Here is a 57671-nt window from a genome sequence, read left to right as displayed (position 1 = left end):
CAACCTCGTTATTCTGGCTGCGGGGCACAATACCAAGTCTATTTCTCTGGCCTACGCGCCGCTGGTGCTGGCGGGGCTACTAGTAACGTTTCGGCGCAATCGCTGGCTCGGGGCGGCTCTGTTTGCCTTGGGACTTACCATGAATATTCGGGCTAACCACCTGCAAATCACCTACTATCTGCTGTTGCTAGTGTTGGTATTCGGCATCGTGGAGCTGGTATACGCTTTCCGCGAAAAGCGTCTGCCCGAGTTCTTCGGACGTACGGCGCTGTTGGGCGCTGCGGCCTTGCTAGCAGTAGGCGTCAGCTTTGGTCGCCTCTACGTCACGGCCGAGTACGGCAAGTACTCCATCCGGGGTCGCTCCGAGCTTACGACGCCCGTGCCCGGCACCCCCAACGCCGCTGCCGATGATGCTCCCAGCGGTTCCGGCCTCGACCGCGACTACGCCTTTAACTGGAGCTACGGAGTAGGCGAAACGATTACGTTGCTTATTCCCAACTACTTCGGTGGCGCCAGCCAAGGTGCTCTAAGCGAAAGCTCAGCCACCGCCAAGGCGCTTACCCAACTCGGCGTGCCGCCCGTGCAGCTCCGCGATTACTTATCCCAGTTGCCCCTATATTGGGGCGATCAGCCCAGTACCAGCGGCCCCGTGTACGTGGGCGCGGTGGTGTGTTTGCTGTTCGTGTTAGGCCTGTTTGTGGCCGACCGCCGCCTGCGTACCTGGCTTTTAATCGGAACAATCTTGTCTATGATGCTGGCCTGGGGCAAGAACTTCGAGACCTTCAATGATCTGATGTTCGACTACTTCCCCGGCTACAACAAGTTCCGGTCGGTGAGTATGGCGCTGGTTATTGCGCAGTTGGCAATGCCGTTGCTGGCTGTGCTGGCCCTGGCCCGGGTGCTGCGCGCCCAGCGCGCTAGCTCCGCTCCTGTAGCCGGTCATCCGGTGCTCGCGCTACCCGCCGCCGATGCGCCCGAAACCGCCGACCTTAAGCGCAAGCTGCTTTATGCTGTCGGCGGCACGGCTGGGTTGTGCATCCTAGCCTGGGTCTTCAGCTTGGGGGCCGATTTTGCTTCGCCTATCGATGCTCAATTGCAGCAAAGCGGGTTCCCGCTCGATGCTATTCGCCAGGACCGCGCCGGCCTACTCCGCTCGGATGTGCTGCGGTCCTTGTTCTTTATTATAGCTGCGGGGGGCATTTTGTACTTCTTTTTGCAACGCAAACTATCGGCTACGACGGCCGCTCTCGTTATCGGGGCGCTTACTCTCGTCGACCTGTGGGCCGTGGATAAGCGCTACCTCAACGACTCCAATTTTCAGCGCGAAACCGTCACCCAGCAGTTTGTGCCCACGGCCGTCGATCAGCAGATTTTGCTGGATAAAGACCTCAGCTACCGCGTGCTTAACCTCAGCAATCCATTCAACGAGGCGAACACTTCCTACTTCCACAAGAGCATTGGCGGCTACCACGGCGCCAAGCTGCGCCGCTACCAGGATTTGATTGAGCGGCAGATTTCGCAGAACAATACCCAGGTGTTCAATATGTTGAATACGCGCTACCTCATCACGCCCCCTAACCCCCAAACCAATCAGCCGGCGCAGGTACAGCGCAACCCTGATGCTTTGGGCAACGCCTGGTTTGTCAACGAAGTCAAGCCAGTACAAAGCCCTGACCAGGAAATTGCTGCGCTCAGCAATTTCAACGCGGCTACCACGGCCATTGTCGACGTCTCGAAGTTTCCGCTCACCAAAACCTCCTACAACGCCGTCGGTTCCAGCATCCGCCTAACCGATTACTCGCCTAACGCCCTGAAATATCAGGCTACGGCGGCTCAGGATGGCTTCGTGGTCTTCTCGGAAATCTATTATAAGGACGGCTGGAATGCCTACATCGACAGCAAACTTGTGCCGCATATGCGCGCCAACTATGTGCTACGCGCCATGCCCGTTCCTGCTGGCCAACATACTATCGAGTTTAAGTTTGAACCCCAGTCCTACGCCATCGGCAATACAGTTTCGCTGGTGTCCTCCATTCTGTTGATTTTAGGCTTGATTGGAGTAGCTTTTTACATCTGGAAAAAGCGTCCAGTATTAGCAAATCAGGACTTAGTAGCGGCCTAAATAAAGTCAAGCTTCGCGCTACACCCAATAAGTCGTCAAATCGGCGCCTTGGTCTACATCGTATGAGGACACCGATTCCGCTGGTCTTACAGGAAATTGACGAGCCAGCGGCGCGGCGGCGCGGTATTCGTTTGGTTTTGTTGCGCGACGACCTGACCCACCCGGAACTGCCGGGCAATAAGTGGCGCAAGCTTAAGTACAACCTGATAGAAGCCCGCGCTCGGGGTCAGCACACGCTGCTCACCTTCGGGGGGGCTTTTTCCAACCACTTAGCCGCCGTAGCCGCCGCCGGCCGGCTCTACGGGTTTCGCACCATCGGGGTAGTGCGCGGCGAAGAAAGCCTACCCTTGAACCCGACGCTGGCCCAAGCTGCGGCCGATGGTATGCTGCTACGCTACCTCGACCGCGAGGCTTACCGTCATAAGCAGGAGCCAGTGTGTCAGGCTGACTTGCTCCGGCAAATGGGCCCCGCTTACGTGTTGCCCGAAGGCGGCACCAATGAGTTGGCTCTGCGTGGCTGTGCCGAGTTAGTAACCGAGCTAAGCGCCCAACTTGCCTTCGATGCCCTTTGCGTCGCCTGCGGTACCGGCGGCACGCTGGGGGGCATTTTGACGGCGCTGAAGCCCCAGCAGAAAGCCGTGGGAGTAGCGGCACTGAAGAACGGCGGGTTTTTGCAGCAAGACATTGAAACGCTGTTATTAACTGCTGGCCAATCCGTTGCCGCTCCGTGGTCGGTGCAGACCAATTATCATTTTGGTGGCTACGCTAAGTTCTCGCCCGAGCTGCTTGCGTTTATTCAGCAGTTTCAGCAGCGCCACGGCGTGCTGCTCGACCCGCTTTACACGGGCAAGCTGCTGTACGGCGTCCTGGATTTGCTGAGTCAGGATTATTTTGCTGCGGGCAGTACCGTAGTAGCCGTGCACACGGGCGGTTTACAAGCCTGGGCGGGTTTTCAGGCGCGGTTTGAGAAGCGAAGCGCTTGGTGGCCGAACGTGGCTTCTGACCCGCAAGAGCAGTAGATTTTGACGCGACGAATTAAAAGCAACCGATTATTTGTTGCAACTCAACAGTGCTTAACAGCAGCTAGATACGTATGCAGACCAGCTAGTACACATTTTCCTGCCCACCATTTTTCCTCTGCTGAATGATCCGCTTGCTTCGCCGCTTATTACCGTTGTTGTTTCTGGTGGGGTTAGGCTGGTTTTTGTGGGAGAAAGTGCAGCCAAGTTTAGAGGAGTTGCAGAATCCGCTACGCCCAACGCCTCAAATCACCGTCACGCACAACACGGTACTGACCAAAGTGGAAAGCCTGGGCCGCATGGAGTTGGTGCGCTTCCGGTTCAAGGATGTGGTGGAGTACCGCAAAAGCACCTACCGTTTCCTGCCTGATTCCAAAGTGGCGCTTATCGTGGCCGGCGAGGCAGTAGGCTGCTTGGATATGACCAAAATACGCCCCCAGGATGTCGTATTTGAGGGCGACTCGGTGGTGCGGGTGGCCCTGCCAGCGCCCGAACTCTGCACCTGGCGCGTCGACCACAGTCAGAGCAAAGTGTACAGCACCGAAAACTCGTTTTTTCAGGATGCCGAGCTTATTGATGAAGGCTACCGCTATGCTGAGCGCAACGTGCGCCAAACTGCGCTGCAATCGGGAATTTTGCCCCAAACCACCCAGAACGCAGAGAAAATTCTGCGGCCTATGCTAGAAACCATAACTGGCCGCCGCGTGGTGCTGACCAAGCAAATGGCTCCACCTCAAGTGCCAGCTCGGCGGTAACGGAGGGCTTTTTTACTGCCAACTAATTTTTCGCGTATCCCGGCCCGCGTGTAATCGCTCGGGCACTTGCTCCAGAATCAACTGATATAGTGTATTCAGTAATTGAGTGCGCACGAAGCCATGGTGCACCACCATACTAACCTCGCGTACAGGTTCTGGTGCCTCGAAGCGCTTCACCATCGGGTTATGGTCCGCCTCCGTTAGGACCGACAACTCGGGTACCAGCGTGTAGCCGTGGTTGCGCCGCACCAGTTCTTTCAGCGTTTCGATAGAACCGCTTTCGTAGGTATATGCTTGGGCCCCGTTTGGTGGAGAGCAGATAGTAAGCACTTGGTTGCGAAAACAATGGCCTTGCTGTAATAGCCACAGGCCAGTGCTCGAAAGGTCGGCGGGACGCAGCATGACGTGAGCATATAGCGGATGCGACTCCGAAACGTATCCTAAGAAGGGCTCTTCCAATAACGCTACTTCGCGCAGTTGGGAATCATCAAGTGGCGTGATCAATAGGCCAATATCCACTTGGTGAGCTTTGAGACGACGCACGAGCTCCTCCGACTGCAACTCCTCCACGCGCACATGTAGCTGCGGATGCCGCTCGGCCAGCGGCACCAGAAACAGCGGCACTAGGTAAGGCGCCAATGTTGGAATAATACCCAGTCGCACTTCGCCGACTAACTCATCTTTCTCCACCTGTACTACCTCACGTAGTAGCTGCACCTCGCGGAGCACGTGCCGGGCGTGCTGCACCACTTTTACACCGATAGCGGTCGGTTCCAGCCGTTTTTTCTTGCGGTCAAATAGCAATACTCCAAGCTCTTCTTCCAGTTTTTGAAGCTGCATACTGAGTGCAGGTTGGGTGACGCAGCAGCTGTTAGCGGCACCTACAAATTGCCGGTGCGTGTCGAGCGCGATGAGGTATTCTAGCTGTTGCAGGTTCACAGCGCAAAGCTAAACTATAAGCATTGCTGATACTATTATCAAAACAAATGATTTGATTTATACTTGCACTAACAGCATCTTTGGTGAAAATTATATAAGATTGTCTTCCAACGCTTCTCGTATAAGTTACTAATCACTTAACAAAAGCTTACTATGGACCAAGATCAGAATCCCACGTCCGGCAACGGTACGGGTACTGCCGTAACCGGCGCTGGCACTTCGCAGGATACGCGCACTGTGGCCGGCGAAAACGCTCAGACGCTGACTACGCGTCAGGGCCACCCCGTTACTAATAACCAGAACTCGCGTACCGTGGGCAACCGCGGCCCCGTGACGCTGGAGAACTATCAGCTGCTGGAAAAGATCAGCCATTTTGACCGGGAGCGTATTCCTGAGCGGGTGGTGCATGCCCGCGGCGCTGGTGCTCACGGTGTGTTTGAAGCCTACGGCACCGTGGGCGATGAGCCAATAAGCAAGTACACACGAGCTAAGCTGTTCCAGGAAAAAGGTAAAGAGACGCCCGTATTCGTACGGTTCTCTACGGTAGGTCACGGTGGCCACTCGCCCGAAACCCTGCGCGACCCCCGCGGCTTCGCGGTCAAATTTTACACCGAAGACGGCAACTGGGACCTGGTAGGTAATAACCTGAAGGTGTTCTTTATCCGTGACGCCCTCAAATTCCCGGATCTGATTCACTCGCAAAAGCCTGATCCGGTAACCAACCGGCAGAGCGGTGAGCGCATCTTCGACTTTATTTGCAATACGCCAGAGGCCATGCACATGGTGTCTTTCCTGTTCTCGCCTTGGGGTATTCCGGCCAACTATCGCCAGATGCAAGGCTCGGGCGTAAACACCTATAAGTGGGTGAATGCGCAGGGCGAAGCTGTACTAGTGAAATACCACTGGGAGCCATTGCAAGGCATCAAGAACCTGACCCAGCCCGAGGCTGAGAAGATTCAGGCTAAAAACTTCAACCACGCTACGCAAGACCTATTCGACCACATCAAAGCTGGTGACTTCCCGCAATGGGAGCTGTGCGTGCAGATCATGAGCGACGACGAGCATCCGGAGCTTGACTTCGATCCGCTCGACGATACCAAAATCTGGCCCCAGGATCAGTTCCCATTCCTGCCCGTGGGCAAGATGACGCTGAACCGCAACCCTGAAAACTACTTTGCTGAGGTAGAACAGTCTGCTTTCGGTACCGGTGTTCTGGTAGATGGTCTGGACTTCTCCGACGACAAAATGCTGCAGGGTCGTACGTTCTCGTACTCCGACACGCAACGTTATCGGGTGGGCACCAACTATTTGCAACTGCCCATCAACGCGCCCAAAAAGCACGTGGCTACGAACCAGCGCGATGGTCAGATGACGTATCACGTGGACTCGGCTCCTGGTCAGAACAACCACATTAACTACGAGCCATCCTCGTTGAATGGTCTGAAAGAAGCGCCCCGCACGCACCCCGATCACATGCCCCGTTATGAGGGCCGATTGATACGTCAAAGCATCGATCGCACTAACGACTTCAAGCAAGCCGGTGAGCGGTACCGTCTGCACGAAGATTGGGAGCGCGAAGACCTAATCAACAATATGGTTGGTGCGCTGGCTGACGCGGCTCAAGTCATTCAAGACAAGATGATTGAGCTATGCACGAAGTGTGATGAAGATTGGGGCCGCCGCGTAGCTGAAGGCATTCAGCAAGCCAAAGCTGGCGCACAAGGCGCCACCCAGATCAATGAAGCTAAGAGTGCTCAAGCCGTGGAGCAAGCGGAAGAGCGGGCTCATGAGGCCCAGCCTTACTAAGGTCGATTAAGTAACTTACAAAAAAGCCCCCCAGATCAGATCTGGGGGGCTTTTTTGTAACTGGAATATTAGTGCTATTCGTCCTCGTCGTCCGTCTTCTCCTTGCCTAAATCATCCAGCGCCATCTTAATCAGGTCCGACTCATAGCCTTTGCTGGTCATAAATAACTGAAGCTTCTGCCGGCGCACGCGTAGGTTTTTCTCCTTCTCCTGACGGTCTTTCTTTTCCAAAACATCGACCAGGTTTTGATAATACTCGTCGCCGTCGATTTCCTTCATGCCTTGCTTGATGCAGTACTCCGAGATGCCCTTAAACTTCAAGTCCTGCAGAATGCGGCGGCGGCCCCACTTTTTGAGCCGATACTTGCCACGCACAAAGCTCTTGGCGTAGCGCTCTTCATCGAGTAATTTCTCCTGGCTCAGCCGAATAATAATTTCGCCGGCTTCATCCTCGGTCAGGCCGTAGCTGCGCAGCTTTTCTTCGGTTTCCTTGAAGGTGCGCTCTTGGTAGGTGCAAAAGGCCGCTATTTTCTGAAGGGCTTCAGGGGGTGTGTAGAATTTCTTGGCGGGCTGCTGCATAAGAGGAAAATAGCGTACTGATTAGCTTGTTGTCCTTAACTCATCTCCCGCCAAAAAAGGTCAGGAAGTGGGTTTAATAACGGCGGGCCGAGCCCCAAAACGGGCATTATACAGCACGACCGAAGCCAGAATAACCGCATACGCAACGGCTTGCGTGGTAGTGGCGGCCTCTCCGAAATAAAGGAAGGCCAGCAGGAAGCTCACCACCGGATTCAGATACATCAGAATACCAACCGTGCCTGAAGGCAGCACATTCAGCGCGTACAAGTTCAGAAACAGCGGCAGCACGGTGAAGACTACGCTGAGAATAGCCGTCATCAGGAGCAGGTGAGCATCGTGGAGACCGGCTAGGGGCGAGGCGCCTAGTAAGTTAGCCGTGGGCAAAATTAAGGCGGCAGCTAGTGTAAGCTGCACTGTGAGCAGTACTAGCCGATCGTAGCCCTGGAGGCGGCGCTGGGTGATGAGGTATAAGGCGTACGTGGCTGCCACTACCAGGCTCATCAGCAAGGTGCGCGCTGAGCCCGTGCCTAGAAGCGCGCAGCTCAGCGCGCTAAGTCCAATGGCCAGCCACTGATTGGGGCGCAGCTTCTCACGCAGCACCAAAAAACCGAGCAAGGCTGTCAGAATGGGACAAATAAGATAAGCAAACGAGCCAGCCTGCACACTCACCTTGTTAATGACATAAATGAACAGCAGCCAGTTGGACGACAATAAAATGCCCCCCAGCAAGGTACTCCCCGCCACGCTCCGCCGCTCGGTGAGCGGGGCCGTGCGCCACTTGCGCCACGTAGCCCGCACCGACGAAAAGCGGAACAAAACGTTGATAACTAGTAAGATGATCAGTGAAATAAGAACCCGAAAAAAGAGGATCTGCCCGCTGGGATAACTGGTAAGCGTCCGCAGTGGGATAGGGAAGAAGCCCCAGATGAGAAAAGCCGCCAGCGCGGCCAAGTGGTAACGGGTGAGTTGCACAACGAAGAACTAAACGTATAAGTCCGCAAAGGTACCACACACCTTACCTTTGCAGGGCATGCTACTCTTCACAGATTTGACCGCCCTTACTGGCGGTACCTTGCTGCAAACGCCCGCCGCAGAAGCCCGCGTTCAGCACCTGCTCCTCGACAGCCGGCGCGTGGGCCAACCGGCCGGGTCGCTGTTCTTTGCCATCCGCGGCGCTCAGCACAATGGCCACCGCTACCTGCCCGACCTGTACCAGCGCGGGGTGCGCCTGTTTGTTGTAGATAGGGAAGAGGAAATTCTGGGGGGCAAATCTGCTTTCCCCGAGGCTGGCTTCTTGCTGGTTGACGATAGTTTGGCCGCCTTGCAAACCATAGCAGCCGGGCATCGAAGGCAGTTTGCTATCCCGGTGTTTGGCATTACAGGCTCCAACGGCAAAACTATCGTGAAAGAGTGGCTGGCGCAACTGCTCAGTTCCGACGAGCTGATTTGCAAAAGCCCGCGCAGTTACAACTCCCAAGTAGGGGTACCGCTGTCGGTGTGGGAACTGAACGCAACGCACACGTTGGGCATCTTCGAGGCCGGCATTTCGGAGCGCGGCGAGATGAGCAAGCTGGCCCGCGTGATCCAGCCTACATTAGGCATTTTCACTAACCTTGGCACCGCGCATGATGCGGGCTTTGCCTCTCCAACCGAGAAAGTAGCCGAGAAAATGCAGCTGTTTACAAACGTAGACACGCTCTTCTACTGCCGCGACCACGAAGCTATCCATGCGGCGGCCCAGCGTATCCTTACGCCGGCACGCACCTTCACTTGGAGCCGCCATCATCCGCACGAGGCGCACGTGGCCGTCACCGTGGCGGAGGCCAGCGCCGACCGTACCGTAGTGCGCGTCAATCTGGCCAGGCCCCGACCACAGGAGCACACCTTCACGCTCCCCTTCGCCGATGAGCCCTCGGTAGAAAATGCTCTCCACGCCCTGACCGTACTGCTGTGGTACGCCGTGCCCGCCGCCGAGATTCAGCACCGCTTGGACCGTCTGCTTCCCGTAGCTATGCGCCTGGAAATGAAGCAGGCCTTCAACGACTGCTACGTTCTCGACGACACCTACAACAATGACCTCGCCGGCCTCACCCTAGCCCTCGATGCCTTGGCCCGTCAGCCTCGCCGCGGGCAGCGCACCCTTATTCTCTCCGATGTGCTCGAATCGGGCTTACCAGCGGCGGACTTGTATGCGCGAATAGCCGCGCAGCTGCCGGCCCACGGCGTAGGTCGGCTGGTTGGCATAGGGCCAGCTATTAGCCAGTACCAAAGCTTGTTTGCCAATTTGCAGGGGGCTTTTTTTGAGACAACCGAAGACTTTCTTGCTGCCTTCCAACCTGACCAGTTTCGGCGGGAAACCATTCTGGTAAAAGGTGCCCGCCGCTTTGGCTTTGAGCGAATTGTAGCCGCTTTTCAGCAGAAGATTCATGGAACAGTGCTGGAGGTGAACCTTGATGCCCTGGTCCACAATCTCAACTACTACCGCGCCCGCCTCGCGCCCAGCACCCGCCTGATGGTGATGGTAAAGGCCTTCGCCTACGGCAGCGGCAGCTACGAGGTAGCCAACCTCCTTCAGTTTCACCGGGCCGACTACCTGGCTGTGGCCTACGCCGATGAAGGTGTGGAGCTGCGTCAACACGGTATCAGTCTGCCTATCATGGTGATGAACCCCTCGCCCGACAGCTTCCAAAAGCTGCGACAGTATCACCTGGAGCCCGAAATCTACTCCTTTGAACGGCTGCATGATTACCTGCAAGCCGCCCATGATCAGGCGTTGCCCGCTATTCACTTGAAGCTTGATACGGGCATGCATCGCCTGGGCTTTGCCGAAGAAGATATAGAGGATCTCTGCACGTTGCTGCGCGAAAATGCCCCCCAGCTACGCGTCGCTAGCTTCCTGACCCATTTGGCTGGCGCCGATGAAGAGCAGCACAATGCGTTTTCGCGCCAGCAGTTGGCCGCGTTCCAACGCATGACGCCCCGCCTGGAAGCTGCCCTAGGTTATCCTGCCCTGAAACACGCCTTAAATTCAGCGGGTATCGTGCGCTTCCCTGAAGCTCACCTGGATATGGTTCGCTTGGGTATTGGGTTATACGGAGTAGAAGCGACGGGCCAGGATGCGGCGGCGCTGCGGCCGGTCAGCACCCTGCGCACCACCATCTCCCAAATCAAGAAATTGCCCCCCGGCGAGACCGTAGGCTATGGCCGGCGCGGGGAAGCCGCTGACTTCGAGCGGCGTATTGCAACTCTCGCTATTGGCTATGCCGATGGCTATGACCGGCGCTTTGGCAACGGGGTAGGAGAGGTGCTGATTCGGGGCCAGCGCGCCTGTATCCTTGGTAACGTGTGCATGGACATGTGCATGGTTGATGTAACTCATATACCCGACGCGCAAGCCGGCGACTCGGCCGTGATATTTGGTGAGCAACTGCCACTTACTGAGCTTGCGGCGCGTATTGGTACAATTCCCTACGAGCTACTGACTAATGTAAGTGAGCGAGTGAAGCGGGTATTTGTAGCGGAGTAGAAAACAGGACTTCAATAGTTTTACGTAAACTAATTTGTATAATAATAATGCAAATTATAATTTGATATTTTCTGATTTTAATTATAGTTCACAGCTTAGATAATTCTCCTCTTCAGCAAGTGGAGTAAAACATCGAACGTATGAGTTCAAGTAACGCTAAGATTGATTTCCAAAGCGGTTGCACGAATGATTGACTATAAATAGGCGCAACAAATCTATACGAGTTATGCGCAGGTTGAGGACTAAAAGTATGTTCTCGATCTTAGTTTATAAATAAAAACGCCTTGCCAATGGAAAATTCATCTTTTCCTATTGGTAAGGCGTTTTTTAATAACCTCTGGTGCATGTTTTGTATAGGGCCAATTTTCTATTCTGATCCAGTCGCGCTCCCAGCTATTGGCTTGGCGCGCGGGTGTCACTAACGTCCTCTCTCATTCCTCACTCCTCCCTTGCATGAAGAAAACATTTTACTCACTTTGTTTGAGCCTGTGGCTATTACTTGGAGTCCTTCTTACTGCTCCCGCTCATGCGGCCACTCCAGGTTTGGATGGCCTTTGGAAAGGGCCTTTGCCGGTGCCAGGGGGTGAATTAGAGGTAGTTTTTAGAGTAGTGGCTCTCACTGGAGGTTCTTTCTTCGCCACGCTCGATGTGCCGCAGCAAAAAATCAACCGTATGGCCGTCAGTGTTGAGGTGCGGGGCGATACAATCGTATTTGTGGCACCCGAAGCTGGTAGCCAATTTAGAGGGCTGGTTTCGGGTGATGGCAAGCAGCTGACCGGTACTTGGCATCAACCAGGCTACCAAGTAGCTCTGACGCTTGGCTACACATCGGCGCCAGTGAGCACGGCTAAAAACGCCCGCCTAACGCCGCCCTACCGCGAAGAGGAACTAGTAGTACCCAATAAGCCAGCTGATTTGACTCTAGGAGGCATGCTGACTATCCCGGCCGGTCCAGGTCCTTTTCCGGCTGTGGTACTGGTTTCCGATATGGGTGCCCAAGACCGTGATGCTTCAGTAGGTGATTACCGGCCAATGGGTGTATTAGCTGACTTTCTCACGCGCCGTGGCATTGCCGTATTGCGCTTTGATGATCGAGGCGTGGGCAAATCAGGAGGTAACTATAATGCCGTAACGGCAGCCAGCTTAGTAACTGACTTACAAGCAGCATTAAAGGTATTGCGTGGTCGCCCCGAAATTGACTCTTTGAAAGTAGGAGCCGTAGGACACGGTGAAGGGGGCAACCTGGCGCTACTAGCAGCGGCCCAAGCCCAGCCACCTGCTTTCGTAGTCACGATGGCAGCCAGTGGCATGTCGGGTCGCGAACTAGTATTGCGGCAGCAAGCAACTTTACACCGCTCTATGGGCGCTAGCGACACACAGATGCAGTTGGGCGTTATGCGTCGACAGGCTATTTTGGATGTTATCCGTCAAACGCCTGATAATACGAAAGCGCAGCGCTTAGTAGCTATAATGCTGCGGGAAACCAACCCGTCTATCGACATGGAAACAGCTAAGGTTAGCGCGGGTCTGCTTACGACCGATCAGTATCGCTACTTTCTAGACTTCAATCCAACGGACAGGCTTGCCAGTGTAAAGTGCCCAGTACTACTTCTTACGGGCACTGCCGACTCTTATATTGATGCGGATAGCAACTTGGCGTTGTTACAAAAAGGCCTCAGAGACAACCGGAATGTAAATATCCGCAAGTTAGTGGGGGTGAATCATATGTTCCAGGCAGACCCGTCTCAGTGGGTTGTGGTGAACGGTCAGCAGCAGCCTACTTTTTCGCCCCAGGCGCAGGAGGCTATTCGCCAGTGGATCATCGTGCAAGCCACGGAAAAAGCCAGCGCCAAATAGTAGCAGGTTAGATTTCATGGGGGAGGGGCTGCCAAGCTCAACTAAACGCGTGGGGATAAAGCACGTACAAGGGCCTTGTACTATCCCTCCCCCTTATGAAAAAGCACATTCTTTCCGTGTTCGCAGCCGTTGCCCTGTTGTCTAGCTGCGACAACCTGAAAAACCCTTCAACCAAAAACGAACCCGAAGAAGCAACAGCCGATACGGCTGTTGTATACCGGGAAGGCGAAGCTGGTCCAGCTGTTGCCGTGGCTGAAGGCGAGCTAATCGATACTGATAAGCTAAACCTGCCCGACGTAAAATTCCCGGAGATCAATCTGCCGGATGTATCGGTGCGCGGTAACGATCAGTACAGCGTATATGGCTTGGAAGAGACAGTCCTCTTCGATACTGATAAAGCGACGATTAAGCCCAGTGCCAGCAAGGCACTAGAGCAAATCTCTGCTTCTATCGGTCAGCGCTCAGCTGGTAAGCAAATGCGCATTATCGGCCACGCCGACTCGCGCGATACCAAATCCTACAATAAGGAGTTGAGCGAGCAGCGGGCTGAAGCTGTAAAGAACTGGCTGGTTCAGAATGGTAAGATTGATGCTTCGCGCATCACCATCCAGCCAATGGGCGAATCTCAACCGGTAGCTTCCAATGCCACGGCCGCTGGCCGTAAGCAGAACCGCCGCGTTGAAATTGCAGTGGTAAACCGCTAATAGATACACAGGCAGTTACCAACAAAAAAGCCCCCCAGCCTAGGCTGGGGGGCTTTTTTGTTGGTAACATAAACTAATAATGAATAGCTACTCCTAACGTACTACTTAATCATATCTACCTCTGCCTTGATCATGGCGTTGTAGCGTAGGCCGCCAGCGCCGGACAAGGTTAAAAGAGTCCAACCTTTGCCCAATGTGTAGCTCCACGTCCGGCTTTCCTTGAACTCGAAGGTGGGACGCATGATCTGCCCATAGGGCGTATAGTTGTCGTCGAAGTTGGTTGCGTAGAACTTGTCGCCGCTTACAATCCACTCCATGGCCACATAGAATCCTTCGTCGGGCGCGACAATGTTGTACTGGGTCAGATCAACGGTAAACCACTGCCCGCCGCCTGGGGCCGACACGACTACGTTCTCGTTTAGCAGGTCAGAATTGGGCGCGCTATAGTTACCATCGGGAGCGTAAATACGGACGCGGAAAGGCTCGCGTGGGAAACCATGCTCTCCGATGTAAAAGGAAACAGAGCGTACGTTGCCGAGCTTTTTACCCTTTTCATTTTTTACAAAGAACGCATACTGGCTACCGGGCATACCCTGGATCATACCGTCGCCGGGCGTGTTTGAACGAGCGCCTAACTTCAGGTCCTTCACTTTACTGGCTTGTACCTTTACTTCGGCTAGCTCATACACGCGCTTAGACACTTCAATAACCATATCAGACTGGCCTGCGCCGCGCTTTACCAGCACGGCCGTACGCTCGTAGCCGAGTGCCAGCACAATAAGTGAGTCCTGGGCGTTTTTGGTAGGACCATTCATCTGGAAGATGCCAATCTCATTCGTAAGGGCGCCAGATTGCTCTTCTTTCAAACCAATGGAAGAAAACGGGATGGGCTCCTTGGTTTTTTTGTCGATAATACGGCCAGAGAGCCGGTTGTCCTGTGCCATGCTCAAAGCCGGAAGCATCAAGCACAAAGACATAGTAAAGAGTATGCGTTGGAACATAAAGGAAGGTTTACAGACTAGTAGACAAGTTTGTAAGTGGGAGAAGGCAGAGAGAGAATTATTTGGGGAGGACAACCTTGTTAGGCTGTGTCAAGGCGTACCTGAAGTAGGAAAGAGCGCTTGGTGTAGAGCTGTTAGCGCCAACTATAGACAAGCGGCTGATGCAGTGTTATTTATACATGTCTACTTCCGCCTTAATCATGGCGTTGTAGCGCATACCGTTGTTAGCTAGCGTAATTAAGCTCCAACCGCGGCCGATAGTGTAGTTCCAGGTCCGGCTTTCCTTGAACTCGAAGGTGGGACGCAAAATCTGACCGTAGGGCGTATAAGTGTCCATGAAGTTGGTGGTGTAAAACTTATCACCGGTCACGATCCACTCCATGGCCACATAGAATCCTTCGTCGGGCGCGACAATGTTGTACTGGGTCAGATCAATAGTGTACCAAGCACCACCCTTCATAGCCGACACCACTACGTTCTCGGTGAGCAAGTCCGTATTTGGGGAGCTGTAGTTGCCGTCGGGAGCGTAGATGCGAATGCGGAAAGGCTCGCGCGGAAAGCCGTGCTCGCCAATAAAGAAGGACACGGTCCGTACCAAGCCTAGCTTTTTGCCGCGGTCATTCTTCACATAGAAAGCATACTGAGTGCCGGGCATGCCCTGAATCATGCCGTCGCCGGGCGTGTTGGAGCGAGCGCCCAGACCAATCGGCTTTATTTTGCTGGCTTCAACTTTGACAGCGTTCAGCAGATATTCCCGCTTCGGCACCTCAATAATTATTTCCTCCAGATTCTTATCGCCTCTTTTTATCGCAATAGCCGTGCGCTTATAGCCGAGTGCCATCACGATAAGCGAGTCCTTCATATTCTTTTCCAGCATAGCAATCTGGAAGAAGCCGTATTCATTAGTAAGGACTCCAGCCTGCTCTTCTTTCAGCCCGATAGAAGCGTACTGGATAGGCTCTTGAGTGACTTTATCAACTACCCGACCTGAAATTCGGTCGCCTTGCGCAAAGCTGAATAGGGGCAGCGATAAAGCAGAGACGACTAAAAAAAGTACCTGTTTGAACATAGCAGAATTGGGTTGTTGTACCCCAAAACTACAATGAATGTGCCAATGTGGTGGGTGATTTCCTTGAATAATTATACCTGTGCAATTTTCTGATGGAATAATTCTAAGACCTGCTTTTTAACCCCATTCACCTATTTGCGAAAAACCATCTTTTGGCCGAAACCTAAATGGGGCGTACCTTTGTTTGAATCTTGTCTAAATAACCATTTCTGCCTGTGTCTATCCGTTCTACTCGCACCGCTACCACACCCCGTAGTGTAAAAGACCTCCGTGTGGGCGAGAGCGGTACAATATGCTGCCTGCAGGATCCGGAAATGGCGTTAAAGCTGCTGGAGATGGGTTGCATTCCGGGTACACAAGTGCGGTTAAATAGCCGCGCCCCCCTAGGGTGTCCTATTACGCTGGTGCTCGGCGACGAAGATTACACGCTTTCGTTGCGAGTAAGTGAGGCAGCCACTATTTTATTGAAAAACTAACCGGCGCGGATGGCTCGCCTGGCAACTATTCCTACTCCCGTCGCTCCCGCGACCCTCGCCTCAGGTGCTGAGGGTGGCCAAATGTCCCATGCGCACCGCGACCTCACGCGCATTGCCTTGGTAGGAAATCCTAACTCGGGCAAGTCGTCGCTTTTCAATCAGCTTACTGGCCTTAACCAGAAAGTAGGCAACTTTCCGGGTGTAACCGTCGACCGCAAGACAGGTATTAGCCACCTTACGCCCCAGCACCGCGCCGAGATTATTGATTTGCCGGGTACGTATTCCCTCTACCCAAAGAGTCTGGATGAGAAGGTAATTACTGACTTGCTCTATGACCGCGAGTCAGCTCAGTACCCGGACTTCGTGGTAGTGACGGTGGATGCCTCTAATCTGCGACGCAACCTGCTGCTATTTACCCAGCTTGCTGACCTTGGTCTGCCTGCAGTGCTGGCCCTGAACATGATGGATGTGGCCGAGCAACACGGCGTACACATTGATATTGCCGAGCTGCAGCAAGAGCTGGGCGTTCCGATTATTCCAATGAATGCCCGCAAGGGCATTGGAGTAGCGGCCCTCAAAATTGTAATGGCGCAGCAGCTGGAAGCTCCAACGGTGAGTTTCTACGAGCCCGATGAAGCGCTGCTGCCCATGATTCGGCAGATTCGGTACTACTTTAATCTACACAACGATTACTTGGCGCTACACTATGCGCACCAGTTCCGGCACATCAGCTTCCTGACCCCCGACCAGCGCCAGTATGTGCAGGAGCTAGTGGAGCAGTATGGTTTTGAGCCCACGGCTCGCCAAGCTCAAGAAACTATTGCCCGCTACGCCCGGATCAATGAGATTCTGCTAAACGCAGTATCGGTGACGCGAACGGAGCGCAATGAGCCCTACAGCAACAAGCTGGACAAGGTGCTCACGCACCGCGTGTGGGGTTACCTTATCTTCTTCGGCATTCTGTTCATGATGTTTCAGGCGGTGTTTGCCTGGGCCAGCTACCCCATGGACCTAATTGATCAAGGCATTGCTTTGATCAACTCGCTCATTCAAACCAACTTTAACGGGCCGCTGATCAACTTACTCACCGAGGGCGTTATTGCCGGTCTGGGGGGCGTTTTGATCTTCATTCCGCAGATTGCTCTGCTCTTCGCTTTCATCGCGGTGCTGGAGGAAACAGGCTATATGGCCCGTGTTACCTTCATGATGGACCGCATTATGCGCAAGTTCGGATTGAATGGTAAAAGTGTAGTGCCGTTGATTTCGGGCGTGGCCTGCGCTGTACCGGCTATCATGAGCGCGCGCACCATCGAAAACTGGAAAGACCGCATCATCACCATTTTCGTCACGCCGCTGATGAGCTGCTCGGCCCGAATTCCGGTGTATACGGTGCTCACGGCGCTGGTAGTGCCCGACGAGAAAGTGCTGGGTTTCTTTAACTTACAGGGAGTGGTGCTAATGGGTTTGTACCTGCTAGGCTTCTTGTCCGCCATCTTTTCGGCCTTAGCCTTAAAGTTAATCCTCAAGACCCAGGAGCGGAGCTACTTTATCATGGAGTTTCCAGTATATCGCTGGCCGCGCTGGAAAAACGTGGGTATCACCATTGTAGAGAAGGTGAAAACCTTTGTGTTTCAGGCTGGTAAAGTCATTGTTGCCATCTCTGTTATTCTGTGGGTATTGGCTTCATATGGCCCAGGTGAGGCGCTGGAGCAGGCCGAGCAGCGGGTTCGCACAACGGCTGTTCAGCAGCAGCTGACACCGGAGCAAACGGAGAATTTAGTTGCCTCGGAAAAGCTCGAAAACTCGTACGCCGGTTTGTTCGGCCGCACACTAGAGCCAGCTATTCGCCCGCTGGGGTTCGACTGGAAAATTGGTATTGCCCTCATTACCTCTTTCGCTGCTCGCGAAGTATTCGTGGGGACCATTTCCACGATATATAGTGTAGGCCAGGACGCCGATATGCGTACCGTGCAGCAGAAGCTGGCTGCTGAGAAAGACGAAAACGGTCAGCCCTTTTTCACGCCGGCCCGCGCGTTTTCTCTCCTAGTATTTTATGTATTTGCTATGCAGTGCATGAGCACGCTGGCAGTGGTGTACCGCGAAACGAAAGGCTGGAAATGGCCCCTGATGCAGCTAGTGTACATGACCGGGCTAGCCTACGTATCGTCGCTGATTGTATATCAGTTGTTCAAGTAGTGTCAAGCTGGCGCTACTTGCCAATCAGAAATACCGCTGGCTGCTTGTGAATTTCTGGCAGCTTGCCCTTCCAGCCAGCCACCGTGTGAGTGCGCACAAACTCGTTAGAAGCCGTGAGGCTGGCAGCGATGCACAGGCGGGTAGACGGCTGTAAATGAGCCAGCAAATCATCCAACAGCGGCATGTTGCGGTACGGCGTTTCGATGAAAAGCTGCGTCTGGTGTTGAGTGAGGGCCGTTCGTTCCAGTTGCTTTATGGCAGCCACGCGCTTGGCTTTTTCTATGGGCAGATAACCGTGAAAGGCAAAGCTTTGCCCATTCATACCCGAGCCCATTAGTGCCAGTAGCAGAGAGGACGGACCCACTAGTGGCACCACTCGAATTCCCAACTGATGCGCAACGCGGGCCAGCTCGGCGCCTGGGTCGGCTACACCTGGGCAGCCCGCCTCCGATATAATGCCCGCATCCTGGCCTGCGGCTACGGGTTGCAACGCCGTTCTGATTTCGGCTTCCGTTGAGTCTTTATCAATTACCGTAAAACGTAGCTCCTCAATGACATGAGCAGGAGCTACACTCTTCACAAAGCGCCGAGCCGTACGAGCGTTTTCAACCAGAAAATAGGAGAGGGCTGCTACGTGCGTAGCTACCTGCGCCGGCAGTACTTGCGCCGCCGTATCGTCGGCCAAGATGGTGGGAATAAGATAAAGCGTGCCGGACAAGGAGAGGTAGGTTTGGTTGCTTGGTAAAAACGAGTGGGAAAGCTGGTCATGCTAAGCGTCGCGTCGCATAACTGACCTCCGCTAAGCTCTAATTATTAGGATTCCATAAAGGCGTTCACCAACTCAAATACTTTGTCGGGCGCCTCGGCGTGTAGCCAGTGACCGGCGTCCACAATGGTCTCGACCTGAGAGTTGGGGAATAGCGCGGGAATAGTGTGAAGTTTGTCTTCCGTCGTGACGTAGTCCGATTTGCCTCCGCGAATGAATAAAGCCGGTTTCAGGAAAGGCTGGGGGGCATTTATTTCGGCGCCAATGTCCGACATGTGCGTGGTGAGGGCCGCAAGGTTGAGGCGCCAGTCGAAGGAATGATCTTCACGGCGGTACAGGTTTTTCAACAAAAACTGCCGGACTACAGCCGACCGTATGTGTGGAGTCATCATCTCCTCAGCCTGCTGCCGGCTTTCCAGACCGTCAAACTTTACCGCATGCAGGCCAGCCAAGATGCTGTCCTGATGATCCATGGAGGAGAAGCCCGGCGCAATATCCATTACTATCAAACGCGCTAGCAAGTCGGGGTGGTCGAGCGCAAAACGCATCGCAACTTTGCCCCCCATACTATGGCCCAGCAGGGTAGGAGAGTCGAGCTGTAGCTGCGTAAATAGTTTGTACACATCCTCGCTCATTAGCTCATAGCTGTGCTCCGGGGTGTGGGGCGAGCGGCCGTGATTGCGCAAATCGACGGCAATAACGCGGTGATGCTCAGCCCAGCGCTTAGCCAGAGTTTGCCAGTTATCGAGGGTGCCAAATAGGCCGTGCAGAATAACGAGCGGTGAGCCCTGGCCTTGTTCGCGGTAGTGTAATTGCATGGGAAAAGTAGGTCGGTGTTACCTAAGCAAACGTGCTCAACGCTGTTGCGTTGTGGAGGCAATGGTTTAGGTCCAGCAAAACCAGCGTTGACGATGCTCCAACGGCGTGCTGCGTAAAAACTCCGATAAAGGAGCCAGATTCACCAGTAAAGAAGTAAGTGTCAGGACTTCCCCTGTATGCAGGTGCAGACGTAAGAAGTCGTAATTGCTCCAAAACAGCCGCCGCGACTTGCAAGTCACGCGCTCTACGCGCACTAACTCGCTCTGCCGAAACGGAATGCGAACCCGTCCTTCATAGACTTCCAATCGGTTTTCTTTGGGCGCAAACACGAGGGTAGTGTGCAAGTTGCGAGCGTAGTATTGAGCGTGCAACAGCAAGGCTGGCATGGAGAAACCAAGCAAAACGGCCCCCACACTCAGCAGCAGTATTACTTCATAGCCCGCCAACTGAGTCGAGTAAAAGTAAAAGCCCAAATTAGGCAGCCCCACACCCAAGCACAGCAGCGGCCAGAACAGCAGGTAGAATTGCCGCAGAAAAGTGGGCCGGTACACTTTGCTTTTCTGCGAAAAAAAGCTGGTGATAAAGCGCAGTCCAAAGACAATAGCAAACACGAGTACCCCAATCTCCAGTAAGGGCCGCAGTATCTGAAACGTCTTCACCGCTACCGAACCTGAATCCAGGCTTCACCTGGCGTATGCGCGCGCAACGTGCCAAAGGGCTGCAAGTCCAGGCCATACTGCGCGAAAATGCCCCCCACAGCTTCCCGGCCTTCCGGCGCTACGCACACCAGCAAGCCGCCCGAGGTCTGCGGGTCGCAGAGCCACTGCCGCTGTTCGTCGGTGATGGTGCCAATCTTGTGGCCGTAGCTGTCCCAGTTGCGCACGGTACCACCGGGCACCGATTTTTGCAAACGATACTCTTCGGCTTCGGCTAGCAACGGCACCTTGGCAAAGTCAATTTCGGCCGTCACATTGCTGCCTTCGCACACTTCTGATAGGTGACCAAGAAGCCCGAAGCCCGTCACGTCGGTCATGGCGTGCACGCTGGCTAGCTGCCCCAACTCGTAGCCGATTTTATTAAGCTGCATCATCTGCTGGGGGGCAATTTGCTCGTGCTCCGGGCGCAGAATACCGCGCTTTTGGGCCGTCGTCATCATGCCCACACCCAGCGGCTTGGTTAAGTAAAGCTCGCAGCCAGCGGTGGCCGTGTCGTTGCGCTTGAGGTTAGGAATATCGAGCATACCCGTTACGGCCAAACCAAAAATGGGCTCCGGCGAGTCGATGCTATGGCCGCCGGCCAGTGGAATGCCTGCCTCGGCGCAGATGCTCCGGCTGCCTTCAATCACGCGGCGCGCCACTTCGGGGGGCAATTTGTCGATGGGCCAACCCAGCACGGCAATGGCCATCACCGGCCGCCCACCCATAGCATACACGTCGCTGATGGCGTTGGCCGAGGCAATGCGTCCGAAATCGTAAGCATCATCCACGATGGGCATGAAAAAGTCGGTGGTGCTGATAATAGCCTGCCCGCCGCCAATATCGAACACTGCCGCATCGTCGCGGGAGCTGTTGCCCACCAGCAGCTTGTCATTCTGCGGCTGAGGAATGCTGGTATTCAGAATCTGGTCGAGAACTTTCGGCGCGATTTTGCAGCCGCAGCCCGCCCCGTGGCTGTACTGAGTGAGGCGGATTTGGTCGGTTTCTTCGAAGATCATAGGGTCGGGGTGAGATTGGTAATGAAGCATCATTTCTAAAAGTTGACGCACTTCTGGAGTTAGTGCTGCGAGATGCTGGTAGCACCAACTAGGTTTTGGGCGGCCACCCGCACCAGCTCCGCATTTACTGCCGCGTCGCAGGTATCGGAGGGCACACGCACAATCGTGCTGCTGGTTTTGGTATTCAACCCGTAGCCGTAGGTTTTGTCATAATAATCGAGCGCGATATCCACCATTTTCTCCATATCTCCCACCTCAATAGCCGCTAACGCCTCTTTGGTCGCCAACCCACCTAGGCGTTTACCGATGCGCTGAATGGCGGCGGCCAGCTCGGCAGGGTCTTCGCGGCCGTACTCGGCGGCCAGCTTGCGGGTGCGCACGGCTCTGGGTATTTCCAACACAATGAGCGGCGCCGCCCGCATTTGTTCAAACACTGGCTTTGGAATAGTAAGGCGGCCGATAGCTAAGCTCTCGTCTTCAAACCAAGGAGTGGCGCTGGGGGGCAAATTAGCCAATGTAAAAGCCAAGTCATTCTCAAACTGCTCGACGGTGGGCTGGGGCGGCAGCCCAATACTTCCAAATGAAGAGCCCTTATGGCTGGCTAATCCTTCTAAGTCAACAATAGGTTCGCCTTGTCGGGCTAGTTCGTGCAGCACATCGGTTTTGCCGCTGCCCGTCAGGCCGCCCAGCACGAGAAGGGGGCGCGGCTGCGCAAATTGGGCCAGCGCCCAGCGCCGATAGTCTTTGTAGCCTTTATCTAGCAAATGCACCTTGAAGCCAGCCAGCTCCAGCAGCCATAGCACAGCTCCACTTCGCATACCCCCGCGCCAGCAATGCAGGCGAACTTCTTTCTGGGGGGCAATTTTCTGAGCCAGCTTCACCATCTGGCTCATCTTGGGGCCAAAGAAGTTAAGCCCAATATGAATGGCATTTTCCTGACTGACCTGCTTATAAGCCGTACCAATTCGCGCGCGCTCCTGATCCGTAAAGAGCGGCAAGCTCACTGCGCCCGGAATGTGCCCTGCTGCGTACTCCACTGGCGCCCGCACATCCAGGATAGGGGCGTCGGGTGGACCTTGCAGAAAGTCGGAAAGGGAAAGACGGGGCATAGAGTAAGGTTTGGTGGGCAAGCGCGAGCGGCGCGTTCTAATGCTGAACGGCTCACGGTAGTATCATGCAGGCTGAACTGGTAGCAACAGGTAACGCCATAGGTGGCCTGATGCGTTCCTAGACCAATTGCCGTCGATACATCTGAATCGTGTTTTCTAGTCCCAAGTATAGGGCATCGCAGACCAGCGCGTGCCCGATGCTAACTTCTTCCAGGCCGGGCAGGTTCTGCTTGAGGTAAGCCAGATTATCTAAGTCCAGATCGTGGCCGGCGTTTAGGCCTAAGCCCAGCTCCTGGGCCATAATAGCGGCCGTCCGATAGGATGCAATAGCCGCTGCCGGATCCTTCGGGTACTGTTGGGCATAAGCTTCTGTGTAGAGCTCAATGCGGTCGGTACCAGTGCCTACGGCGGCCTTCACCATTGCCGGATTAGGATCTAGAAAGATGGAAACCCGGCAGCCCAACGACTTCAGCTCCGTCACGATGCCCAACAGATAGATCTGGTGTTCTATCGTATCCCAGCCGGCATTGGAGGTGATGGCATCGGGGGCGTCGGGTACGAGTGTTACCTGCTCGGGGCGCACTTCCCGCACCAGATTCATGAAATCGGGCGTGGGGTTACCTTCCACATTCAACTCGGTGGTCACGATCCTTTTGAGGTCACGCACATCTTGGAAGCGAATGTGTCGCTCATCGGGCCGTGGGTGTACCGTGATGCCCTGGGCCCCAAACCGCTCACAGTCGCGGGCCACTTGCAGCACGTCGGGGCGGTTGTGGCCGCGGGCATTCCGCAGGGTAGCGATTTTGTTTATGTTTACGCTAAGCTTAGTCATAATACTGGGCTGTTGCTGACGCTGTTTTTAGCACGTCGTCAAAGATAAGAATGCCACACCGCAAGCTCACTACTTCGGAATTCCATGACGCTGGCCCCTTCCTTTAATTACCGCCCGGCCATATTATTCGTGGGCGCAGCAGCAGCTCTCCTGCTTATTGAACGTTTGGTGACGCTTTCATCTGCTTTCGAAAGTCATACTGCTCTACCTGCCGCCGTTACATTTGATATGGTAGTGGGCATTCCAGCGCTATTTTATTGGTTGATAATACGGCGTTACCAACTGCCTCTGATAACCCTGGCTGCTGCTTTTGGTTGCGCGTTGGCTTTAGGTTATTCTTTGATTCCCGAAGCTCACCAGCAATACCTGGATTGGGCCAGCCATGGCGCAATTGTAGTCGAGGTTGTGCTTGTCGTTACAGCATTTGTCAATCTGCGCCGCGTTGTACACGCTTACCAAGTAGCAGCCAAAGAAAGTGCTGACTTCTTAGAGAATTTGCACAGGGCCTTCACCGGTACACTGGGTAAGTCCTTCTCTCTGTTGGTATTCGAAATAGCCTTGTTTCGCTATGCAGTGCTAGGCTGGAGAGCAAATGTAGAGTGCCAAGCTGGTCAAACCACTTTCAGCGGCCACCGCAACTCTGGCTTTATCGCCCTTATTGCCACCGTCTGTATGTTATCAGTTATCGAGACGGCTGCCGTGCACTTGCTTGTGCAGCGGTGGAGCCCTAGCGTGGCTTGGGTGCTATTCATCCTCGATCTGTACACGCTCCTGTTTCTAGTAGCTCACCTGCACGCCGTGCGGCTGCGCCCGACTATCCTTACGGCTGAAGCGATACTGATTCGGATTGGTCTGGTGTGGAGACTACAGGTAGACCGACACAAGGTGACTTCTATAAAGAGTATTACCGAGGCTCCTACGGATTCTGGGATACTAAACTTAGCTGGGCCGCTTGTAACAAGTCCTAATTTGTTACTCACTTTCGTAGAGCCGGTAACTATAACTGGTATCTATGGCATGCAGCGCTCCGTGCGTTGTGTAGCGCTGTATGTTGATAGACCCGCTGAGCTTGTTCAAATTTTACACAGCGCAAACAAGCTCAGCTAGAACTGATACAGCTTTCCTTCACAAGAAAGCTGTAATCTTGCACCCTAAAATTCCCCTATTATGGCCCTAAAAGAAACCATCGACGCCGCAATAAAGCAGGCAATGCTTGCCAAAGATAAAGTGCGCCTTACCGCTTTGCGCAGCATCAAATCCCAGATTCTGCTGGCCGAAACGGCCGAAGGCTCCCACGGCGCGGCCCTCACGCCTGATGCTGAGATTAAGCTGCTCACCAAGCAAGCCAAGCAGCGCCGCGAAGCCGCTGAAACCTACCAGAAGCAGTTCCGCTCCGACCTCGAAGAAATTGAGCTGGCCGAGCTAGCCATCATCGAAGAATATCTGCCCCAGCAGCTCTCCGAAGCCGATTTGGTTGAGCGCATCGTCGATATTATTCAGCGCGTAGACGCCAAGGGCCCCTCCGACTTAGGTAAGGTAATGGGCGTTGCCGCCCGCGAGCTTAGCGGTCAAGCCGACGGTCGCATGATTTCACAGGTAGTGAGCAATCTGCTCAACAACACGAATGTTTAAATTTTAATAAGGCTGAAGGTGAGGTAGTGAAAAGCGAGGATGCACTTCATCAAGCTCACTTCATTACTTCACCCGTCACTACTTCACGTTGCACCCCATGTCCGGCTTCGACCTCTTTCTGCTGCTTGTAGTCGGCGTGGGCGCAGTGAAGGGTTTTCGTCGGGGCTTGGTGCTGGAGGTGGCCTCGCTGCTGGCTTTCGTGCTCGGCGTGGTGGGCGGTCTGATGCTTTTAAATGATGCCATTCCATTGGTGAGGCACTACGCGGGTGAGGCGTTTGGCTTATTGCCTATCGTGTCGTTTCTGCTGGTATTCGCCCTCATTGGCTGGGGCGTGCATCTGTTGGGCAGCTTCGTGAAAAGCGCTGTGCATCTCACGCCCCTTGGCTTACTTGATAATATCTTGGGCGGAGTCGCTGGCGCCCTTAAATGGGTGTTGGGGCTGAGTTTGCTCCTGCATGGCTTAGGCTTAGCAGGTATCAAGTTGCTCTCGCCCAGCTTGGTCGCCAACTCACAAGTGCTGCCTATGGTACAGCAAGCCACGCCCGTAGCCCTAGAAGTGGTTGGGTTCGTGATGCCTTTTGCCAGCACACTGCTAATCCGCCTGCGGGAGGTGTTTTAACCTAAAGGCAAGGGTACCACTTTCAACTAGTGAATTAAATAGCTGATCATCTGTTTACTGATCGACTATTTACCTGATTTTATTCGTGCGCCTCCTCCTGCTCGACAATTTCGACTCATTCACCTACAACCTGCTCGATTACTTGCAGCAACTGCAGGTGCATGTACAGGTTGTGCGCAATGATGCTTCCTTAGCCGCTATTGAAGCGCTTGACTTCGATGGCATTGTATTGTCGCCGGGGCCTGGCACGCCGGATGCGGCGGGCATCATGCCAGCCGTAGTGCGTGCGTATCATCAGCGGGTCCCGATGTTAGGTGTTTGTTTGGGGCATCAGGCGCTGGGCGAATTTTTTGGTGCTAAGCTCCAGCGGGCCGCGAGGCCTATGCATGGGAAAGTGTCAGAAATAGAAATTGCTCCCCAGGAGCCATTGTTTCATAATTTGCCCCCCAAGTTGAGTGTCACGCGTTATCACTCCTTAATACTCAAAGACTTGCCTGCTTCCCTGGTGCCGCTAGCTCACTCTACGGATTCAGCCCAGGAAATAATGGCCTTTCGCCACCACTCATTACCGCTCTATGGCGTACAGTTCCATCCCGAAGCGTTGCTCACCACCTATGGGTTGGCCTTGCTAGGCAATTGGGTCAAGTGTTGTATCATTGCAAAGGACGCCCGGCCAGCAACCGTCGCGCCCACCCGCTGAGAAGCTGAGAAGATGGAATTGCAGATCAAGGAAAAAAATGGATTTCAGTACGTGGAGGAAGGCACCGGCGAAGTGCTCCTGCTCCTGCACGGTCTGTTTGGCGCACTGAGCAACTGGGAGGCAGTCATCAGCGATTTTGGACGCGATTACCGCGTCATTATCCCGATGCTACCCATTTATGAGATGCCTCTGACCAAAGCCGGCGTACCGGGCTTGGTGGGGTACGTGGAGGAGTTTGTGGCTGAAATGGGTCTAACGCAGCCATTTACTTTGCTCGGCAACTCGCTCGGCGGACACGTAGCACTGGTCTATACCTTGCATAACGCTAAGCAAGTGGAGCGCTTGGTGCTCACGGGCAGCAGCGGCTTGTTTGAGGACTCCATGGGAAGCTCTTTTCCGAAGCGCGGTAATTATGGCTTTGTTCAGCAGCGTGTGGCCTATACTTTCTACGACCCGACGCTGGCTACCAAAGATCTGGTAGATGAGGTGTTCAATGTCACCAATTCCAACATCAAGGTCCTGCGAATCATCAGTATTGCTCGCTCGGCTCAGCGCCATAATTTGGCCAAGGATTTAAGCAAAATTCAGGTGCCTACGCTGCTGATCTGGGGCTTGAATGATACAATTACCCCACCAATAGTGGCGCACGAGTTCCATCGACTCATTGCCGGTTCGGAGCTGCATTTCTTGGACCACTGTTGCCACGCGCCCATGATGGAGCGTCCCGAGGCATTTAATGCCCGGCTGCGGAAGTTTTTGCTTCATACCAAGCACCGGCCCATCGTCAGCTCTGTATCTTAAAGGATAACTTTCTCGTCCTTATGTAAGCTGGAGCCGACTAAAACAAACAAAGTTGGCTCCTTGACGCTTGTTTGCCTTTTGGTTCGTAGCTTATCCGCGTTTACTACTTGTTTCTCAGCCCACTCAATGCATTTTATGCTTGCCGAAGACTTGCTCAACCATATGATTCCGCCCTTGCAGGTGACGGACTCGACAGGGAAAGCTGCCAAATGGCTGGAGGAATTCCACGTGGGACAACTTCCCGTCGTAGATAATCGCCAGTATCGCGGCCTCATCACCGAGTCGGACCTGCTAGACTACGATCAGACGGAGGAGCTACTCAGCCGGCTCACGTTGGGCTATGCCGACGTGCACGTACAGCACGATCAACATTTCTACAACATCATGGAAATAGCTATTCAAAATAAAATTCAGCTGGTACCCGTCCTCGACGAGCAGCGCGAATACTTGGGTGTCGTGACTGTAGGTGATACCCTAGCCGCTCTTGGCCAAATGCCTATTGCCGTAGGGCAGGGGGGCATTTTAGTGCTTTCGATGGACGAACGCGATTACTCGCTTACCCAAATCAGCCGCTACGTAGAGGAGAACAACGCCAAAATCCTGAGTGCCCACGTTGCGCAGGATGAAACGGACCCGTACAAGATTCGCCTGACGTTGAAGCTCAATACGCCTACGCTCACGCGTATCGTGGCTACGTTGGAGCGCTTTGGGTACGTGATTACCGCGCAGTTTAGCGGAGCCAGCGATGTCAGCGAGGGCGAGCAGGATCGTTTCGACGCTTTGCTGAAGTATTTGAGCTTATAGAAAAATTTTGAAATCGTAGCTGGCTAGCTTCTGATAATGAACTAATTATAGTCAAGCAAGGCAATAGCCGGCTTGATAAACAAGGGGAGTGCTCTGTAAGCTCAACGTTGCGGAACAAGAATTGCGCTCCGTTCGACTTTTCATGTTTATTCTGCTACTTAGTTGAGTCTGCTCGCCTGTCTGTTCTCCTTGCTGTTGGGAAGCAGTATTTTGCCCCCCAGACCGGTCCCCGATTCAATTCGCCGCGCGCCCGCTGATAGCCTCATCCGAGCGCAATGTCCACAATACGCAAGGGTGCGGGTTGCCACCATTCTATTTGCCGGCAACGAAGTCACCAAGGAAGTGGTGCTGCGAGCTGAGCTAGACTTTCGTGAAGGTGATACGCTCAACGTAGCAACCCTGGCCGCCCGCCTCGAGAGTAATCGTTTACGGTTGTTTAATCTGCGGCTTTTTCACAACGTAATTCAGCAAACTGTATGTCGCGATGGCGAAATAACGGTGCTCTTCGCCGTGCAAGAACGATGGTATACTTTTCCTATCCCGACTCTCTCTTTCGCCGAGCGTAATTTTAACGCTTGGCTTGATCGTACCGACCGGTGGCGCCGCGTTAACTACGGGCTTTATGTAGTGCGCAGAAACTTTCGGGGGCGCAATGAGGAGATTCGCGCCAACGTACAGCTCGGCTTCAATCGGCGCTATGAGCTTTTCTACGAAGCGCCCGGCTATGGGCCGCGCCGTCGGATTGGCCTCGGGTTCGGGTTATCTTATTCGCGGCCCCGTGCCCTCGATTATGCTACCCTTCGTGATCGGCTGGTTACGTTTCGGCCCGAAGAGGGGGCTCCGCTTGTACGTCAATTCGGCTCAATAGGCCTGCGTTGGCGCCAATCTGTGCAGCGCTTTTCCGCCTTTGATGTTGCCTATTACAAGGAGCGAGTTGCTGATTCTATCATTGAATTGAATCCGGTCTATTTTCTAGATGGTACGCGTCGTGAGTTTCTTGAATTCAGGCTCACTAATACCCTGAACCAGCGCAATACCTTTGCCTATCCTCTTACCGGTCGCTTTGCTCAAATAGCGCTGTCTCACCGGGTTTTCCTAACCCCCAGTACCCCGGATATTACTACCCTTGTGGCTCGTTACTCCCAGTATTTTGCGCTGGGGGGCAATTTTTATTACAACTTCGGGTTGCAGGGCCAAGCGCGAATAACTCAACGCATTGGGTACGCTGACAACCGTGCTTTAGGCTACGACGCGCATGTGCGGGGCTACGATGCATACGTAGTAGACGGCCGACATTACGCGTTGGCGCGGCAAGGTGTGTCGTACCGCTTGTTAGATGCGGGCAAAATAAAGCTTCAGGGTATAGCTAATCCCAAGATAAACAGCCTTCCCTTGGTAGTTTATTTGAATACCTTTACTGATGCCGGCTACGTAATAGCCCGTACGTCCATCCCAAACAATAGCCTGCCTAATCAGCTCATAGCATCCGCCGGGGTCGGTTTGCACTTCGTTACTTATTACGACCGTGTTCTGACTATTGAGTATACCCGTAACGCACGCGGGCAGGGCGGTTTCTTCTTTCGCACCGATTTTCCGATCTAAACATTGCCCGGTGGGTTATTGTAGGTTACTTTTTTGTTATGAAAATCGCCATTATCGGTAAGCCCCTCGACGATTCTACTTTGCCCTTTATGCAGGCATTGCTAGATGACTTGATAGCTCGGCAAACAGAGATTCTAATTGCGGAGTCGTTTCATACTTCGCTTGCTTCACGCCTAGACTTACCCAACGATACCACTGTCTTTCGGCGCGGCGACTCTCTACGTGGGGTGCAATTCGTTTTTAGTATTGGGGGCGACGGCACGCTTTTGGACACAGTAACCTACGTTGGTAGCCTGCAAATCCCAATTTTGGGCATCAATACTGGTCGCCTTGGCTTCTTAGCAACCATTACGCCTGAGCGCATCGCGCACGCTATCGATGCTTTGTTTAAGGGGCATTTTGTAATTGAGGAACGAAGTTTGATCCGCGTAGAGACCGATCCAGAGGTTTTCGGTAAAATTAATTTTGGTCTCAACGAATTTTCCATTCTAAAACGCGATACTTCTTCTATGATCGTGGTACACACCTACATTGATGGTGAGTACCTGAATTCTTACTGGGCCGATGGGCTGATTGTGGCTACTCCAACGGGCTCTACGGGCTATTCCTTGAGTTGTGGAGGACCAGTAATGCTGCCCCAAACCAACAATTTCATTATTGCTCCCGTATGTCCGCACAATCTGAATGTGCGGCCCCTTATCGTATCCGATCGTAGTGTAATATCCTTCGAAATAGAAGGCAGGAGCAATAACTTCCTGCTCTCTCTTGACTCCCGCTCCGTGCCAGTAGAAGCCAATGTGCAGATAGCAGTGCGCCGCGAAACGTTCGGTGCGCGACTCATAAAATTGAATCATGTTAACTTTTTAAGCACCTTGCGCAGCAAGTTGAATTGGGGACTCGACCGTCGCAATCCCGTCGGTACGCCTTTATAACTAGATGGCTATTTGTAATATTTGTTTTTAAAGTTCTTTACAAACCCTACTTTTGTCGCTGACTGCGGTCGCGGCTCTGAGCTAATCACGCATTCTCAACTCTGATATCTCTAACCCTCCTTGGCTTGATTATGAAGCATTTTTTCACCCATACCTTCGTTGCGTTGCTTGTGCTTGCACTAGCAACCAATGAGGCGAGTGCCCAGCAGTTCAATAAGCGGAAACAGTACAATTCCGTAGGCGTGAGCTTAAACGCTATGAACTACTTTGGTGATGTGGTACCAAAAGCGAGCATACCTAGCTTCCGTTTTGCCGCTACCCGGCCCAATGTCGGTTTGACATTCACCCGCCGTTTTGCTCCCCGGATTTCCGGCCGCGCTGGTCTTTCGTATGGCCGTATCACGGGTGATGATATAAAAGCTGCTAACCCAAATGATAATGATGCAAAATTCCGCTACAACCGGAATTTTGCCTTCCGTAACGACATAGTTGAGTTATCAGCAATCGGAGTTTTCGACCTAGTTGAGAATCGCAATACCTATGTGCGTCGTCCCGACTTCGTGCCCTACGTATTCGCTGGTGTAGCTGCTTTTTACCACAATCCTAAAGGTTTGGTAAGAGACAATGCAACACCTGGCCTAAACCCTGGTGATTATGTAGAGCTACAGCCATTGAATACAGAAGGCCAGACTAGTGGATACAGCAAGACGCAGATCTCCATTCCTTTTGGTGGCGGTGTACGCTACAAAATCAACAAAGACTTCGATATTGGCTTGGAAATCGGCTGGCGCAAAACGTTCACCGATTATCTTGACGATGTAAGTGGTAACTTTGCTGACCCTGCAAACCTGCGTACCCCTGAAGCTCGGTACTTCGGTCGGGACATAACGCGTAGCCGTACAGGTGAGTTTGCCGGATTTGATAATCCAGGTAATATGCGTGGCAAGAGCAATGAAGATGACTGGTATATCGTTACTGGTATCACGCTTAACTACATTCTTCAGCCACGCGTGAAGAGCCCGAAATTCCGATAGCCAAAGCCCTGGCTGTCTTCTTAACCCTACAGTCAGTCTAATGCTGCATTCGCTTCCCTTCAAGACACTCCTTATTTGCCTGGTGCAAGTAGGGAGTGTTTTTTTTATCTCATCTGCTAAGGCTCAAAACACCAGCGAGTTAGGCGTTGGTATTGGAGGCCTCAATTACAAAGGTGATTTGTCGCCGGCTTACCAGTTCGAGAACAACAGACCAGCTTTAACAGTATTCTACCGCAGAGATGTTTCGGTACCCATCACGTTGCGGGGGGCATTTACGGGTGGAATGCTTCAAGCAAATGATTTGAATGTAATGGGGTCAAATGGTGACGTGGCTCCTTTGCATAACTATCGACGAGCAAGTATGAAAGGGGGCTTAGCTGAAGCCTCAGCCGTAGTTGAGTACAACTTCTTCGACTTTCACAATCGTAGGGACAAAATTCACTTCACGCCCTACGTGTTTATCGGAGTTGCTGGCTTTTACGCGAACACAAAAACCACCTATGATAGCCCCGCAACGGAAGGATTAAACACTAAGGGAGCTATGTTGGGCGTTGCTATTCCGGTAGGAGCAGGAATAAAGTATGCTTTGTCGCCTCGCTGGAATCTAGGTCTGGAGGTAGGTGCCCGCAAAACGTTTACGGACGAGCTTGACCATCTGAGCGACCAAAACGCGCTTGTGGCTAATCGTCATACCAAGGACTGGTACTTCTATAACGGAGTAAGTGTGTCCTATACATTCTACAAAATCTATTGCCCCGACTAAGTGAGGCGAATCTGTGTTGTCCCGACTTTACAGGGTCAAATGCAACCATTTGCGTAACTTGCAGCCTCTTTACGCAAAAAACAGCAATGGCCGCTCGGTCCGAAATAGACTCTCAGAATTTACCTGCTCACGTTGCCGTTATAATGGATGGTAATGGTCGGTGGGCTAAGCAAAAAGGTGGCCTTCGCATTTTTGGTCACCAAAGCGCTATTACTGCGGTACGGGATACAGTAGAAGGTGCAGCAGAACTAGGCATAGCGTACCTAACGCTTTATGCTTTTTCGACTGAAAACTGGGCTCGACCAGCGTACGAAGTTACTGCGCTCATGCAGTTGCTGGTGCACACCATTCGACAAGAGACGCCCACGCTACTGAAAAATGGCATTCGTCTGGAGTCCATTGGACAAATTGAAAGCTTGCCAGCCTCTTGCCAGCGAGAGCTAGCTGAAGCCAAAGAGTTAACCCAGGGTGGTACCCGCATGACGCTCATATTAGCGTTAAGCTACAGCGGGCGTTGGGATCTAACTCAAGCTATGCGTCGCATAAGTGAGGAGGTGGCTGCCGGCCGTTTGGCACCAACAGCTGTGAACGAAGCTACCATAACTCAATATCTGGCTACGGGGGGCATTCCTGATCCTGAGTTACTAATTAGAACTAGTGGAGAGCAGCGTATCAGCAATTTTTTGCTTTGGCAACTAGCTTATACTGAACTTTATATCACCGATTTGTTGTGGCCTGATTTCCGGCGCGAGCATTTCTATGATGCCATTCAGGCTTATCAGCGCCGCGAACGCCGCTTTGGCAAAACCAGTGAACAACTAACCGTTTCGTAGTTTTTAGAATGATTGCTTCTTTTCATAAGGTTATTGGGGTGCTGGCTACAGCTTTACTACTGGCGTTTGCTGTAGCTGAACCAGTGTTGGCACAAACGCCGGCGCCAGCAGCTGAGCCTCAGCGGTATGAGTTGGGGGGCATTACAATTAGTGGGGCCCGCTACCTCGATGCGAATACCCTAATTGGAATTACAGGTCTCAAAGTAGGTGACCCGATAAGTATTCCGGGGGAGGAAATTGGTAAAGCTATTCGGCGTCTTTGGGAGCAGGGTATTCTCGGCGATGTGAGCGTATCTATTGCGCGCATCGATGGGCAGCGCATTTTCTTGGATTTCTTTCTGAGTGAGCGTCCTCGCTTATCCAAGTTTGATTTTGTAGGCATTAAAAAAGGTCAAGCCGACGAATTAAAGGATAAGATCAAGCTGATCCGTGGTAAGGTTGTTACCGATGCGTTGCTGAATAATACCCGAACTCAAGTTCGTAAGTACTTCACTAACAAGGGCTACCTCGACGCCAAAGTAAATATCACGCAAGTTCCTGACTCGAGCTTATCGAATAGCGTAGTGCTGAAGATAAAGGTCGACCGTGGTAATAAAATTCGCATTCGTGATATCGTCTTCGAGGGTAATGAAGCGTTTAAAGACGGTAAGCTGCAAGGCAAGCTAAAAAAGACGAAGGCCAAGAAGCCCTATAAATTGCTCACTTCTGGAAAGTTTCAGCGTGCTGAATACGAAGAGGACAAGGTTAAACTGCTGGACTTCTACAACGCTGAAGGTTACCGTGACGCTGTTATTCTCTCCGATACCCTAATTCGGCGGGAGGATGGATTGGCCCTGATAATTCGTGTTGATGAAGGCCCAAAGTACTACTTCCGCAATATCACTTGGAGTGGCAACTACCTCTATGATGACAAAACGCTTGCTTCGGTATTAGGCATCAAAAAGGGCAGCGTATATAATAAAGAGGAGCTAGAAAAGCGCATTAGCTACAACCCTACGGGGCAAGATGTGCAGTCGCTTTACATGAATGATGGCTACCTGTTCTTCAACATTGATGCAGTAGAGACGAAGATCGAAGGCGACTCGATTGATTTGCAGATGCGCATCAGCGAAGGAGTGCAGGCTCGTATCAAAGAAGTAAACATTGCAGGCAACACCAAAACCAGCGACCATGTACTGCGTCGTGAGTTGCGTACTCTGCCCGGTGATAAGTTTAACCGCGAATTGCTTATTCGTTCCCAACGAGAGATATCTACGCTGGGCTATTTTGACCCTGAAAAAATCGGCATTAACCCAGTACCTAACCCTGCTGAGGGTACAGTAGATATCAACTATACAGTAGTAGAGAAGCCTTCCGACCAAATTACACTCTCGGGTGGCTGGGGTGGTTTTGCCGGCTTTATTGGTACAGTAGGATTAGTTTTCAATAACTTCTCGCTACGCAAAGCCGGTGATTTCAGCAATTGGAAGCCCGTGCCAGCCGGCGATGGTCAGCGTTTGGCGCTGAACGTTCAGGCCAATGGCTTGCAATATCAAGCGTATTCTTTTTCCTTCACCGAGCCCTGGCTGGGCGGCAGAAAGCGGAACTCGCTAACATTCAGCCTGAATAAGAGCATCCAGCGTATAGGCCAGGCCCTCGATGCGAATAACGACCGTTTTATTAAGGTGAACAGTGCTTCCATCGGTTTGGGCCGCCAGTTGCGCTTCCCCGATGACTATTTCACGCTTACCAATTCGCTGTCGGTTAGCCAATACAAGCTGAATCAATATCCAGCATTTGGTACGGACTTCTTCCCGAACGGTACTGGTAACGCGAATAACATTACACTGAATACCACTTTATCGCGCAATAGCATCGACAACCCTACTTACACGCGGCGCGGTTCGTCGTTGTCGCTAAGCGTAAACCTGACGCCTCCTTACTCGGTATTCAATGGGTCACATCCATCAGTAAATGAGTGGGTAGAATTCCACAAATGGATGTTTGATGCTTCCTGGTTTACGCCTATTGTAGGTAAACTAGTACTGAATTCGCGCGCTCACTTTGGCTATATCGGCTCTTATAGCGCAAACCGGCAGATAGGACCTTTTGAGCGCTTTAAGATGGGTGGCGCTGGTTTGGGTTTTGGCGGAGCCCAAAATTTCATAGTTGGCACCGAGTTTATTGGCTTGCGCGGCTATGGCGACCCAGGCGATGCCACTGCTATTCCGACCGCGCGTCAGGCCTCCAGCGGGGGTGTAGCCTACAATAAATTTGTAATGGAGATGCGTTATCCAGTATCACTCAATCCAGCGGCTACTGTTTACGTGTTGAGCTTTGCTGAGGCTGGCAACTCGTTTGATCAATACACTAACTATAACCCCTACAAGCTGTACCGTTCGGTGGGTGTGGGCGCCCGCATCTTTATGTCGGCATTTGGTTTGCTGGGCTTTGATTACGGTATCCCACTGGATACGGTACCTGGCCAGACCAAAAAGGAAGGTATTTTTCACTTTATCATCGGCCAGCAGATTCGCTAATTCGGCTAGCTGAGTGGCCAGGGTTATTAAGTCTTCACCATGAAAAAGCTACTTTCTCTTTTTGCTATTGCTTTGGTGGGGCTACTGACAGCCTCTACAGTTCAGGCGCAGAAATTCGGGTATGTAGACTCCGAGTTTGTGATGGGTAAAATGCCATCTTATGCTGCTGCTCAACAGGAGTTAAATACGTTGTCTAGTAACTGGCAAAGGGATATTGAAAATCAAAAGAAAGATCTTGATAAGCTATATCGCACTTATCAAGCAGAAGAAGTGTTACTAACAGAGGCTGCAAAAAAGAAGCGGCAAGACGAGATTCTAAAGAAAGAACAGGATATAAAGGCTTATCAGAATAAGATCTTTGGCTTTGAGGGACAATTGTTCAAGAAGCGTCAAGAACTGACTAAGCCAATTCAGGATCAAGTGTTTGAAGCTATCGAACGGGTAGCTAAGAAGAAACAGCTAGCTATTGTGTTTGATAAAGCGGGTGACTTGACCATGCTTTATACGAACCCAGTACATGACTACACTGAATTTGTACTGGAAGAACTAGGTCTGGCTTCGGAGGAAACCAACCAGCCAGGCAAGAAAGGAACAGTGCAAACTGTACAAACGCCTACTACGCCAGCCGATGGCACAGATTCAGAGGCCCCTACCACGGCTCCTACAACCCGGCCGGCACCTCGTACTCGGCAACCAACTCAACCGGTGAACCGAAAGAACTAACTTTGACTTTTTAACTTGCAACTTCCCATTTAATGACCACCATGAACAAGATTCGCCTTGCTTTGGCTGCGGCCGCCCTCACTTTCACCACTACGACGGCTACGCTGGCTCAGGCTCCGCTGAAAATCGGATACACTAGCGTGGATTACGTGCTCAGCCAGATGCCCGAAAGCAAGCGTATTGAGTCTGATCTGAAAGCTTATAGCACGCAATTAGAAGCTCAGCTCAAGAGCAAGATTTCTGACTATCAGACCAAAGCAGAGGCCTACCAGAAAGGTGCTTCTACCATGACCGATGTGGTGCGCGCTGACAAGGAAAAAGAGTTGACTGGCCTACAGGGCTCCATTCAGGAATTTCAGCGCAGTGCTGACAATTCGCTTCAGCAAAAGCAGCAAACTCTGTTGAAGCCCGCACTAGATAAGTTGCAGAAGACTATTGATGAAGTAGCCAAAGAAAACGGCTATACCTATGTGCTGAACTCGGATGGTGCCAGTCCAGTGCTATTGCATGGCCCTAAGGAAGGCGATATTTCAGACTTGATTCTGAAGAAAATGGGTGTAACACCTGGTGCCGCTCAGGCCGCTCCTGCGGCCGCCCCAGCTGCTACTCCAGCAAAGCCTGCCGCTGCTCCAGCTAGTGGTACTGCTAAGAAGGGTAAGAAGAACTAGTATCACCTTACTTATTAGTTTTGAAAGCCGGGACTCTATGTTCCGGCTTTCTTGTTTTTAAGAGCTTGTAGCTACGTGCTTTTTAGTTAATAACTTATGCAAACAGAAAATTTGCCCCCCAATGATTTGGCCGATGAAGAACTGGGTGAGGGAGGCGACGAACTATATGAACACCACCGCATTCAGGTAGATAGGGGGCAAGAATTGCTGCGCCTAGATAAGTTTCTGCTGAACCGCTTGTCGCATACTTCGCGCACGAAGATTCAGAACGCTATTCTAGCCGAAGCAGTGCAGGTAAATGAGAAGGTAGTCAAGGCGAGCTACCGTATCAAGCCACACGATATTATCACTATCACGCTGCCCGAGCCACCGCGTGAGTTTAAGGTAATACCCGAGCCGATGGAACTGGATATTCCTTACGAGGATGAGGCCTTGCTGCTTGTAAATAAGCCTGCTGGTTTGGTAGTACATCCCGCATATGGCAACTGGAACGGTACATTGGTAAATGGCCTAGCACATCATCTTCAAAACCTGCCTACTGGCCGTAATGGCGAGATACGCCCAGGCTTGGTGCACCGCATTGATAAGGACACTTCCGGGTTGCTCGTGATAGGCAAATCGGAGTGGGCTATGACTCACCTCTCGCAGCAGTTCTTCCATCATACCATTGAGCGCACGTACTTGGCCTTAGTTTGGGGAATCCCGAAGGAGAAGGAAGGAACTATACGAGGCCACGTAGGCCGCAGCCTAAAAGATCGAAAGGTGCAGTCGGTCTACCCCGATGGCGAGCAAGGAAAGCCTGCTGTCACGCACTACAAGGTTCTGAAAACGTATCGGCACGTAGCGCTGCTACAATGCAACCTCGAAACGGGGCGTACTCACCAAATTCGGGTGCATATGAAGCATATTGGTCATCCTCTCTTTTCCGATGCTACCTATGGCGGTGATAAGATCTTATATGGACAGCGTACCGGCGCCTATAAAGCTTTTGTAGAAAAAGCTTTTGCGCTGATGCCGCGCCAAGCTTTGCACGCGAAGTCTTTGGGCTTCGAGCATCCGGATACCGGGCAGCACTTACACTTCGAAGCAGATTTGCCTCCCGACTTCACTGCTGCCTTAGAAAAGTGGGAAAAGTATGCTTCTGATGAGCTAGTGTAAATTTTAGTCAGCATCAAACACAAAAAAGCCCCCCAGCCTAGGCTGGGGGGCTTTTTTGTGGCAGTGCAAGAATATTACTTCTTAGCAGTTTTGCGCTTGGTGATTTCGCTGACAGCCGTAGAAGCTTGCGAATCGGAAGGATCCAAGGCGAGTACTTCTTGCCAATAAGGCAGCGAAGTAGCTTTGTCACCCTTCTGGTAATAGTAGTAGCCCAAATATTTGTTGGCTTCTACCAGACCCTCTTTGTACTTAGCAGGATCGTTGGCTTTAGCTACCTCAATAAACTTTTCATAATGAGGTTTTGCGGTACCCTGCTTGGAATCAGGATCGAGACCGAAATTGGCACGAGCACGCATTAAGTATACAGGCACGTACGAAGGGCGAGCCGTAGCTACAGCGCTATATAATTTATCAGCTTCAGCGAACTGCTTGTTCTGCTCATAAGCACGAGCCAGATAAATCTGGTCAGCTAGCTCAGGCTTGTCGCCTTGCGATGCAATTTTGGCCTGATACGTAGCAATAGCTTTCGCGTAATCTTTCTTAGCTAAGTAAGCCTGAGCTAAGTCGTTCTGTAGGTCGCCAGCTTTGTCGGGATTAGCCTGAATAGCTTTCTCAATGATGGCAACACCTTCATCCGTACGACCAGCGCCCATCAGCATTTTGCCATAGTACACGTTATCCTCAGGGATAATCTTGTTGGCTGGTACCATCTTCATGTACTTGTCCATAGCAGCCAAGGCTTGCTCGTTCTGCTTGTTCTCGTAGAGCGAATAAGCCAACAGACGGTTCATGGTCAGGTTGTTCGGGTCGGCCTGCAACACATTTTGAATCTCCGTCAGAGCCTCTGGATACTTACCTGTTAGGAATAAGAAAGAAGCGTACTTGGCGTTGGTGCTGGGAGTCTTCTCAGCAATTGCCATGTACTTCTGGAAAGTAGATAGGGCTAAATCGTACTGCTTGGCGAAGTAGTACATCTCAGCCAAATCGCGATAGGCTGGGGCAAAGTTTGGATCAATGCTGATAGCCTTCTCGAAGGAAGTGCGAGCCTCGTTGAAGTTGCGCGAACGCACATACAACTGGCCTTTGCGATAGTTAGCTACTACCGAGTTTGGATCGACGATCAAAGCCCGGTCATAGCTGCCCATTGCTTCACCACCACCCGTCTCCGACTTTTGGTAAATGTCACCACGAGCAATCATTAGCCCTAGGTCATCCTTGCCTTTGTTGGCTTCTTGTGCAGCGGTCAGGTAGCTAAGAGCCTTCTTGTTGTCCTTTATATCGGACTCAGCATAGGCTTGAGCAATCATCTTTAGCGTATTGAACGCCTCCTTTTTCTTGGTGGCTTTCACTGCCTGATCAAACTGATTAGCAGCCTCCGTTTCATTGCCTTTAGCTAAGGCAGCGCGGCCAGCAGCCACCAGCGACATCGGAGATTCTTTGTTCGGAGTAATCTTGCTAAAGTAGAATGCAGCGGAATCAGGCATTTCCCGCATTTGATACAGGCGGCCCAACTCATACATCACCTCAGGAGATTGACCTTGACGAACTAGCGCGGCACGAGCCTCGCTGTAGCGCTCCAGTTCGAGCGACTTTTGGGCGGTCTGCACGCTCTGAGCAAATGCGGCAGAGCCAGAAACCGACAAGGCAACGAGGAGCGAAAGCTTCCAGGGCTTGGAGTTCATGAGCAAAAGGGTTAGTGAAGTAGTGTGGAAATGAGGGGAAAACTTACTGAGCTGAAGTCGTTACGATGCGTGTTTGGCCAGTGGCTGGCAACAAGCCCGACTTAAGAATTATCAACTGGCCCTTAGTGCCAGCTACAAATGAGGCAAATCCGCTAGCTATTCCCGTACGGGCTTCGCGGTTAATAACATACAATTCTCGACGCAAAGGATACGTTTTGAGCGCAAGGTAAGCTTGGTAAGGCTGCAAGTAGTCGTCGGGGCTTTTTGGGTTATCGAGGGCACTAATACCCACGACACGCACTTTGCGCAAAAAGCTTTGTACTGCCGCATCATCACGGTCGCTGATCCAGTTGGCACCTACCACGCCGATTGCGTCTGGATGCGTAGCAACGTAATCTAATAGTTCCGGGTTCGATTTTGCCGCGAACACGCGCTTGGTTAAAGGGGTTCCCAGCGTTACTGAGTCTTGAATGTAGCGCGTTGTGCTAGAACGGTTGGCGTCAAATACTACGTCAATTTCGCCCAAGCCTTTCTTGCCGCTCACCTGTGACCACCGCTCATTCTGCCCGGTAAAAATACTGCGCAGTTGCTTCATGGTAAGCAAAGAGTCAGAATTGCTAGGATGTACAATAATCGCAAGACCATCGGTAGCAATCATCGTGACACGCGGACTAATGGTCTGCTGCTTGAAAGTGGCTTGCTCCGCCGCCGTTAAAGGCCGCGACACAATCACCGCTCTCACCTTATTAGTAAGCAGATCCTGCATCACAGCTTCCTCCGGCTTATACTCAGCCATTACCGTAGCCGACTGATACAGCTTCTGAAAAGTATCTACCTGCGACCGCACAATAGGCTCGAAGGTCTCGTCTACGCTGATACTCAGACGACCGCTGGTAGGGGTGTCACGGTCGCCAGGACTACCTTGGTTACATCCCGTGATAAATAAGCCGGCCAGCACCAGAGTGAAACCAGCTCCTCGAAGGCTAGCGCGCAGAAATGTCATGGGGCTTCTTGAAATATTGTTGATAGGTACGAACCAGTCGGATAAGGCCGTAGAGAACAAAAACGCCCCCCAGCGCCCGCTGCACCGTTGGTGAGAGGGAAAGAACATCAGGGGAAGTGAAAAAAAGGAAAATACCCAGGCCAATATAAACGACGGCCATGAATAAGGAAAAGTAGCGTACCACAGTTTGCATGCTACGCTTACCTACACGTTCTTCCGTAGTCGGTCGGTTCAGCATATATCTATTTCGAAAAGTGTCCTACATTACTAGTATAAGGCCTTAACGTATAAATGTAGGTAGATTGTTCGCTATTGAGTTCGAAAATATATATAGCGCCGGATATTTCGAAGGAATACCTAAAACAAGACCCAAAGGGCAAACTACCCCTTGGGTCTTGTTTTTAGCCCTCCTTTTAATGATTATCAAACAACTAGCATTCGCTGTTTGCCTAATAGTATTCAGTAAGTCAACTTACTGATATTGAAAAGTAATAGGCATGGTATAGCGTACAGCTACTGGATGCTGGTTCTGCTTGCCGGGCGTCCAAGCAGGCATCTTGCTTACCACCCGTACAGCTTCCTCATCAGTGCCATAGCCTAAGCCTTTTATTACTGTTACATCGGTAATAGTGCCGTCAGCATTAACGGTGAAGGAAATATAGACGCGCCCAGAAATAGCGGCACTTGCTGCCCGGCTAGGAAAGCGCAAATTCCGCTGCATATAGCGCTGCAAAGCTTCAGGGCCACCAACGAATTCAGGCATTACTTCGGCGTGAAAAAAAGGCTTGGTCGGCAACGCTGCCGTCTTGCCCGAGTCGGTGCCCGACACAGTCGTAGTCAAATCTGTATTAGTGCTAGTGATTGCATCGGGGCCGAGAATAGCATCCGGAGGAGTGATATCAGCCAACGGATCATTAGTTGCTACAGGAGGCTGAGTGACTAGCTCATCCTTCTTCACTGTTGGAATCACCTCCGCTGGATTGAGCTTCACAACAACATCAGGTGCTGGAGGCTTAACGGCAGGTACTACCAGCTCAGCGGGCTTGGGGGGCAAAATTTTAAAGTCTTCTAACTTAATTTCCCTGTGAGTAGTCGGCAACATCTCCACTATTACTACTGGAGAAAAATAACGCAATACTGTTGGAATACTAAGCAATATCATGGAAAAGGCCAGCGAGGCAGCTACTGCAATAGCTAGGTGCTGGTTGTAGAGGCGGCGCAGCAAATAGGCTCCGTATGCTTTGTTGCGGCCCTCGAAGATGATATCATCAAGGGTGGCGGTGAGGAGATTGAGGGTTTTCATGGGTTGTATAGGCTAAAGGTGAAAGGAGGCCGCAACGCGCATTACCCAAGCCATATACTATCTCTATATCACACCGCTTCCGCTCTGGCTTTCAAACACGGAACGCACTATACATTTTGGTTAGTATGCATGACGATTAAATTATTTCTAAATAAAAAACCCAAGCAACAAAAGGCTGCTTGGGTTTTTTATTTAGAAATAGAAGCTACTTACTTGATAGCGAAAGTAACTGGAACCGTAAAGGATACACTTACTGCGCGACCATTTTGCTTACCAGGAGCAAAGCGAGGTAGGGTTTTCACGGCACGAATCGTTTCCTCATCGCAGCCAGCCCCAATACCCTTCGTGATTTTCACATCTGTTACCTCACCTTGTGGGTTTACAGTAAAGTTTACGAAAACCTTGCCTTCTACTTGGTTACGCAGTGCTAACGCTGGGTATTTGATGGCTTTTTGAATAGCGCCAACAATAGCGTCATTACCTCCGGGGAATTGCGGCATTTGCTCTACGTAGGTGTATACTTTCGTATCTACTACTTCGGCTACTGCAGCATTTCCTTCACCCTCTAAACCGCTCAGGTCAATATTATCTGTATTGCCTTTTACAGTCTCAGTGGCTACTACCTTATCCTTCAACTCATCCTGATCCGGAATTTTCTCCTCTTTAACTACCTCATTGTCCTTTTTAACAACAGGGGGAGTAAACTTAATCGTGGAGAGCTTAGGTGGCGGTGGCGGTGGTGCCGCGGGTGGTGGTGGCGGTGGCGGTGGCGGTGGTGCCTTGTCCAGAGGCGGTGCTTCCATTAGCTCATTAACCTTCAAGTTCTTGGTGTCAACTACTTCTACCTTTTCCTCGAACATACGAGCAATAATAGGGAAGCTGACAAAGATTGAAAAGATAGCGACGCCAATAAGAAGAGCACGGGTCAAATGCTTGTTATACAAGCGGCGGAGCACAAAGGCTCCATAGGCCTTGTTGCGACCTTCGAAAATAATATCATCGAAGGAAGCACGGGCCAGTTGCGTGTTATCCATCATAGCCCTGAAGTGGTTATAAGTGCGGTATCAGCTGGCGCGATGTCAACCAGCGCGTATTTCTTCTGGTTGGTAATGTTCATCTCATCCAAGATGTCAACCATGTTCCGATACACTGACTTACGTGCTGGTTTGATCAGCACTACAGTCTCAGGATTAGCTCGCATACGCTGAAGTAAAGCCTGACGAATTCCGGTGGCTGAATAATTAGTGACTTTCAATTCAGGCTTAACCTCATTGGTTATCATGCCTTCATAGTAGTACACTTTATTAGCCTCGCCCAGAATTATGTGAAAAGCATTGGACTCTTTAAGCTCCATCTGCTTATCCTCCGGTTTCGGCTTCACGGGCATCGTCACGGCCATTACGTTCGGCTTATTGAACGTCGTCGTCAGCATGAAGAAGGTGAGCAGAAGGAAAGCCAAGTCAACCATGGGAGTCATGTCGATTTTAGTCGACATTTTCTTGGCCCGCTTCTTCCCGCCTTTACCCCCGCCGGAGTCGGCTTGTTGTTGTATTTCTGCCATTTCGCTACGGGCGGTTAGTTTCCAGCTGCCAACTTGGGTTTCATCTCCAAGTCAGTAATCAGGTTGAAGCGATTGATATTCTTATCCTGCATGTATTGGATAAGTTTGCGAACCGTCGGTACATCAGCGTTACCATCACCTTTTATAGCGATATAAGCTGGCTTTTTGAACAGCTCCCGGTTAGCAGCTTGTCCTTGTACCACCCAATCAATAAACTGATTGTTTGTTGAGTCAATCGGAATTCCGGGCTGTTGGATACCCTTCATTTCCTCCTTGCTACGGTCCAGAAGTGAGCCTAGCTGTTGGATTGGAACTCCGAAGCTAGTCATTTGGCCAAAGCGCTTCTTTTGCTGAGGAGTAAAGGAAACACCATACTTGGCGCCTACTTTTTCCAACATCAGCACTTTAGCTGGCTCACTATCAAGAGCAAAATAGGTCTTGCCATCCTTATCAACCGAGATAGTAATCAGGTTGGTTTCGGGTAGCTTAAGATCTGAGGTCGAGGATGGTGTATCCACCATAACTACTTCCTCAGGGGCAAACTTGGTGGTGAGCATAAAGAATGTCACCAGCAGGAATGCCAGGTCCACCATCGGGGTCATATCCAACGAAGGGGACGTTCTATGCGGCTTTACTTTAGGCATTTCTGGCTTGGTTAGTTTGTATTCAGAAACGTTGGAAGCCTAGGCTTTAGTGCGTTAACCGCAACTTATACCGTTTGAGTTTCCTTTTCGCCGTGTTGAGCGGCAAACGTCTGAATGATGCTGAAGCCAGCCTCGTCGATGCTGTACGTCAGCTCGTCAATCTTGCTAGTAAAGTAGTTGTAGGCAATGATGGCCAATGCAGAGCCCAAGATACCCAGAGCCGTGTTGATCAGAGCTTCCGAGATACCGTTTGCGAGTGCTGTCGCATCTGGGTTACCAGCTTGTGCCAGAGCCGCGAAGGCCTTGATCATACCTGCTACCGTACCCAACAGACCTACCAGTGTAGCGATAGAGGCAATGGTAGAAATGATAACCAAGTTCTTTTCCAGCATTGGCAATTCCAGAGCCGTTGACTCTTCAATCTCCTTCTGGATCGATAGGATCTTTTGGTCTTTGTCAAGGCCACGCTCACGAGACATCTCCTGGTATTTCAACAGACCAGACTTTACCACGTTAGCTACAGAGCCTTTCTGCTGGTCGCAGACGGCAATCGCACCTACGATGTCATTTACATTCAGCTTCTGGCGGATTGAGCGCACGAAGCTCTCAATGCTCTTGCTGCCTTTTGCTTTGCCGATAGTCAGGAAGCGCTCAATCGAGAAAGTGAGAACTAGCAAAACCAGCGTTAGCAGGATAGGCACTACGAAGCCACCTTTGTACACGATGCCGAGGTAATTACCTTCGATAGGGTGATTCTCGTTGTTACCTCCTTGAAAGTTGGCTCCGTTGCCAAAGACAAACAGGTAGATGAGAATCGATACTAAAAGTGCCAACGGAATTACGATGGCGGCGAACGCTGATCCGCCCTTCGCTTCTTCCTTAGGAGCAGCGGTAGCGGCAGGCCGCACGTTCTTGTTCATGGCATTCTTCTGTTCCATTGTGCCGGAGAATTAGGGGGTTGGTAGTGAAAGGTTGAAGAGGTAAAGGAAAAAATTGAATGGGTATTTGGTGAAAAAAAGAATAGCCCAAAGACGGCGGCGGCCCCGCTCACCCGCATATTTAGCCCCAATAACGGGAATAAAATATGGGTCTGCTCGTGCGCGGGGCCTGGTTTCGTAATAGGTCTATGCTTGGCAAACCTAAATAAAAACCAGCGTGCCGCCAAATGAAATATGGGTTTAAACGGTTTAAAACGGTGTGCAGCTTAAAAAAAAGCTATTTCTCACCACTACGTGAAGCAACTAAAGAAGGTAAACTTTTGGCTCTTTCCCAGTACGTGTCCATTTCAGCTAGGGTTAAATCGGCGAGTCGATGCCCATCACGTGCGGCCTCAGTTTCAAGATACTGAAAGCGCTGAATAAACTTACGGTTAGTACGTTCCAGCGCTTCTTCAGGATTAATACCCGCAAAGCGAGCAAAATTCACTAGCGAGAATAATAAATCGCCAAACTCGGCAGTAGCGCGCTCCGAATTTATTTCGCTGGCATCTTGGGGGGCAAATTCGGCCCCGAATTCATTTAATTCTTCCTGTACTTTTTCCCATACCTGAGTAGGCTCTTCCCAATCAAAGCCGGCACCGCGGGCTTTTTCCTGAATACGCATAGCTTTTACTAGCGCAGGCAGCGATACAGGTACGCCGCCAAGTACTGAGGTATTGCCTTTTTCTTTCAGTTTTAATTGCTCCCAATTACGCTTTACATCCTCCTCATCGGCAACCTGTGTGTCGCCATAAATATGAGGATGACGAAAAATTAACTTGTCACACTGCGCATTCAGTACATCAGCAATATCATAGCGGCCACTTTCGGACGCTATTTTCGAATAAAAGACCAAATGCAAAAACACATCTCCAAGTTCCTTTTTCACGTCAGCTAAGTCATCACGCAGGATGGCATCGGAGAGTTCGTACGTCTCCTCAATAGTGAGGTGACGCAAGGTTTGCATAGTCTGCTTACGGTCCCAGGGGCACTCGGCGCGCAAGCGGTCGAGCACATCCAATAAACGATTAAAAGCAGCTAGTTGCTCGGGGCGGCGGGAAGGCGAAGACTGTTCCATTTAGTCAAATATACGCCAGCTTTATACGTAGTGAAACCTCCTTGCAGGTAAATAGATCTAATTATAAATCAATATAAGGCAATAAAGAATTGAAATTTGCCACGCTTGCCAAATCACTTTCGTAAGGAAAGCAGGCGCGTTTGCCTACTTTTGCGATTCAAAATAATCATTACTTGTGGCACTGATAAAATCAATTTCTGGTATCCGGGGCACTATCGGGGGTGAAACTGGACAGGGTCTCACGCCCATCGACGTAGTAAAATACGCCGCTGCTTTTGGGACGTGGGTTCTGAACACCACTCAAAATAACACTATCATCATTGGCCGAGATGCGCGCATCTCGGGTGAAATGGTAAGCAAGCTAGTTGCGGCCACGCTGCAAGGATTAGGCATTAACGTAGTTGACTTAGGCCTGAGCACGACACCTACGGTTGAGCTCGCTGTACCAGCAAAAAAAGCCGGTGGTGGCATTATTCTTACTGCCTCACACAATCCTAAGCAGTGGAATGCGCTGAAGCTGTTGAACGATAAGGGGGAATTTATTTCTGATCAAGATGGTCAACAGGTTCTCGCTTTAGCTGATGCTGAGCAGTTCAACTTTGCACCCGTAAATAAGCTGGGCCAGTACAGCGTTGATAGTACTTTCCTCAAAAAGCACGTGAAAGCCGTGTTAGCACTGCCCCTGGTAGATGCGGAGGCTATTCGGGCCAAGAATTTTAGGGTAGTAATTGACTGCGTTAACTCTACCGGTGGTTTGGCAGTGCCACTGTTATTGGAAGCTTTAGGAGTTGAGAAGATAGAGCGACTACACTGCGAGCCTACCGGTGACTTCGCTCACAACCCGGAGCCTCTGCCCGAAAACCTACGCGATATTGCACGAGTGCTCGAGAAAGGTAGCTATGATCTAGGTATCGTCGTGGATCCTGATGTAGATCGGTTAGCGTTGGTGTGCGAAAACGGTGAAATGTTCGGCGAAGAATACACACTGGTAGCCGTAGCCGATTATGTGCTGAAGCAGAACGGCGGCGGTAACACCGTCAGCAACTTGAGTAGTACTCGGGCCCTGCGCGATGTAACCGAGCGCCTGGGGGGCAATTATGCCGCCGCTGCCGTTGGGGAAGTGAACGTAGTTACCATGATGAAGGAAACCAACGCCATTATCGGTGGTGAAGGCAATGGGGGCATCATCTTCCCCGAGTTGCACTATGGCCGCGACGCGTTGGTTGGTATTGCTTTGTTTCTGACGCACTTAGCCAAATCAGGGCTAACGATGACGCGTATGCGTGCCTCTTATCCCAACTACCACATCTCCAAAAACAAGATCGAGCTAACGCCTGACATCAACACTGACCAAATACTAGCGCAGGTGCAGAAGCGCTATGCCAAGCAGCCTATTAACACCATTGATGGCGTTAAAATCGAGTTTGATAAAGAGTGGGTACACTTGCGTAAGTCGAATACAGAACCTATTATTCGCATCTACGCTGAGTCGGACTCCAACGCTACAGCCGATCATTTGGCCAATAAAATCATTGGGGATATAAAAGAGATTATTTCAACCAAAGGGTAGAATCAGAGCAGCCTATAGAGCGCGTAAAGGCACTGTGTAGGTACAGACTTTACGCGAGTCTGCTGCGAACCTCCGTGTCACTTCTAAGCGCCTATGTCTCCACAAGCCGTTTATTTCGATAACGCCGCCACTACGCCCCTTGATCCGGAGGTGCTGGAAGCTATGCTGCCTTTTTTGCAAAATCACTTTGGCAACCCAAGCAGCATACATGGCCACGGCCGACAGGTACGTGCTGCTATCGAAAATGCGCGCAAGACAATAGCTCATTTGATTAATGCGGCGCCCGCTGAAATTTCCTTCACCTCAGGCGGTACGGAGGCTGACAACTACGCGGCTTTCGGCAGCATTCGCACCTTGGGTCTGCGCCATGCAATCACCTCCCCGCTAGAGCACCATGCGGTGCTCCACACGTTGCAAGCACTGGAAAAATCCGGCGATATTAAGCTAAGCTACCTGCGCCACGATGACCGGGGCTGTCTCGATCTGGGGCATTTAGCCGAACTACTGGCCACGCAGCCGCGCTCTTTTGTAAGCCTGATGCACGCCAACAATGAGATTGGCAACCTCAACGATGTACAGGCTATTGCCAATTTGTGTCAACAGCACGATGCCATATTCCATACGGATACCGTGCAAACTATGGGTCACTATCGGCATGACGTGCAGCAGTTGAAAACGCACTTTCTGGTTGGTTCAGCTCATAAGTTTCACGGACCAAAGGGCGTAGGTTTTCTTTACACCCGCTCGGGTACGCAGGTTACACCACTGATTCATGGTGGGTCACAGGAGCGCAACGTGCGCGCTGGCACCGAGAATGTGTACGGCATTGTAGGCTTAGCTAAAGCCTTGGAAATTGCTTACCGCGATATGGCTGCCCATCAGCGGCACATTCAGGGCCTGAAAGATCAGTTCATTACTTCCCTAAAGGCAGAAATAGAAGATGTACAGTTCAATGGCACATCGGCTGAGGCGGACGAGAGCTTGTACACGGTGCTAAATGTAAGCCTGCCGCCCTCGGATATGAATGAGATGTTGCTTTTTAACCTCGACATCAACCGGGTATCTGTATCGGGTGGGTCGGCGTGTACGAGTGGTGCTAATGCAGGTTCCCATGTGCTTAGTGCCCTCAACTGTGATCCTAATCGTGGCGCTATTCGCTTTTCAATGAGCAAATACAACACGAGCGAAGAAGTAGAGTATGCTGTAGCTCAACTGGCTAAAATGTATCGGAAGGTAACAGCGTAACTAGTTGTTATTTAATAGCACAGAAAAAGCCCCCCAGAGATTATCTGGGGGGCTTTTTCTGTGATTCATAAGCTTACAAGATGACCACTAACGTATAAAGTACATACGCTGCCAGAGCAGGTAAGTACCCATTTTGGCCGCTGTCCGTACTGCTTTCCACAGACTCGTTTTATCCTGCATCATGGCCGAAATTAATATTCAACGCAAAAAGAGTTCGTTTAGCCCGTGGCTGCTGATTCTCCTGGTGCTGGCTGCACTGGCAGTAGGAGCCTATTTTCTGCTGCGCGCCGATTCTGACCCCGCGGTACAGGCTCCTCCGGCTACGGAAGCAGTTACACCAGGAGCAGATACTGAGGCCGAGATCCAGGCCCGCGCAACAGTTCCGCCCGCCGACGGGACGTCTACCCAGGCCGTAACTGCTATGGCTGCTGAGGAAACCCCCGTATCGGCCGAGGAGCTGGCTCGCTTTGCCACCGACGAGGACGATACACCCGACTACGGACGCAGGGGGCTACAACTGCTCAGCGCCACCTTAGTAGATCTCGCCGACCGCGACGATCTGCGCAGCGACAGCAACATCATCGAGAAGCGAAATGATTTGACTAGCGCTACCAGCCGCTTAACCGAAGGAGCCGGCATTCGACCCGGCTTGGTAGCTGCGGTGGCACTTATGCAAGCCATACAACAAAAAGCATATCCTGCCCTGGCGCGTCCGGTTACCGATTTGGCTCAGCGCGCCGATGAGCTACCAAATCAAGTGACGCCGGCTGATGCAACCCAATTGCGAGAATTTTTTGTGCGCGCCGCTGATGTAGTCGGCACATTAAGTAAACCTGCGGCGTAAGCGCCAAGAAATTTCCGGTTGCATAAGCCTACCTCAGGCTTGTTTACCCTTTCAAAAATCCTTCCTACACGCTTTTCAAGAATGGAACCTACCGCTACACCTATTCCACCTGCAGAGGGGATGCACTTGCGTCGTCTGCGTGACTTAACTGACTTTGAGGTAGCTGATGGAAGCCCCGACGTGCGCGGCTGGAGCGTACGCGGAGCCGAAGGCCAGAAATTTGGCGAGGTTTCGGAACTGATAGTGGAGGAGGAAGCCCTAAAAGTGCGCTACCTCGACATCGAACTCGATAGCAGTTTGCGCGCCAACAAACACGAACGCCATATTCTGTTGCCAATTGGAGTCGCTGCCTTGGATGAGGAAGGCGACAACGTGTTTGTGCCAGCTCTTACTCTAGAAACGGTAGCTGAGTACCCGCCTTATTCCGAAATTCAAATTAGCCGCGACTATGAAGAGGCTATGTTACGGGCCTTGAGGCTACCATTACCAGCGGCTGGCTCCGGTAACTTTTACAATCAGCCTTCTTACGATGAGCAACATTTCTATCAAAACCGTCGACCGGCTGAGCTAGGCGCTTTCCGCCGACGCGACCAAGGCGGTAACGCACTCTAATAGCGGTTACGGGGGATTTTTGGCAGAAGTGACGCTACTACATAAAGACCTTGCGCAGCGTCCAGAGGCTCCAGATAATAACCATCAGGCCCACGCCCACAAGCATCCAGCGCACGGGCAGGCGCCCGGCCAGACGGGCAGCTAAAGGGGCCGCTACTACGCCGCCCACAATCAGCCCCACTACCACCTGCCAATAGGAAAACCCAAGGGTAGCAAAGAAGGTGAGGGCGCTGGCGAAGGTGACAAAGAACTCCGTTAGGCTCACCGAGCCGATGACGTACTGGGGCGTGCGACCCCGCATCAACAGGGTGCTGGTAACCAGCGGCCCCCAGCCCCCACCGCCAAACGAGTCTAAAAAGCCCCCTGCACCCGCCAGCCAGCCAATATGGCGCACCGGGCGGGATGGACCCAACTTTTGAAACGCTTGGCGCAGGATGCGAAGGCCTAAAAGCAGCAGATAGACCGCCAGCGTCGGCTTCACCCATGCGGCATAATGCTCTCCGAAGTAAGAAAGCAGCAAGGCACCACTAATTGCGCCCAGCACCCCCGGCACCAACAACGCCCGAAACAAGCGCCGGTTGACGTTACCGAGTCGGTAATGGCTGTACCCCGAGGCGCCGCTGGCGAACATCTCGGCCGTATGAATACTAGCGCTGACTGCTGCTGGCGACATATTCAGCGACATCAGGCTAATAGCCGTGACCACGCCGTAGCCCATGCCAAGCAGCCCGTCAATAAGCTGCGCCACAAACCCAATGGCAATAAATAAATAGAAGGTTTCGGCATTGCTGGCTGCCTCCCATATCTCTGGCCAAGAGAAGTAAAACAGGAGAACATTCATGCCCGTTAAAATTCCAAAGGCAACTAGCATCCCGGTAATAATGCGGCGTTTTCGTCTTTCTACTGTTGGTTTAGTAAGCCCAAGAGTACCCATAGGGTGAAGGGAATTATCGAGTAGAAATAATAACGGCGCCGAAATCTGTTACCGTAAACAAACGAGGGTTGGTATGTTCGATTTAGTCCGCTACTTCGGTGCTGCCCAATTGTTCATTTACCAAAGCTGGGGGGCAAATTCAACCAAGAAACCCCAAAGCAAAGTAGCTGGCTTAGCTTTAAATGCAATTGGGTATTCTGGCTACAGAAGAGAAGCTCTTCAATAACATTGACAGCGCACAGCCATACAAGCGCCCATAATGCAGGCTTATTGCTGTGGCAAACGTCAAGCGGTGGTATAGAAAGCACTGCTGTTCAAGGGGCTTTTCACTGTTACCTGTTTTGTATGGTCAGGATTTCACACCGTTTCAGCAAAGCTGGGGGTTGCCGACGTTTCGTCGAGTCGGTCTCTCTATGCCTTTTAAGAGAAAACAACCCTTTGATGGGAAAGAGCTGGTTTATTAAAGGTAAAGGCCTGGCGAAGAAAACCGCAAATAAAACCCTCTGCCTTGCAATGTGATGCAGAACAGAGGGTTGTAATGGGTGCTGATTAGTCTGTTAGTTCTCCCGAATCATATCAACTACAGCTTCGACCCACAGCGGATGCGTATTAAGCGAGGGCACTAGCTGCCAATGCTCTCCGCCGGCTTCTTCAAACAGCTCTTTAAATTCTTCGCCTACTTCAATCGTGGTTTCGAGGCAGTCGGCTACGAAAGCGGGACTAAAGGCCAACACATTTTTGATGCCTTTGGCCGGCATTGGCTTTAGAATTTCGTCGGTATAAGGCTGGAGCCACGGGTCGCGGAGGCGGCTCTGCAAACGGCTTTGGAACGCAACAGTGTATTGATCAGGGCTCAGACCCAACCCGGCTGCCACCAAGCGCGACGTAGCAAAGCACTGGGCACGGTAGCAGTAGCGGTTATTCTTGTTGTAAGTATTGCAGCATTTGCCAAGCTGGCAGTAGCCTTTGAAACTACCCTTGAGCACGTGGCGCTCCGGGATGCCGTGGTAGCTGAATACAATGTGGTCGTAGTCATGCTTGGCCATTTCGGCCTTGCCCAAGGCTACGATAGTGTCAATAAACCCTTGATTATCAGCAAAAGAGCTGATAAAGCTGATGCTAGGTACCACCCACCATTTCTTGACCAAGTCCATCACCTTTTCCTGTACCGAGCCGGTACTGGCCGAAGCGTACTGAGGAAACAGTGGCAGCACAATAATGCGGTCAACGGCGGCATCGCGCAGTTCTTCTAGGGCTTTCTCAATACTTGGGTTTTGGTAGCGCATCCCGAAGGCCACTACATATTGCGAGCCCAACTTTTCCTGCACTAGCTTCTGCAAATCGAGGCCGTGGAAGAGAAGGGGCGAGCCCCGCTCGGTCCAGAGCTGCTGGTAGATTTTGGCTGACTTAGGCGCCCTCAGCGGCACTACAAGTCCCTGAAACAAGGGGTAGCGTACGGCTGCTGGCATATCTACCACGCGGCCATCAGTAAGAAATTCGTTGAGGTAACGACGCACATCGCTGGTTTGGGGCGAATCGGGCGTGCCGAGGTTGACGAGTAGAACGCCAATACGGCGCTGGGGGGCATTTTCAGGCATAGAGTAGTACAAAGCGTCGGACGCAATACAAAGGTAGAGCACCAATGGTTTGCGCCGGATAACAGTAAACAGAATAGAAATTGATTCTTATTAAGAGAAAGCTACTGACTTGCTTATAGTTTCTAACTTATAGGGCACCACGGTGACCTCGTTGTAAAATCGTACCTTTGCAGCCTCATTTTCAGCACCATCACCGTGAATCTCGAACCTAAACCGCACCGCGCCGGCTTTGTAAGCATTATTGGTAAGCCCAATGTGGGCAAGTCCACGCTTATGAACGTGCTCGTGGGCGAGCGGCTCAGCATTATTACGAGCAAAGCCCAAACCACGCGCCACCGCATCATGGGCATTCTGAACGGCGACGATTTTCAGCTCGTCTATTCGGATACGCCTGGCATTATTCAGCCCAAATACGAGCTGCACAATGCTATGATGAGCTTTGTGTACTCGTCGCTCGAAGATGCCGACGTGATTCTGTTTGTTACCGATATTTACGAAAAGCACGACGAGGAGCCCGTAGTAGAGCGCCTGCGCCGCGCCGAAACGCCGGTTATTGTCTTGGTTAACAAGATTGACCAAGCTGAGCAAGCGGAGGTGGAAGCCAAACTGGCTTACTGGCGCGAGCAGCTGCCCAATGCCGCTGAAGTATTAGCTATATCAGCATTGAATGCTTTAGGCACCGAGCGTGTTCTGGAGCTGGTATTGGAACGCTTACCCGAGCACCCTCCGTATTATCCCAAAGACGAGCTCACCGATAAGCCCGAGCGGTTTTTTGCCGCCGAAATGATTCGGGAGAAGATTTTTAAGCTTTACAAGAAAGAAGTGCCTTACAGCTGCGAAGTCGGCGTGGAGGAGTTCAAGGAAGACGATAAAATCATTCGCATTCGGGCCACTATTTATGTGGAGCGGGCAAGTCAGAAGGGCATCATCATCGGCCACAAGGGCGAGGCTTTGAAAAAAGTAGGCACTTGGGCGCGAGAAGAAATGGAGAAGTTCTTCGGCAAACAGGTGTTTCTAGAAACTCACGTAAAAGTCAACGAAAACTGGCGCACCGACCCGAAAGCGTTGAGCCGGTTTGGTTATCAATAAAAGTGAGTTTGTGGAATGGTGAAGTTGCTGTTAGATGGGCGCAAGCCGCACTTTTAGAATAGCAACTGCATCATTTCACAAACTCATCACTTTCCGACCATCTTTCATTTAATTAACCCCGGGCACTGCCAGACGTAGGTCGGACTGGCGGCTGGGGCCTCGTATCATGAAAAATACCATCGCTATTGTGGGGCGGCCCAACGTGGGCAAATCCACACTTTTCAACCGCTTAGTTGGCCAGCGTAAGGCCATCATGGACAACGAAAGCGGCGTAACCCGCGACCGGCATTATGGCTACGGCGACTGGACCGGGAAGTATTACACTGTTATCGACACGGGCGGCTACGTGCACGGCTCCGACGATGTATTTGAAGAAGAAATCCGCAAGCAGGTAAAGCTGGCCATCGACGAAGCCGACGTGGTTTTGTTTATGGTAGACGTAGACTCCGGTCTGCACGGCCTAGACGAGGAATTCGCTAACGTGCTGCGTCGCTATCAGGGCAAAAAGCCAATCTATCTGGTTGCTAATAAAGCTGATACCAACGCCCGTGCTCACGCAGCGGGTGAGTTTTATGCCTTAGGTGTAGGCGACGGCGACATCTTCACCATTTCCAGTCAAAATGGCTCCGGCACCGGCGACTTGCTCGATGCCGTGGTTAGTCACTTCGACGACCCATGGGAGGAAGAGCCTGACTCTGGTTTGCCGAAAATTGCGGTGCTGGGGAGGCCCAACGTGGGCAAGTCCAGCTTGTTCAACTTGCTGCTCGGTGAGGAGCGGACCATCGTGACGGACATTGCCGGCACGACCCGCGACGCTATTCAAACACGCTATAACGCCTTCGGCAACGAATTTATCTTGGTAGATACGGCCGGTTTGCGCCGTAAAAACAAAGTGCACGAAGACATTGAGTTCTACTCCGTGCTGCGCTCTATTCGGGCCATGGAAGAATCCGACGTGTGCATCGTGATGCTCGACGCTACTCGTGGCATTGAGGCCCAGGATGTAAACATCATTGGTCTAGCTGACCGCAACCGCAAGGGCATCGTGATTGTGGTGAATAAGTGGGACCTGATCGAGGACAAGCAGACCAACACGATAAAAGAGTTTGAGGAGCAGATTCGGGAGAAAATTGCCCCTATCAGCTATCCGCCGATCATCTTCACCTCAGTACTCACCAAGCAGCGCGTGCACAAGGCCATCGAAACGGCAGTGCAGGTCTATCAGAACAAGACGAAAAAGGTGCCGACTTCTCAGTTGAACGAAGTAATGCTTCGGGAGATTGAGGCTCACCAGCCGCCGTCGGTGAAAGGCAAGATGGTACGCATTAAATACGTAACCCAACTGCCCACGCACAACCCGGTATTCGCCTTCTTCTGCAATCTGCCGCAGTACGTGAAAGAAAGCTACACGCGCTACCTAGAAAACCGTTTGCGCGAGCATTTTGACTTTACCGGCGTACCAATCGGGATTATTTTCCGCAAAAAGTAAAGCTTGTCAAAACAATTTGCTTCGTAGGCAAACTTATAAAAAAGCCCCCCAGAGCTATTCTGGGGGGCTTTTTAATTGATGGTTCGATCAAGATTCATATTATCTGAAAATAATTAACAAAATCCTTAACCCCGTCGGGTTACCTAATTACTGGTTGAGGTATAAAGCTGTGAATCTCCTGATCGACCGTTCGCGGCGGCAGCGAGAATCACTTCAAAATCGATTTTCAACCCCCTCCCTAATTTACCCTGATCATGAAAAAAGTATTGTTCCTCGCACTCGCTGCTGCTTCGTTCACTTTCGCTTCTTGCGAGTCTAAGACTGAGAACGCTGCTGAAGGTGCTGCTGAGAATGTAGAAGAAGCTGGCGAAATGAAGGCTGACGCTATGGAAGAGGCTGCTGACTCTACCCGCGACGCCGCTGAGAACCAAGCTGATGCAATGGAAGACGGTGCTACTGCTCCTGCCACCACTACCACTGCTCCTGCTGCTACCACTACTCACTAATTAGAGTAGCTTATAAAGCACAAAAAGCCCCCCAAATTAAATCTGGGGGGCTTTTTGTGTCTTAGACAATTTGAAGTGCTGTGCGCTTAGTTAAGCCGTCGCTGGAGTAGACCGTCGACTACCTCAAACAGGCGACGTGGCTGATACGTCCGCCAAGGCAACTCATCGAGCTGACCGCCGAAGTTGACGTAGTTGTCGATGTTATACTGACGCATCTCGCGCAACACGTGTTCCTGGAAGTTAATACCGGCAATCCAGCCGTCTTCCACGTCCTCAAACCACTCCTCGTAGTAGGAGTCGTCGGAGCCGTGAAAGTTGAACACGTTCTCGCCGATGAGAATGAATTTGCGAATACCCTCGTGCACCATCAGGTCGATGATGTTGCGCTTGAGCTGCATCACGTCGTTCTCGATGGCGTCGTTCCACTCGCCGATAAATTCAATGACACCTACGCCCTGATCGTAGTCTACGAAGAGGATTTTGAGAAATAAGGTATCCGACTCCAAGCTATCCCATTGAGGATGAATATAGTAGCCGTAAATGGTATTGGTGAAGGAATCGAGGCTGTTTTCTGCCTCAAAAAGGGGCGAGCGAGGATCTTCGGTGGCCGAGTACTGCTCTATCCAATTGTAATGCGGCTCAATGGTATGCACGGGCAGGCTAATGGTTTTTGGTAGGAACGCACCACAATTTATTCTGTTCCGCAGATCACGCAAAAAACATTGACCTACATAAGTGGCCATTAAGTACTGCTACTTAGGGCAGGTTACGAACCAGGATAGGCTTGTAGGGCTGCTCGCACCGAGCCGTGCTGTTTTAGAAGCTTTGCCGCTTCCTCTTGCTCAATGCCTAGCTCATCCATCAGCATCCGCTCGCCCCTATCCACGAGCTTGTAGTTGCTGAGCTGCATATCCACCATTTTATTGCCTTTGACCTTGCCTAGCCGAATCATGGTGGCGGTGGTGAGCATGTTGAGCACTAGCTTCTGAGCTGTACCGGCTTTCAGGCGAGTACTGCCGGTCACGAACTCTGGTCCGGTTACTACTTCCACCGGGAACTCAGCCGCTGCTGCTACTAAGGAGCCCGCATTACAAACGATACAGCCCGTAGCAATGCCCTGACGCCGAGCCTGCTCCAAGCCTCCAATCACATAAGGCGTCCGGCCCGAAGCGGCAATGCCGACCAGCATATCGTTCTGGTTGATATTGTGAGCCTGCAAGTCTTTCCAGGCCTGCTCCGCATTGTCTTCAGCGTTTTCCACGGCTTGGCGGATAGCGGTGTCGCCGCCAGCAATAATGCCGATAACCAACCCCTGCGGCACACCAAAGGTTGGCGGGCACTCCGACGCATCAAGGATACCCAGCCGCCCGCTGGTACCCGCACCAATGTAGAATAAACGCCCCCCACGCTGCATACAACCCACCGTAGCCTCTACCAAGGCCTCAATTTGGTGCAAAGCA

At 51.9% G+C, this 57671-nt stretch carries 55 protein-coding genes (2 of these 55 running past the window's edge); 31 read left to right on the top strand and 24 right to left on the bottom strand.

Translation table 11 applies throughout. From position 1 onward, the window contains the following. The 3 genes from ACW9KT_RS16445 to ACW9KT_RS16435 all read left to right on the top strand — a co-directional run. A protein-coding gene (locus ACW9KT_RS16445) for a YfhO family protein (RefSeq protein WP_457082334.1) crosses the window boundary here: on the top strand, positions 1-2122 show its 3' portion. It extends 431 nt beyond the left edge of the window; 2122 of the gene's 2553 nt are visible here — the last part of the coding sequence; the start codon falls outside the window, past its left edge; it ends in the stop codon at positions 2120-2122. Positions 2123-2184: 62 nt separating this feature from the next. Further along, on the top strand, positions 2185-3141 hold the full coding sequence (locus ACW9KT_RS16440; protein WP_457082332.1) for a 1-aminocyclopropane-1-carboxylate deaminase/D-cysteine desulfhydrase: 957 nt from the start codon (positions 2185-2187) through the stop codon (positions 3139-3141). Between the two features lie 125 nt (positions 3142-3266). Beyond that, positions 3267-3896: a DUF4230 domain-containing protein gene (locus tag ACW9KT_RS16435; protein ID WP_457082330.1), complete on the top strand. Its 630-nt coding sequence runs from the start codon at positions 3267-3269 to the stop codon at positions 3894-3896. A gap of 12 nt (positions 3897-3908) precedes the next feature. Here ACW9KT_RS16435 and ACW9KT_RS16430 read toward each other — a convergent pair whose 3' ends face one another. Further along, positions 3909-4835: a LysR substrate-binding domain-containing protein gene (locus tag ACW9KT_RS16430; protein ID WP_457082328.1), complete on the bottom strand. Its 927-nt coding sequence runs from the start codon at positions 4833-4835 to the stop codon at positions 3909-3911. A 153-nt stretch (positions 4836-4988) separates the two neighbouring features. Here ACW9KT_RS16430 and ACW9KT_RS16425 point away from each other — a divergent pair, with 153 nt between their 5' ends. Then, positions 4989-6641: a catalase gene (locus ACW9KT_RS16425; RefSeq protein ID WP_457082326.1), complete on the top strand. Its 1653-nt coding sequence runs from the start codon at positions 4989-4991 to the stop codon at positions 6639-6641. Between the two features lie 74 nt (positions 6642-6715). Here the strand turns inward: ACW9KT_RS16425 and ACW9KT_RS16420 are convergent, their stop codons facing one another. Next, on the bottom strand, positions 6716-7219 hold the full coding sequence (locus tag ACW9KT_RS16420; protein ID WP_457082324.1) for a regulatory protein RecX: 504 nt from the start codon (positions 7217-7219) through the stop codon (positions 6716-6718). Positions 7220-7279: 60 nt separating this feature from the next. After that, positions 7280-8191, bottom strand: a complete 912-nt coding sequence (locus tag ACW9KT_RS16415; RefSeq protein ID WP_457082322.1) for an EamA family transporter — start codon at positions 8189-8191, stop codon at positions 7280-7282. A 58-nt stretch (positions 8192-8249) separates the two neighbouring features. On the opposite strand from ACW9KT_RS16415, the gene ACW9KT_RS16410 reads away from it, so the two are divergent. From ACW9KT_RS16410 to ACW9KT_RS16400, 3 genes are all read left to right on the top strand, one after another. Continuing rightward, positions 8250-10745: a bifunctional UDP-N-acetylmuramoyl-tripeptide:D-alanyl-D-alanine ligase/alanine racemase gene (locus ACW9KT_RS16410; protein ID WP_457082320.1), complete on the top strand. Its 2496-nt coding sequence runs from the start codon at positions 8250-8252 to the stop codon at positions 10743-10745. Between the two features lie 609 nt (positions 10746-11354). Beyond that, positions 11355-12602, top strand: coding sequence for an alpha/beta hydrolase family protein (locus tag ACW9KT_RS16405; protein ID WP_457082318.1), 1248 nt, complete (start codon positions 11355-11357; stop codon positions 12600-12602). Between the two features lie 95 nt (positions 12603-12697). After that, positions 12698-13306, top strand: coding sequence for an OmpA family protein (locus tag ACW9KT_RS16400; RefSeq protein ID WP_457082316.1), 609 nt, complete (start codon positions 12698-12700; stop codon positions 13304-13306). A gap of 101 nt (positions 13307-13407) precedes the next feature. On the opposite strand, the gene ACW9KT_RS16395 is transcribed toward ACW9KT_RS16400, so the two are convergent. Next, positions 13408-14283: a carboxypeptidase-like regulatory domain-containing protein gene (locus ACW9KT_RS16395; protein ID WP_457082314.1), complete on the bottom strand. Its 876-nt coding sequence runs from the start codon at positions 14281-14283 to the stop codon at positions 13408-13410. Between the two features lie 193 nt (positions 14284-14476). Continuing rightward, positions 14477-15376: a carboxypeptidase-like regulatory domain-containing protein gene (locus ACW9KT_RS16390; protein WP_457082312.1), complete on the bottom strand. Its 900-nt coding sequence runs from the start codon at positions 15374-15376 to the stop codon at positions 14477-14479. A 215-nt stretch (positions 15377-15591) separates the two neighbouring features. Between ACW9KT_RS16390 and ACW9KT_RS16385 the strand changes: the two genes are divergently transcribed. Both ACW9KT_RS16385 and feoB read left to right on the top strand, forming a co-directional pair. Continuing rightward, the gene (locus ACW9KT_RS16385; RefSeq protein WP_457082310.1) at positions 15592-15852 is read left to right on the top strand and encodes a FeoA family protein; all 261 of its coding nucleotides are present in this window, start codon (positions 15592-15594) and stop codon (positions 15850-15852) included. 81 nt (positions 15853-15933) lie between these two features. Further along, positions 15934-18048, top strand: coding sequence for a ferrous iron transport protein B (feoB, locus tag ACW9KT_RS16380; RefSeq protein WP_457082482.1), 2115 nt, complete (start codon positions 15934-15936; stop codon positions 18046-18048). A 13-nt stretch (positions 18049-18061) separates the two neighbouring features. On the opposite strand, the gene ACW9KT_RS16375 is transcribed toward feoB, so the two are convergent. The 6 genes from ACW9KT_RS16375 to ACW9KT_RS16350 all read right to left on the bottom strand — a co-directional run bounded on the left by ACW9KT_RS16375 (position 18062) and on the right by ACW9KT_RS16350 (position 23288). Then, a complete protein-coding gene (locus tag ACW9KT_RS16375; RefSeq protein ID WP_457082308.1) occupies positions 18062-18766 on the bottom strand; it encodes an SAM-dependent methyltransferase in 705 nt (234 codons plus the stop codon). Between the two features lie 95 nt (positions 18767-18861). Then, positions 18862-19632: an alpha/beta fold hydrolase gene (locus ACW9KT_RS16370; protein ID WP_457082306.1), complete on the bottom strand. Its 771-nt coding sequence runs from the start codon at positions 19630-19632 to the stop codon at positions 18862-18864. A 66-nt stretch (positions 19633-19698) separates the two neighbouring features. Next, positions 19699-20292, bottom strand: a complete 594-nt coding sequence (locus ACW9KT_RS16365) for a hypothetical protein (protein WP_457082304.1) — start codon at positions 20290-20292, stop codon at positions 19699-19701. A gap of 2 nt (positions 20293-20294) precedes the next feature. Further along, complete coding sequence (gene selD / locus ACW9KT_RS16360) at positions 20295-21347, bottom strand: selenide, water dikinase SelD (RefSeq protein ID WP_457082302.1); 1053 nt, start codon at positions 21345-21347, stop codon at positions 20295-20297. A gap of 59 nt (positions 21348-21406) precedes the next feature. Next, a complete protein-coding gene (gene mnmH, locus ACW9KT_RS16355) occupies positions 21407-22456 on the bottom strand; it encodes a tRNA 2-selenouridine(34) synthase MnmH (RefSeq protein WP_457082300.1) in 1050 nt (349 codons plus the stop codon). Between the two features lie 118 nt (positions 22457-22574). Continuing rightward, entirely contained in the window at positions 22575-23288 is a 714-nt protein-coding gene (locus ACW9KT_RS16350; protein ID WP_457082298.1) for a pyridoxine 5'-phosphate synthase, read from the bottom strand. Positions 23289-23372: 84 nt separating this feature from the next. Here ACW9KT_RS16350 and ACW9KT_RS16345 point away from each other — a divergent pair, with 84 nt between their 5' ends. From ACW9KT_RS16345 to ACW9KT_RS16275, 15 genes are all read left to right on the top strand, one after another. Continuing rightward, entirely contained in the window at positions 23373-24395 is a 1023-nt protein-coding gene (locus ACW9KT_RS16345) for a hypothetical protein (protein WP_457082297.1), read from the top strand. 60 nt (positions 24396-24455) lie between these two features. Then, entirely contained in the window at positions 24456-24920 is a 465-nt protein-coding gene (locus tag ACW9KT_RS16340) for a GatB/YqeY domain-containing protein (protein ID WP_457082295.1), read from the top strand. Between the two features lie 97 nt (positions 24921-25017). Beyond that, positions 25018-25539: a CvpA family protein gene (locus ACW9KT_RS16335; RefSeq protein ID WP_457082293.1), complete on the top strand. Its 522-nt coding sequence runs from the start codon at positions 25018-25020 to the stop codon at positions 25537-25539. 85 nt (positions 25540-25624) lie between these two features. After that, entirely contained in the window at positions 25625-26239 is a 615-nt protein-coding gene (locus tag ACW9KT_RS16330) for an anthranilate synthase component II (protein ID WP_457082291.1), read from the top strand. Positions 26240-26251: 12 nt separating this feature from the next. Next, entirely contained in the window at positions 26252-27040 is a 789-nt protein-coding gene (locus ACW9KT_RS16325; protein ID WP_457082289.1) for an alpha/beta fold hydrolase, read from the top strand. A gap of 135 nt (positions 27041-27175) precedes the next feature. Continuing rightward, positions 27176-27844, top strand: coding sequence for a CBS domain-containing protein (locus tag ACW9KT_RS16320; RefSeq protein ID WP_457082287.1), 669 nt, complete (start codon positions 27176-27178; stop codon positions 27842-27844). A gap of 162 nt (positions 27845-28006) precedes the next feature. After that, positions 28007-29446, top strand: a complete 1440-nt coding sequence (locus tag ACW9KT_RS16315) for a BamA/TamA family outer membrane protein (protein ID WP_457082285.1) — start codon at positions 28007-28009, stop codon at positions 29444-29446. 38 nt (positions 29447-29484) lie between these two features. Continuing rightward, positions 29485-30378 carry an NAD kinase gene (locus tag ACW9KT_RS16310; RefSeq protein WP_457082283.1) on the top strand — a complete coding sequence of 298 codons (894 nt, stop codon included), beginning with the start codon at positions 29485-29487 and terminating at the stop codon, positions 30376-30378. Positions 30379-30509: 131 nt separating this feature from the next. Continuing rightward, positions 30510-31412 carry a DUF6089 family protein gene (locus tag ACW9KT_RS16305; RefSeq protein ID WP_457082281.1) on the top strand — a complete coding sequence of 301 codons (903 nt, stop codon included), beginning with the start codon at positions 30510-30512 and terminating at the stop codon, positions 31410-31412. A 40-nt stretch (positions 31413-31452) separates the two neighbouring features. Continuing rightward, entirely contained in the window at positions 31453-32175 is a 723-nt protein-coding gene (gene porG / locus ACW9KT_RS16300) for a type IX secretion system protein PorG (RefSeq protein WP_457082279.1), read from the top strand. Positions 32176-32261: 86 nt separating this feature from the next. Next, positions 32262-33008, top strand: coding sequence for an isoprenyl transferase (locus tag ACW9KT_RS16295; RefSeq protein ID WP_457082277.1), 747 nt, complete (start codon positions 32262-32264; stop codon positions 33006-33008). 8 nt (positions 33009-33016) lie between these two features. Further along, positions 33017-35527, top strand: a complete 2511-nt coding sequence (gene bamA / locus ACW9KT_RS16290) for an outer membrane protein assembly factor BamA (protein WP_457082275.1) — start codon at positions 33017-33019, stop codon at positions 35525-35527. Between the two features lie 39 nt (positions 35528-35566). Further along, positions 35567-36250: an OmpH family outer membrane protein gene (locus ACW9KT_RS16285; protein WP_457082273.1), complete on the top strand. Its 684-nt coding sequence runs from the start codon at positions 35567-35569 to the stop codon at positions 36248-36250. Between the two features lie 41 nt (positions 36251-36291). Next, positions 36292-36918, top strand: coding sequence for an OmpH family outer membrane protein (locus ACW9KT_RS16280; RefSeq protein WP_457082272.1), 627 nt, complete (start codon positions 36292-36294; stop codon positions 36916-36918). 96 nt (positions 36919-37014) lie between these two features. Continuing rightward, positions 37015-38076 (top strand): RluA family pseudouridine synthase, encoded by a 1062-nt coding sequence (locus tag ACW9KT_RS16275; RefSeq protein ID WP_457082270.1) that lies wholly within the window; start codon positions 37015-37017, stop codon positions 38074-38076. Between the two features lie 74 nt (positions 38077-38150). Here the strand turns inward: ACW9KT_RS16275 and ACW9KT_RS16270 are convergent, their stop codons facing one another. The 9 genes from ACW9KT_RS16270 to mazG all read right to left on the bottom strand — a co-directional run bounded on the left by ACW9KT_RS16270 (position 38151) and on the right by mazG (position 46324). Next, a complete protein-coding gene (locus ACW9KT_RS16270) occupies positions 38151-39758 on the bottom strand; it encodes a tetratricopeptide repeat protein (protein WP_457082268.1) in 1608 nt (535 codons plus the stop codon). A gap of 43 nt (positions 39759-39801) precedes the next feature. Then, positions 39802-40761 (bottom strand): PstS family phosphate ABC transporter substrate-binding protein, encoded by a 960-nt coding sequence (locus ACW9KT_RS16265; RefSeq protein ID WP_457082266.1) that lies wholly within the window; start codon positions 40759-40761, stop codon positions 39802-39804. Then, positions 40742-40921 (bottom strand): hypothetical protein, encoded by a 180-nt coding sequence (locus ACW9KT_RS16260; protein WP_457082264.1) that lies wholly within the window; start codon positions 40919-40921, stop codon positions 40742-40744. The genes ACW9KT_RS16265 and ACW9KT_RS16260 overlap by 20 nt, the downstream gene beginning before the upstream one ends. A gap of 312 nt (positions 40922-41233) precedes the next feature. Further along, positions 41234-42064 carry an energy transducer TonB gene (locus tag ACW9KT_RS16255; protein WP_457082262.1) on the bottom strand — a complete coding sequence of 277 codons (831 nt, stop codon included), beginning with the start codon at positions 42062-42064 and terminating at the stop codon, positions 41234-41236. Between the two features lie 209 nt (positions 42065-42273). Further along, complete coding sequence (locus ACW9KT_RS16250; protein ID WP_457082260.1) at positions 42274-43101, bottom strand: energy transducer TonB; 828 nt, start codon at positions 43099-43101, stop codon at positions 42274-42276. Beyond that, positions 43098-43625, bottom strand: coding sequence for an ExbD/TolR family protein (locus tag ACW9KT_RS16245; RefSeq protein ID WP_457082258.1), 528 nt, complete (start codon positions 43623-43625; stop codon positions 43098-43100). Before ACW9KT_RS16245 ends, ACW9KT_RS16250 begins: the two co-directional genes overlap by 4 nt. A 14-nt stretch (positions 43626-43639) precedes the next feature. Next, positions 43640-44269 (bottom strand): ExbD/TolR family protein, encoded by a 630-nt coding sequence (locus tag ACW9KT_RS16240; RefSeq protein ID WP_457082256.1) that lies wholly within the window; start codon positions 44267-44269, stop codon positions 43640-43642. A 65-nt stretch (positions 44270-44334) separates the two neighbouring features. Further along, positions 44335-45207 (bottom strand): MotA/TolQ/ExbB proton channel family protein, encoded by an 873-nt coding sequence (locus tag ACW9KT_RS16235; RefSeq protein WP_457082254.1) that lies wholly within the window; start codon positions 45205-45207, stop codon positions 44335-44337. Positions 45208-45484: 277 nt separating this feature from the next. Then, entirely contained in the window at positions 45485-46324 is an 840-nt protein-coding gene (gene mazG, locus ACW9KT_RS16230; protein WP_457082252.1) for a nucleoside triphosphate pyrophosphohydrolase, read from the bottom strand. 175 nt (positions 46325-46499) lie between these two features. Between mazG and glmM the strand changes: the two genes are divergently transcribed. The 4 genes from glmM to ACW9KT_RS16210 all read left to right on the top strand — a co-directional run bounded on the left by glmM (position 46500) and on the right by ACW9KT_RS16210 (position 50595). Then, the gene (gene glmM, locus ACW9KT_RS16225; protein ID WP_457082250.1) at positions 46500-47894 is read left to right on the top strand and encodes a phosphoglucosamine mutase; all 1395 of its coding nucleotides are present in this window, start codon (positions 46500-46502) and stop codon (positions 47892-47894) included. Positions 47895-47987: 93 nt separating this feature from the next. Continuing rightward, entirely contained in the window at positions 47988-49139 is a 1152-nt protein-coding gene (locus ACW9KT_RS16220) for a cysteine desulfurase family protein (RefSeq protein WP_457082248.1), read from the top strand. 181 nt (positions 49140-49320) lie between these two features. Beyond that, the gene (locus ACW9KT_RS16215; RefSeq protein ID WP_457082246.1) at positions 49321-49983 is read left to right on the top strand and encodes a hypothetical protein; all 663 of its coding nucleotides are present in this window, start codon (positions 49321-49323) and stop codon (positions 49981-49983) included. A gap of 81 nt (positions 49984-50064) precedes the next feature. Beyond that, positions 50065-50595 carry a PRC-barrel domain-containing protein gene (locus ACW9KT_RS16210; RefSeq protein ID WP_457082244.1) on the top strand — a complete coding sequence of 177 codons (531 nt, stop codon included), beginning with the start codon at positions 50065-50067 and terminating at the stop codon, positions 50593-50595. Positions 50596-50632: 37 nt separating this feature from the next. Here the strand turns inward: ACW9KT_RS16210 and ACW9KT_RS16205 are convergent, their stop codons facing one another. Continuing rightward, positions 50633-51436, bottom strand: coding sequence for a sulfite exporter TauE/SafE family protein (locus ACW9KT_RS16205; RefSeq protein WP_457082242.1), 804 nt, complete (start codon positions 51434-51436; stop codon positions 50633-50635). A 650-nt stretch (positions 51437-52086) separates the two neighbouring features. Then, positions 52087-53127: a ferrochelatase gene (hemH, locus tag ACW9KT_RS16200; protein ID WP_457082240.1), complete on the bottom strand. Its 1041-nt coding sequence runs from the start codon at positions 53125-53127 to the stop codon at positions 52087-52089. 195 nt (positions 53128-53322) lie between these two features. Here hemH and era point away from each other — a divergent pair, with 195 nt between their 5' ends. The 3 genes from era (at position 53323) to ACW9KT_RS16185 (ending at position 56211) form a co-directional block, all read left to right on the top strand. Then, positions 53323-54216, top strand: a complete 894-nt coding sequence (gene era / locus ACW9KT_RS16195) for a GTPase Era (protein ID WP_457082238.1) — start codon at positions 53323-53325, stop codon at positions 54214-54216. Positions 54217-54382: 166 nt separating this feature from the next. After that, complete coding sequence (gene der, locus ACW9KT_RS16190; protein WP_457082236.1) at positions 54383-55705, top strand: ribosome biogenesis GTPase Der; 1323 nt, start codon at positions 54383-54385, stop codon at positions 55703-55705. Between the two features lie 254 nt (positions 55706-55959). Continuing rightward, positions 55960-56211, top strand: coding sequence for a hypothetical protein (locus tag ACW9KT_RS16185; RefSeq protein ID WP_457082234.1), 252 nt, complete (start codon positions 55960-55962; stop codon positions 56209-56211). An 86-nt stretch (positions 56212-56297) separates the two neighbouring features. On the opposite strand, the gene ACW9KT_RS16180 is transcribed toward ACW9KT_RS16185, so the two are convergent. Together ACW9KT_RS16180 and murQ are read right to left on the bottom strand one after the other, a co-directional pair. Beyond that, positions 56298-56864: a hypothetical protein gene (locus tag ACW9KT_RS16180; RefSeq protein WP_457082232.1), complete on the bottom strand. Its 567-nt coding sequence runs from the start codon at positions 56862-56864 to the stop codon at positions 56298-56300. A gap of 113 nt (positions 56865-56977) precedes the next feature. Continuing rightward, positions 56978-57671: the 3' portion of an N-acetylmuramic acid 6-phosphate etherase gene (gene murQ, locus ACW9KT_RS16175; protein ID WP_457082230.1), read on the bottom strand. Its footprint extends 113 nt past the window's final position; the window shows 694 of its 807 coding nt (coding positions 114-807); the start codon falls outside the window, past its right edge; it ends in the stop codon at positions 56978-56980.

It is taken from the genome of Hymenobacter sp. HD11105, from assembly GCF_054051685.1.
This window is presented reverse-complemented; position numbering and strand designations above follow the sequence as displayed.

What these genes read in the sequence shown, in the direction of transcription:
- porG (WP_457082279.1), top strand. Translation starts at nt 31,453, where the DNA reads ATGCTGCATTCGCTTCCCTTCAAGACACTCCTTATTTGCCTGGTGCAA.
- ACW9KT_RS16370 (WP_457082306.1), bottom strand. Translation starts at nt 19,632, where the DNA reads ATGCAATTACACTACCGCGAACAAGGCCAGGGCTCACCGCTCGTTATT.
- feoB (WP_457082482.1), top strand. Translation starts at nt 15,934, where the DNA reads ATGTCCCATGCGCACCGCGACCTCACGCGCATTGCCTTGGTAGGAAAT.
- selD (WP_457082302.1), bottom strand. Translation starts at nt 21,347, where the DNA reads ATGATCTTCGAAGAAACCGACCAAATCCGCCTCACTCAGTACAGCCAC.
- ACW9KT_RS16320 (WP_457082287.1), top strand. Translation starts at nt 27,176, where the DNA reads ATGCTTGCCGAAGACTTGCTCAACCATATGATTCCGCCCTTGCAGGTG.
- ACW9KT_RS16245 (WP_457082258.1), bottom strand. Translation starts at nt 43,625, where the DNA reads ATGGCAGAAATACAACAACAAGCCGACTCCGGCGGGGGTAAAGGCGGG.
- ACW9KT_RS16390 (WP_457082312.1), bottom strand. Translation starts at nt 15,376, where the DNA reads ATGTTCAAACAGGTACTTTTTTTAGTCGTCTCTGCTTTATCGCTGCCC.
- ACW9KT_RS16185 (WP_457082234.1), top strand. Translation starts at nt 55,960, where the DNA reads ATGAAAAAAGTATTGTTCCTCGCACTCGCTGCTGCTTCGTTCACTTTC.
- ACW9KT_RS16250 (WP_457082260.1), bottom strand. Translation starts at nt 43,101, where the DNA reads ATGATGGATAACACGCAACTGGCCCGTGCTTCCTTCGATGATATTATT.
- ACW9KT_RS16260 (WP_457082264.1), bottom strand. Translation starts at nt 40,921, where the DNA reads ATGGCCGTCGTTTATATTGGCCTGGGTATTTTCCTTTTTTTCACTTCC.
- ACW9KT_RS16295 (WP_457082277.1), top strand. Translation starts at nt 32,262, where the DNA reads ATGGCCGCTCGGTCCGAAATAGACTCTCAGAATTTACCTGCTCACGTT.
- mazG (WP_457082252.1), bottom strand. Translation starts at nt 46,324, where the DNA reads ATGGAACAGTCTTCGCCTTCCCGCCGCCCCGAGCAACTAGCTGCTTTT.
- ACW9KT_RS16440 (WP_457082332.1), top strand. Translation starts at nt 2,185, where the DNA reads ATGAGGACACCGATTCCGCTGGTCTTACAGGAAATTGACGAGCCAGCG.
- ACW9KT_RS16400 (WP_457082316.1), top strand. Translation starts at nt 12,698, where the DNA reads ATGAAAAAGCACATTCTTTCCGTGTTCGCAGCCGTTGCCCTGTTGTCT.
- ACW9KT_RS16215 (WP_457082246.1), top strand. Translation starts at nt 49,321, where the DNA reads ATGGCCGAAATTAATATTCAACGCAAAAAGAGTTCGTTTAGCCCGTGG.
- ACW9KT_RS16270 (WP_457082268.1), bottom strand. Translation starts at nt 39,758, where the DNA reads ATGAACTCCAAGCCCTGGAAGCTTTCGCTCCTCGTTGCCTTGTCGGTT.
- ACW9KT_RS16425 (WP_457082326.1), top strand. Translation starts at nt 4,989, where the DNA reads ATGGACCAAGATCAGAATCCCACGTCCGGCAACGGTACGGGTACTGCC.
- ACW9KT_RS16235 (WP_457082254.1), bottom strand. Translation starts at nt 45,207, where the DNA reads ATGGAACAGAAGAATGCCATGAACAAGAACGTGCGGCCTGCCGCTACC.
- ACW9KT_RS16220 (WP_457082248.1), top strand. Translation starts at nt 47,988, where the DNA reads ATGTCTCCACAAGCCGTTTATTTCGATAACGCCGCCACTACGCCCCTT.
- ACW9KT_RS16275 (WP_457082270.1), top strand. Translation starts at nt 37,015, where the DNA reads ATGCAAACAGAAAATTTGCCCCCCAATGATTTGGCCGATGAAGAACTG.
- ACW9KT_RS16435 (WP_457082330.1), top strand. Translation starts at nt 3,267, where the DNA reads ATGATCCGCTTGCTTCGCCGCTTATTACCGTTGTTGTTTCTGGTGGGG.
- ACW9KT_RS16280 (WP_457082272.1), top strand. Translation starts at nt 36,292, where the DNA reads ATGAACAAGATTCGCCTTGCTTTGGCTGCGGCCGCCCTCACTTTCACC.
- ACW9KT_RS16340 (WP_457082295.1), top strand. Translation starts at nt 24,456, where the DNA reads ATGGCCCTAAAAGAAACCATCGACGCCGCAATAAAGCAGGCAATGCTT.
- mnmH (WP_457082300.1), bottom strand. Translation starts at nt 22,456, where the DNA reads ATGCCCCGTCTTTCCCTTTCCGACTTTCTGCAAGGTCCACCCGACGCC.
- ACW9KT_RS16350 (WP_457082298.1), bottom strand. Translation starts at nt 23,288, where the DNA reads ATGACTAAGCTTAGCGTAAACATAAACAAAATCGCTACCCTGCGGAAT.
- der (WP_457082236.1), top strand. Translation starts at nt 54,383, where the DNA reads ATGAAAAATACCATCGCTATTGTGGGGCGGCCCAACGTGGGCAAATCC.
- ACW9KT_RS16325 (WP_457082289.1), top strand. Translation starts at nt 26,252, where the DNA reads ATGGAATTGCAGATCAAGGAAAAAAATGGATTTCAGTACGTGGAGGAA.
- ACW9KT_RS16345 (WP_457082297.1), top strand. Translation starts at nt 23,373, where the DNA reads ATGACGCTGGCCCCTTCCTTTAATTACCGCCCGGCCATATTATTCGTG.
- ACW9KT_RS16420 (WP_457082324.1), bottom strand. Translation starts at nt 7,219, where the DNA reads ATGCAGCAGCCCGCCAAGAAATTCTACACACCCCCTGAAGCCCTTCAG.
- ACW9KT_RS16240 (WP_457082256.1), bottom strand. Translation starts at nt 44,269, where the DNA reads ATGCCTAAAGTAAAGCCGCATAGAACGTCCCCTTCGTTGGATATGACC.
- ACW9KT_RS16210 (WP_457082244.1), top strand. Translation starts at nt 50,065, where the DNA reads ATGGAACCTACCGCTACACCTATTCCACCTGCAGAGGGGATGCACTTG.
- ACW9KT_RS16335 (WP_457082293.1), top strand. Translation starts at nt 25,018, where the DNA reads ATGTCCGGCTTCGACCTCTTTCTGCTGCTTGTAGTCGGCGTGGGCGCA.
- ACW9KT_RS16265 (WP_457082266.1), bottom strand. Translation starts at nt 40,761, where the DNA reads ATGACATTTCTGCGCGCTAGCCTTCGAGGAGCTGGTTTCACTCTGGTG.
- ACW9KT_RS16305 (WP_457082281.1), top strand. Translation starts at nt 30,510, where the DNA reads ATGAAGCATTTTTTCACCCATACCTTCGTTGCGTTGCTTGTGCTTGCA.
- ACW9KT_RS16255 (WP_457082262.1), bottom strand. Translation starts at nt 42,064, where the DNA reads ATGAAAACCCTCAATCTCCTCACCGCCACCCTTGATGATATCATCTTC.
- ACW9KT_RS16205 (WP_457082242.1), bottom strand. Translation starts at nt 51,436, where the DNA reads ATGAATGTTCTCCTGTTTTACTTCTCTTGGCCAGAGATATGGGAGGCA.
- hemH (WP_457082240.1), bottom strand. Translation starts at nt 53,127, where the DNA reads ATGCCTGAAAATGCCCCCCAGCGCCGTATTGGCGTTCTACTCGTCAAC.
- ACW9KT_RS16310 (WP_457082283.1), top strand. Translation starts at nt 29,485, where the DNA reads ATGAAAATCGCCATTATCGGTAAGCCCCTCGACGATTCTACTTTGCCC.
- ACW9KT_RS16285 (WP_457082273.1), top strand. Translation starts at nt 35,567, where the DNA reads ATGAAAAAGCTACTTTCTCTTTTTGCTATTGCTTTGGTGGGGCTACTG.
- ACW9KT_RS16395 (WP_457082314.1), bottom strand. Translation starts at nt 14,283, where the DNA reads ATGTCTTTGTGCTTGATGCTTCCGGCTTTGAGCATGGCACAGGACAAC.
- bamA (WP_457082275.1), top strand. Translation starts at nt 33,017, where the DNA reads ATGATTGCTTCTTTTCATAAGGTTATTGGGGTGCTGGCTACAGCTTTA.
- ACW9KT_RS16410 (WP_457082320.1), top strand. Translation starts at nt 8,250, where the DNA reads ATGCTACTCTTCACAGATTTGACCGCCCTTACTGGCGGTACCTTGCTG.